The organism is Ammonicoccus luteus (assembly GCF_050880385.1).
Classification (GTDB): Bacteria; Actinomycetota; Actinomycetes; order Propionibacteriales; family Propionibacteriaceae; genus Enemella.
This window is the reverse complement of sequence record NZ_JBNZCI010000002.1, coordinates 452930-510600: the sequence shown is the minus strand read 5'-3', so window position 1 is coordinate 510600 and position 57671 is coordinate 452930. Positions and strand designations below refer to the sequence as shown.

The 57671-nt window shown below is 69.5% G+C and carries 38 protein-coding genes, 1 pseudogene and 1 riboswitch (2 of these 40 running past the window's edge); of the genes and pseudogenes, 28 read left to right on the top strand and 11 right to left on the bottom strand.

From position 1 onward, the window contains the following. The 5 genes and pseudogenes from ACQ260_RS07655 to ACQ260_RS07635 form a co-directional block, all read left to right on the top strand. Positions 1-488, top strand: the 3' portion of a protein-coding gene (locus ACQ260_RS07655; protein WP_432558822.1) for a PIG-L family deacetylase. 268 nt of this gene lie to the left of the window's left edge; 488 of the gene's 756 nt are visible here — the last part of the coding sequence; its start codon lies beyond the left edge, outside the window; its stop codon occupies positions 486-488. Between the two features lie 41 nt (positions 489-529). Continuing rightward, positions 530-2089 (top strand): PqqD family peptide modification chaperone, encoded by a 1560-nt coding sequence (locus ACQ260_RS07650; RefSeq protein WP_432558821.1) that lies wholly within the window; start codon positions 530-532, stop codon positions 2087-2089. Positions 2090-2298: 209 nt separating this feature from the next. Beyond that, on the top strand, positions 2299-3048 hold the full coding sequence (locus tag ACQ260_RS07645; protein ID WP_432558820.1) for an ABC transporter ATP-binding protein: 750 nt from the start codon (positions 2299-2301) through the stop codon (positions 3046-3048). Beyond that, the gene (locus ACQ260_RS07640) at positions 3045-4451 is read left to right on the top strand and encodes an FtsX-like permease family protein (RefSeq protein WP_432558819.1); all 1407 of its coding nucleotides are present in this window, start codon (positions 3045-3047) and stop codon (positions 4449-4451) included. The genes ACQ260_RS07645 and ACQ260_RS07640 overlap by 4 nt, the downstream gene beginning before the upstream one ends. 213 nt (positions 4452-4664) lie before the next feature. Beyond that, positions 4665-5969, top strand: a pseudogene (locus tag ACQ260_RS07635) (IPT/TIG domain-containing protein); the annotation flags it as partial. Between the two features lie 52 nt (positions 5970-6021). Here ACQ260_RS07635 and ACQ260_RS07630 read toward each other — a convergent pair. Then, a complete protein-coding gene (locus ACQ260_RS07630; RefSeq protein WP_432558861.1) occupies positions 6022-6516 on the bottom strand; it encodes a hypothetical protein in 495 nt (164 codons plus the stop codon). Positions 6517-7304: 788 nt separating this feature from the next. On the opposite strand from ACQ260_RS07630, the gene lgt reads away from it, so the two are divergent. From lgt to ACQ260_RS07615, 3 genes are read left to right on the top strand one after another with little or no spacing between them, the layout of a single operon-like run. Then, the gene (gene lgt / locus ACQ260_RS07625) at positions 7305-8300 is read left to right on the top strand and encodes a prolipoprotein diacylglyceryl transferase (protein WP_432558818.1); all 996 of its coding nucleotides are present in this window, start codon (positions 7305-7307) and stop codon (positions 8298-8300) included. A 57-nt stretch (positions 8301-8357) separates the two neighbouring features. Next, positions 8358-10028 carry a protein kinase domain-containing protein gene (locus tag ACQ260_RS07620; protein ID WP_432558817.1) on the top strand — a complete coding sequence of 557 codons (1671 nt, stop codon included), beginning with the start codon at positions 8358-8360 and terminating at the stop codon, positions 10026-10028. After that, complete coding sequence (locus ACQ260_RS07615; protein WP_432558816.1) at positions 10021-11490, top strand: MDR family MFS transporter; 1470 nt, start codon at positions 10021-10023, stop codon at positions 11488-11490. Before ACQ260_RS07620 ends, ACQ260_RS07615 begins: the two co-directional genes overlap by 8 nt. 68 nt (positions 11491-11558) lie before the next feature. Here the strand turns inward: ACQ260_RS07615 and ACQ260_RS07610 are convergent, their stop codons facing one another. Both ACQ260_RS07610 and ACQ260_RS07605 read right to left on the bottom strand, forming a co-directional pair. Beyond that, the gene (locus ACQ260_RS07610) at positions 11559-12497 is read right to left on the bottom strand and encodes a 3-carboxyethylcatechol 2,3-dioxygenase (protein ID WP_432558815.1); all 939 of its coding nucleotides are present in this window, start codon (positions 12495-12497) and stop codon (positions 11559-11561) included. Beyond that, positions 12494-14338 carry an FAD-dependent monooxygenase gene (locus ACQ260_RS07605; RefSeq protein WP_432558814.1) on the bottom strand — a complete coding sequence of 615 codons (1845 nt, stop codon included), beginning with the start codon at positions 14336-14338 and terminating at the stop codon, positions 12494-12496. Before ACQ260_RS07605 ends, ACQ260_RS07610 begins: the two co-directional genes overlap by 4 nt. 98 nt (positions 14339-14436) lie before the next feature. Here ACQ260_RS07605 and ACQ260_RS07600 point away from each other — a divergent pair, with 98 nt between their 5' ends. Both ACQ260_RS07600 and ACQ260_RS07595 read left to right on the top strand, forming a co-directional pair. Beyond that, on the top strand, positions 14437-16287 hold the full coding sequence (locus ACQ260_RS07600; protein WP_432558813.1) for an FAD-dependent monooxygenase: 1851 nt from the start codon (positions 14437-14439) through the stop codon (positions 16285-16287). A gap of 62 nt (positions 16288-16349) precedes the next feature. Further along, positions 16350-17027: a GntR family transcriptional regulator gene (locus ACQ260_RS07595; protein WP_432558812.1), complete on the top strand. Its 678-nt coding sequence runs from the start codon at positions 16350-16352 to the stop codon at positions 17025-17027. A gap of 78 nt (positions 17028-17105) precedes the next feature. Here ACQ260_RS07595 and ACQ260_RS07590 read toward each other — a convergent pair whose 3' ends face one another. Both ACQ260_RS07590 and ACQ260_RS07585 read right to left on the bottom strand, forming a co-directional pair. Next, positions 17106-18122, bottom strand: a complete 1017-nt coding sequence (locus ACQ260_RS07590; protein WP_432558811.1) for a M48 family metallopeptidase — start codon at positions 18120-18122, stop codon at positions 17106-17108. A 56-nt stretch (positions 18123-18178) separates the two neighbouring features. Next, positions 18179-19591, bottom strand: coding sequence for a DNA polymerase IV (locus ACQ260_RS07585; protein WP_432558810.1), 1413 nt, complete (start codon positions 19589-19591; stop codon positions 18179-18181). A gap of 135 nt (positions 19592-19726) precedes the next feature. Here ACQ260_RS07585 and ACQ260_RS07580 point away from each other — a divergent pair, with 135 nt between their 5' ends. Next, positions 19727-20641, top strand: coding sequence for a right-handed parallel beta-helix repeat-containing protein (locus ACQ260_RS07580; protein ID WP_432558809.1), 915 nt, complete (start codon positions 19727-19729; stop codon positions 20639-20641). A 3-nt stretch (positions 20642-20644) separates the two neighbouring features. Here the strand turns inward: ACQ260_RS07580 and ACQ260_RS07575 are convergent, their stop codons facing one another. Together ACQ260_RS07575 and ACQ260_RS07570 are read right to left on the bottom strand one after the other, a co-directional pair. Continuing rightward, the gene (locus ACQ260_RS07575) at positions 20645-21319 is read right to left on the bottom strand and encodes a DUF4097 family beta strand repeat-containing protein (protein ID WP_432558808.1); all 675 of its coding nucleotides are present in this window, start codon (positions 21317-21319) and stop codon (positions 20645-20647) included. Beyond that, the gene (locus ACQ260_RS07570) at positions 21319-22107 is read right to left on the bottom strand and encodes a hypothetical protein (RefSeq protein WP_432558807.1); all 789 of its coding nucleotides are present in this window, start codon (positions 22105-22107) and stop codon (positions 21319-21321) included. The genes ACQ260_RS07575 and ACQ260_RS07570 overlap by 1 nt, the downstream gene beginning before the upstream one ends. Before the next feature lie 167 nt (positions 22108-22274). On the opposite strand from ACQ260_RS07570, the gene ACQ260_RS07565 reads away from it, so the two are divergent. The 4 genes from ACQ260_RS07565 to ACQ260_RS07550 all read left to right on the top strand — a co-directional run bounded on the left by ACQ260_RS07565 (position 22275) and on the right by ACQ260_RS07550 (position 39918). Further along, positions 22275-28268 carry a DUF4011 domain-containing protein gene (locus ACQ260_RS07565; protein WP_432558806.1) on the top strand — a complete coding sequence of 1998 codons (5994 nt, stop codon included), beginning with the start codon at positions 22275-22277 and terminating at the stop codon, positions 28266-28268. Positions 28269-28602: 334 nt separating this feature from the next. Next, positions 28603-37173 (top strand): glycoside hydrolase family 94 protein, encoded by an 8571-nt coding sequence (locus ACQ260_RS07560; protein WP_432558805.1) that lies wholly within the window; start codon positions 28603-28605, stop codon positions 37171-37173. A 156-nt stretch (positions 37174-37329) separates the two neighbouring features. Beyond that, positions 37330-38247, top strand: a complete 918-nt coding sequence (locus ACQ260_RS07555; RefSeq protein ID WP_432558804.1) for a 1,4-dihydroxy-2-naphthoyl-CoA synthase — start codon at positions 37330-37332, stop codon at positions 38245-38247. A gap of 15 nt (positions 38248-38262) precedes the next feature. Beyond that, positions 38263-39918, top strand: coding sequence for a hypothetical protein (locus tag ACQ260_RS07550; RefSeq protein ID WP_432558803.1), 1656 nt, complete (start codon positions 38263-38265; stop codon positions 39916-39918). Here the strand turns inward: ACQ260_RS07550 and ACQ260_RS07545 are convergent. After that, positions 39861-41006, bottom strand: coding sequence for a CHAT domain-containing protein (locus tag ACQ260_RS07545; RefSeq protein ID WP_432558802.1), 1146 nt, complete (start codon positions 41004-41006; stop codon positions 39861-39863). The genes ACQ260_RS07550 and ACQ260_RS07545 overlap by 58 nt on opposite strands. Before the next feature lie 71 nt (positions 41007-41077). Between ACQ260_RS07545 and ACQ260_RS07540 the strand changes: the two genes are divergently transcribed. From ACQ260_RS07540 to ACQ260_RS07485, 12 genes are all read left to right on the top strand, one after another. Then, entirely contained in the window at positions 41078-42658 is a 1581-nt protein-coding gene (locus tag ACQ260_RS07540) for a hypothetical protein (RefSeq protein ID WP_432558801.1), read from the top strand. Positions 42659-42810: 152 nt separating this feature from the next. Beyond that, positions 42811-43959, top strand: coding sequence for a hypothetical protein (locus ACQ260_RS07535; protein ID WP_432558800.1), 1149 nt, complete (start codon positions 42811-42813; stop codon positions 43957-43959). Continuing rightward, on the top strand, positions 43956-44831 hold the full coding sequence (locus tag ACQ260_RS07530; RefSeq protein ID WP_432558799.1) for a vWA domain-containing protein: 876 nt from the start codon (positions 43956-43958) through the stop codon (positions 44829-44831). Before ACQ260_RS07535 ends, ACQ260_RS07530 begins: the two co-directional genes overlap by 4 nt. A gap of 67 nt (positions 44832-44898) precedes the next feature. Next, the gene (locus tag ACQ260_RS07525; RefSeq protein WP_432558798.1) at positions 44899-45291 is read left to right on the top strand and encodes a hypothetical protein; all 393 of its coding nucleotides are present in this window, start codon (positions 44899-44901) and stop codon (positions 45289-45291) included. Beyond that, complete coding sequence (locus ACQ260_RS07520; RefSeq protein ID WP_432558797.1) at positions 45288-46127, top strand: hypothetical protein; 840 nt, start codon at positions 45288-45290, stop codon at positions 46125-46127. The genes ACQ260_RS07525 and ACQ260_RS07520 overlap by 4 nt, the downstream gene beginning before the upstream one ends. Positions 46128-46161: 34 nt before the next feature. Continuing rightward, positions 46162-46662 carry a hypothetical protein gene (locus tag ACQ260_RS07515; protein ID WP_432558796.1) on the top strand — a complete coding sequence of 167 codons (501 nt, stop codon included), beginning with the start codon at positions 46162-46164 and terminating at the stop codon, positions 46660-46662. A gap of 60 nt (positions 46663-46722) precedes the next feature. Further along, a complete protein-coding gene (locus tag ACQ260_RS07510; RefSeq protein WP_432558795.1) occupies positions 46723-47937 on the top strand; it encodes a hypothetical protein in 1215 nt (404 codons plus the stop codon). A 34-nt stretch (positions 47938-47971) separates the two neighbouring features. Then, positions 47972-48859: a hypothetical protein gene (locus ACQ260_RS07505; protein ID WP_432558794.1), complete on the top strand. Its 888-nt coding sequence runs from the start codon at positions 47972-47974 to the stop codon at positions 48857-48859. Positions 48860-48976: 117 nt separating this feature from the next. Then, positions 48977-49981 (top strand): protein phosphatase 2C domain-containing protein, encoded by a 1005-nt coding sequence (locus tag ACQ260_RS07500; protein ID WP_432558793.1) that lies wholly within the window; start codon positions 48977-48979, stop codon positions 49979-49981. Further along, entirely contained in the window at positions 49978-50739 is a 762-nt protein-coding gene (locus ACQ260_RS07495; protein ID WP_432558792.1) for a transglutaminase domain-containing protein, read from the top strand. Before ACQ260_RS07500 ends, ACQ260_RS07495 begins: the two co-directional genes overlap by 4 nt. An 87-nt stretch (positions 50740-50826) precedes the next feature. Next, a riboswitch (FMN riboswitch) is annotated at positions 50827-50955 on the top strand. Between the two features lie 115 nt (positions 50956-51070). Next, positions 51071-52051 (top strand): ABC transporter permease, encoded by a 981-nt coding sequence (locus ACQ260_RS07490; RefSeq protein WP_432558791.1) that lies wholly within the window; start codon positions 51071-51073, stop codon positions 52049-52051. Then, entirely contained in the window at positions 52048-53076 is a 1029-nt protein-coding gene (locus ACQ260_RS07485) for an ABC transporter substrate-binding protein (protein WP_432558790.1), read from the top strand. Before ACQ260_RS07490 ends, ACQ260_RS07485 begins: the two co-directional genes overlap by 4 nt. Positions 53077-53374: 298 nt before the next feature. Here ACQ260_RS07485 and ACQ260_RS07480 read toward each other — a convergent pair whose 3' ends face one another. The 3 genes from ACQ260_RS07480 to ACQ260_RS07470 all read right to left on the bottom strand — a co-directional run bounded on the left by ACQ260_RS07480 (position 53375) and on the right by ACQ260_RS07470 (position 57325). Further along, a complete protein-coding gene (locus ACQ260_RS07480) occupies positions 53375-55456 on the bottom strand; it encodes an elongation factor G-like protein EF-G2 (protein WP_432558789.1) in 2082 nt (693 codons plus the stop codon). An 89-nt stretch (positions 55457-55545) separates the two neighbouring features. Further along, the gene (gene upp, locus ACQ260_RS07475; RefSeq protein ID WP_432558788.1) at positions 55546-56187 is read right to left on the bottom strand and encodes a uracil phosphoribosyltransferase; all 642 of its coding nucleotides are present in this window, start codon (positions 56185-56187) and stop codon (positions 55546-55548) included. Positions 56188-56224: 37 nt separating this feature from the next. Further along, positions 56225-57325, bottom strand: coding sequence for a glutathione S-transferase family protein (locus ACQ260_RS07470; RefSeq protein WP_432558787.1), 1101 nt, complete (start codon positions 57323-57325; stop codon positions 56225-56227). A 131-nt stretch (positions 57326-57456) separates the two neighbouring features. Between ACQ260_RS07470 and ACQ260_RS07465 the strand changes: the two genes are divergently transcribed. Further along, positions 57457-57671 carry the start of a tRNA adenosine deaminase-associated protein gene (locus ACQ260_RS07465; protein WP_432558786.1) on the top strand. Its footprint extends 511 nt past the window's final position, so only the first 215 of its 726 coding nucleotides appear in the window; it begins with the start codon at positions 57457-57459; its stop codon lies off the right edge, out of view.

Sequence of the window (57671 nt, the reverse complement as noted above, 5' to 3'; positions counted from 1 at the left end):
AGCCGATGTTCCTGGGCGAAGGGGCGGCTCGGGCCGATGGGTTGGCGCCGCGGCGATATGAGGATTCGGGGATGCGGTGGGTGCGCGAAGGTCTCGCCGGCCCGGCCGAGGACTCCGGGCCGGAGTCGTTGACGGCGGCGGACCCGGAGGAGGCGGTGGCTGATCTCGTCACGGGGATCCGGGCGATCGGTCCGGATGTGGTGGTGACGTATGACGATGCGGGAGGGTACGGGCATCCGGATCATGTCCGTGTGCACGAGCTGACCGTGGCAGCATGCGCGCGGCTCGGCGTACCGCTGCTCGAAATCCTCTCGGACGCCGAAGCCGAGGGGGAATGGCACGACCTGACGGACTGGCATCCAAAACTCACCGCTGCGCTCGAGCACCACCAGACGCAGATCACTGTCGACGGGCGGCACGTCATTCATTCCGGGGGGCAGCGCGAGCCGATGCAGCTGTGGATCGGGGTACGCCGCAGCGAGCCCTAGGGTGGTGTCTGCTCGCATCCCACACCTCACCAGGAGGACTCATGCCGCAGCGGAAGCAAGGACGCGGACGGTTCCTGCAATGGGCTTCTAGGGCGGGCCATGACGGTCAGCGGCGTCGGCCGGTGTTGAGGTGGGCGTACGAGAACGCCTGCGCCCTCGAGACGAAGGTCGCCGACGCTGCTCGCCGGAACCGGACCGGTGCGATCGACCCCGGCAACGTGACGCTCGTGCTCAAGACGTTCGAGCGGCCCGCCGTGCTGGGGCGGATGCTGCGGAGTGTGCGGCGGGTGTACGGGGGACCGGTGATCATCGCCGACGACAGCCGGGTGCCGTTCGTGACCGACGATCCGCTCGTGCGGGTGCTGCGGATGCCGTTCGACTCGGGGATCGGAGCCGGCCGGAACGCGTTGCTGGACGCGGTGGACACCGAGTTCGTGTTCCTGGCCGATGACGACATGCACCTGATGCCGGATTTCGATCTGGCGCGGCCGTTGGCGTACCTGGAACGGAATGCCGAAGTCGACGTCGTCGGCGGGCGGGTCATCCATCTGCCCCTGTGGCGGACGGCGGACTATTCGAGCGCTCGCTTGTACGCGTACCGCGGTGAGCCGCGCGTGCGCGAGGGCGTGGTGATCGATGGGCTGCCGGTGTCGTACAAGGTCCCGAACTTCTATGTCGCCCGGACCGAGCGGGTGCGGGCCGTGGGCTATGACGACCAGCTGAAGCGGCAGGACCACAACGACTTCTTCACCTCGGCCTATGGCGAGCTCGTCTGCGTCATCGATCGCGCGATGGTGTGCCTGCACGCGCACTCGTTCTTCGACGCGCACTATCAGTCCTTCCGGATGGACACGTCCGCGGATGCGGCCTATCTGGCGCAGAAGTGGAGTGGTGAGCGGGCCGATGAGGTCGTGGCCGCGGTGGCGGATGCGCCGAGTGCCCGGCAGTTGGCTGTCCTCCATCACGCGGCGGTGGAGACGGTGGCGGGGGATTTGGGGGTACGCGTGCTCCATCACGGGACGCCGGACGACGCGGCGGTGTCCGTGAGCGTCGTCGGGCCCGGGGCGGACGCGTTGCTCGATGCGCTGCGCACGATGGGCTGGTCGGGGTCCGGTCGCAAGCTCACCCACGGGCTGTGGGGTGAGCTGCGGGTTGATGCCCGGGACGTCGCGGGTGCCGAGGTGCCGGCTTCCTTCGCCACGATCACCGGACTGGCGGACAACGACACCTGGCCTGCACCGATCGAGGGGCGGGAGGTCCCGCGTACCACTGGCTCACCTGAGTCGGACGCCGAACTCGACCTGGTCCGCTGGCACCCCCGGGCCGGCTGGGTGGACGACGGCGACGTGCTGTTCGGCGCCACCTTGCCGCTCGGGCCCGTGCGCCGCATCGAGTTCCCCGGCGACTTGATCTGGGAAGCGGTGGGGGTCGAGGGGAGTGCGACGGAGCAGGTGGTGGCCGATGTGCTCGAGGCGTTCGAGGACGCCCCACCGGAGGCTGCCGGGCAGATCAGAGACTTTCTCGACGCGCTGGTTGCGCAGGGGCTGCTGGAGCGGCAGGCGCTGAACGCTTCTCCGTCGGCGACAACTCGTTGTGAGTGAATTAGGTGGGGGTATACCCCCACTAGATTCACTCACCAGCGTTCGGGCTGCTCTGGGCGGGTCACCCATGACCCCGGTCATGGGTCAGGGCCGCTCGAACAGTGCCGTGGAGCACGATTCGCGGCCCGCAAACAGTGCTGGACAGCACGGATAGCTGAGCCTTAGTGGTCGATAGCCTCCGAGAGAGATTCGACCCCCAGGAGCAGCACATGATCGTCGCCGAGCAGATTTCTCATGCCTATCAGGCGGGTGACCGGGAAGTACCCATCCTCCACGGCATCAGCCTCCACGTTCAGCCAGGCGAGATGGTCGCCGTCATGGGGCCGTCGGGCTCCGGCAAGTCGACGCTGCTCTATTGCCTCGCCGGGCTCGTCCGGCCCACCGGCGGCGAGGCGACCCTCAACGGCACGCGCCTGTCCACCCAGTCCGACGCCCAGCTCGCGAAGATGCGGCGATCGGAGCTGGGGTTCGTGTTCCAGTCGTACAACCTCATGCCCACGCTGTCCGGCTTCGAGAACGTCGCCCTGCCGTTCCGCCTCGGCAAGCAGCAGCCGCCCGTCGACCGGATCAACCAGACCCTCGCCACCGTCGGCCTCGCCGAGCGCGCCCACGCCCTGCCGTCGCAGATGTCCGGCGGCGAGCAGCAGCGCGTCGCCCTCGCCCGCGTGCTTGCCATGCGCCCACCGATCGTGTTCGCCGACGAACCCACCGGTGCGCTCGACACCCGCACCGGTGTCGTCGTGCTCAACGAGCTCGTCACCCTCGCGCACACCGAGGGCCACTGCGTGCTCACCGTGACCCACGATCCGTCGGTGGCGGCGCGTTGCGACCGCGTACTTTTCCTCTTCAACGGCCGCCTCGCCCGCGAGGAGCGCAACCCGAGCGCCGACCAAGTCGCGTCGATCATGACCGAGCTCACCGCCGAGCTCGAGCGCAGCCGGGACGAGGCCGGCCGATGAGGACCATCTATCTCGCCGAGATCAAGAACTCCTGGATCACCTGGCTGGGGGTCTGCCTGACGTTCATCGCCGCGAACTATGGCCTCGCGATCGGGTTTCTTTATATTGCGACGGGGATCAATGGGTACGCGGCAGGGGTCCTGACCCTGACCAACCTCAGCCAGCTCGCCGCGATCGGCGGCGTGAACGTGCTCTTCGGCGCGATCGTGGGTGCCGCGGTGATCGGAGCCTCGACCGCGCTCGTGATCGTGTCCCGCCGCGGCGCGTTCGCCCGACTGGCGCTGGCCGGGGCGACACCCGGCCAAGTGGTCCGCGTGGTGATGAGCCAACTCGTCGTCGTCACCCTCGCCTGCGCGGTGGTCGGTGACCTCCTCGCGGGCCTCATCTTCCCGAACTATCTCAGCGCCGAGGCGAGCGACCGGGAGATGGCGGTGCCGGATGTGGGGCAGGCGTGGTGGGCGTACCTCGGTGCCAACCTCCTCTGCGTCCTCATCGCCCTGATCGGCGGCTGGAAGCAGGCCCGCGCCGCGAGCCGCATCCCGCCCGTCGAGGCGCTGCGGCCGGTGCGCGAGACGACCGGCGCCGCCAAGCGCCGGCTCTGGGTCCTGCGGGGCCTGGCCATCGCAGCGTGCGTGCTGATCATCGTCGCGTCGTTCGCAGGCTTCCCGGGCGTGGCCGCGGCCGCGGGACCCGATGCCGGTGACCTCGGCTTCCAGCTCGCCGTGCTGATCCTCGTGGTGACCGGCATCGCGATCATCGCCGCCGGCCCGCCCGCGCTGGCTGCCCTCGCCCGCGGGTGGGCGGGCCTGATCCCGAGCCCCGGCGGCGTCTGGCACCTGGCCCGCACGACCCTCCGCGTCCGCGCCGAGCGGTTCGCCCGCAGCGTCACCCCGATCATGTTCGCGGTCGGCTTGATGATCGGCATGATCGCGATTGTCGAGACCCTGGAGGCCAGCATGCAGGCGGCGGGCCGGGAGCTGCAGCTCTCCTCGGCGGGCCCGTTCGCGATCTTCACCCTCGTGGGTGCCCCGTTGATCATCGCCGGCGCCGGCGCGGTCGGCGGCCTGATCATGATGGCCCGCCAGCGCGACGCCGAGCTCGCGCTCGCCTCGATCGTGGGGGCGACGCAGCGGCAACGCGTGCTCATCTCCCTCTTCGAGGCCATCCTCATCACCGTCACCGGGGTGCTCGCCGGCCTGCTCATGGCCGTCATGGCCGTCGGCTTCTTGGTCTTCATGCTCCGGCTGCTGCTGGGGGTCTCGGTGGTCGTGATGCCGATCTGGCTGCTGCTCGGGGTGATTGCGCTCTGTTTCGCGGTCGCGATCCTCGCGACCGTCGGGCCGATCCTCCCCGCGCTGCGCAAGCCCGCACCGGCGGTGATCGCGCGACTGGTCTCGGAGTAAGCCGGTCTGAGGTTGATTGGCCGCGTCGATCTCGGCGGGGCCAAGGCTCGGGTGGGTCTTCATGGCACGACTGCATAGGCATGCGATCACAAGGCTGCAATGCCTGAGTCGGTGCCGCAGCGTAGCCGGAATCACACATGTAGTTCGCGTCCATTATGTGGTATTTAGACGGGTCGGGCACGCCTTCTGCCCCTAGGCTCACTTACCGCGGGAATGTGTAGTTCGCGCACAATTTCAAACGAACGAACTCGGGGGAGTGCCTTGTCTGGTCGTAGGCTTCGTGATGCCTTAGTGATTACAAGCGTTGCGGGGTTGGTAGCCGCAGCTAGTTTGGTCGGAATCCCATCAACGGCGCGCGCGGTCGAGGCTGAACAATGGGTCGCGACCGAGTTGGGGATCCTGCCTGGAGGCGGCCACAGTAGGGCCTTGGCTGCCTCGGGAACCATCGCGGCTGGGGAGTCCGGGACCGAGAGGGGTCCGCGTGCCGTTGTCTTCGACTTGGACAATTCGGCGGCCGGGCCACGAGATCTTGGAACCCTCCCTGGACTCGCACAGAGCAGTGCTACAGGGATCTCCGGTAGCAAGGTGGTGGGTTACTCGGCCAACGACGCCAGTCTGAATGGTTCGCGCGCGTTCGTATACGACCTCGCTGCGCCAGAACTTGGGATGCGGGACTTGGGTGTCCTGCCTGACACTGCGTACCCTGGCACGGAATACAGCCTTGCCCGGGCGATTTCGGGCTCCTTGGTGGTTGGGAGTTCTAACGGTCGCCCCTTCGCGATCGACTTGAACAATTCGTCATCCGCTATGCAAGACCTGAGCCCGACCGGGCTGACCGAGGTTGTCGCCGTGTCGGGTACTGTCGTGGCGGGAAGGGCGTCAAGTCGAGCGGTTGCCTACGATTTGGCCAACGCCAGCGCAGGCTTGATCGACCTTGGGACCTTGCCCGGTACTGACTGGAGTTCGCCCCGAGCCATCTCTGGTTCCATCGTCGTCGGAGAGTCCTACACGAGTGATTCTTCTTACGTGCGCGCATTCACCTTTGACCTCAGCAACCCGTCGGCTGGCATGCGGGATATGGGTGTGTTGCCAGGAGGCACCTACAGCCAAGCGCTAGGGGCGTCGGGGAACCTGGTCGTTGGAGTCAGTGGGACCGACTCCCGCGATGCTTTCGTCTCTGATCTCTCGAATCCCGATGCCGGAATGCGCTTGGTGGAGAGCAGGGCCATGGCGTTCGCAGTCACGGGCAACACTGTCTTAGGAGAGCGATTCCAAGGTGGTATGGGCTCTCCCATCGCCACCATGTGGAAGCGGGTCCTCGTGCAGGGCGAAGATCCGACGGTGTCGGAGGTTGCGCCGGCTGTTGGGCCGGTTGCGGGTGGTACGCGGGTGACGATTTCTGGGACGGGTTTCCAGGAGGGTGCCACGGTGACGATTGGTGGGGGGTCGGCTGTGGTGAGTGCGGTGACTCCGACTTCGATCGTGGTGGTTACGCCGGCGGGTGTGGCGGGTGCTCAGCCTGTTGTGGTGACGAATCCTGATGGGCGGTCGGTGACGGTGCCGGATGGTTTCACTTATGAGGCGGTTTCTCCGGAACCCACGGGCACAGCTTCTCCGTCTGGCACTGCCACGCCTTCGGCGACGGCGTCCCCCACGCGTCACGAGCCGTCGCAGGGAAGTACGTCAACGGCACCAGCCGGGACTGCTTCTCCGTCTGGCACTGCCGCGCCTTCGGTGACGGCGTCTCCCACGCGTCACGAGCCGTCGCAGGGAAGTACGTCAACGGCACCAGCCGGGACTGCTTCTCCGTCTGGCACTGCCGCGCCTTCGGTGACGGCGTCTCCCACGCGTCACGAGCCGTCGCAGGGAAGTACGTCAACGGCACCAGCCGGGACTGCTTCTCCGTCTGGCACTGCCGCGCCTTCGGTGACGGCGTCTCCCACGCGTCACGAGCCGTCGCAGGGAAGTACGTCAACGGCACCAGCCTGGACTGCTTCTCCGTCGGGTTCGGTCTCGGCGACTGGTACTGCTGCGCCCACCGGAGGCGCTCCGACAGCCACCGCATCCTCGACTCGGGCGGCCTCGCCCACGAATAGCGTCTCGCCTACCAGCGGTCCTTCTGCGCCCGGAAGGATCGATCCGACTGCAACCGGTTACCCGACCGGGCCAGCGGGGACGGCGTCTCCGACGATGACTGACGGGTCCGTGAGGCCGCCGTTCGGGCCAGGGAAGGCTCCCAAGGTAAAGGACCGAATTGGAGGCCTTGCGAAGACCGGTGTCTGATGGGCACTTGTGCACACCTCGGCCGAACGGCTCACGTGGGATTCAACAGTGAGACGTCGTGACGGTTGTTCGACGAACTATCGGTCGAGACCTCCGAATCATCGAGCGTGACATCCAGCCCGGTGCTCTGACCGTCTACAGACGGAGGAGCGCCGGGTAGACCGTCAATCTCCGGCAGGCGTCGCGCAGTGTTGCAGTGGGCCTACGAGCCGATGTGCGGGTGTGCGAAAACTCGGGCGCACACGTTCGTTCGCCCGAGTTCATCGGGTCGTTGAGTGTGATGCCGCCCGGGTCCGGACGGAGGCGTTGGGCAGATCCTGGGTGGCGCTACGCGGCCCGAGAGGACTTCGCCTCTGCAGATCACATGATCGAGCACTTGGGCTCGGGGCTTACGTGGGGGTCGGCCGTCGCGGTCGCCGCCCGTCGTCCTCTGCTCCCGCTGCGCAAACCCGCCAGGTGGTCGTTGCGCAACTCGTGTCCGAGAGTCCGCGGTCTGACCGGGCAGTGCTGGTCTCGCGATAAAACCGAACCGCAGGGAACTGTCAGGTCCACGTGGCACACTGGGCGACCGTGAACCCCCTTGTGCTGCACTTCCCGGACATCGACCCGGTCGCCTTCCGTCTCGGGCCGTTGACCGTGCATTGGTATGCGGTGATGTATCTCCTGGGGTTCGGCCTCGGCTATGTCCTGCTGCGGGCGCGGCTGAAGCACGAGCCGTTCAACCGGATCGTCGACCCCAAGCCCTGGACGCGCGACACCATCGAGGACCTGCTGTTCGTCGCGATCACCGGTGTGATCGTGGGCGGGCGGTTGGGCTACTGCCTCTTCTACAAACCTGCCCACTATCTCGCGAACCCCCTGGAGATCCTCTATCTCTGGGAGGGCGGCATGAGCTTCCACGGCGGTGCGCTCGGCGTGATCATCGGCATGATCATCTATGCCTGGCGCACCAAGCGGCCGCTGCTGGAGGTCGCCGACTTCCTGGTGCCCGCCATCCCGACCGGGCTGGCCGCCGGCCGGCTCGGCAACTTCATCAACGGCGAGCTCTGGGGCCGCGTCGCCTCGCCCGAACTGCCCTGGGCGATGATCTTCCCGGCCGCCGGACCCGATCCGCGGCATCCGTCGCAGATCTATCAGCTGCTCGGCGAGGGACTGTTGCTGGCGGCGCTGTTGTGGGCGTACGCGCGGCGCGAGCGGCCGCGTGGTGCCGTCTCCGCCGCGTTCCTGGTCGGCTATGGGGTCTTCCGTTTCGCGGCGGAGTTCTTCAGGGAGCCGGATGACTTCTTGGGTACGCTCGGCCTCGGCCTGACCATGGGCCAATGGTTGTCCGTGCCGATGATCCTCGGTGGCCTCGCCCTGTGGCTGTGGGCCCGGCGCTTCAACATCCATCCGCCGATCGCGGTGCGGACGCCGACCTCGCGGGTTGCTGCCGACGACGCCGAGGCTGACGCAGACTCGGCCGGCTCCGACCCGGCTGCTTCCGATCCGGCTGCTTCTGACTGGGCCGTTTCTGACCCGGCCGGCACCGACGGACAAGCAGACGACGAACCCGAGCACAAGGCCTGACGTGCGCGGTGGAACTGCGAGTCGGAATCATCCGGTCTGCATGTCAGGATGGAGCCCATGAATCCGGATCTGCTCGCTGGTCGCTATGAGCTGACCGAGAAGATCGCGGGTGGCGGCATGGGCCAGGTGTGGCGCGGTCGCGACCGCGTGCTGGAGCGAATCGTCGCCATCAAGACCGTCGACCTCACCGCGCAGGAACCCACCGCCCGGGAGCGGTTCCGACGCGAGGCAATTGCGACCGCCGGACTCTCGGCGCCGAACATCGTGCAGGTCTATGACGCCGGCGTCGACAAGACCACCGCCTATCTGGTGATGGAACTGCTCAGCGGCCCTACCTTGGCGCGGGTCATCCACGACCACGGGCCCATGGACATCGCCGAAGGCCTCAACGTGGCCCTCGAGGTCGCGCGGGCCCTGCTCACCGCGCACAAGATCGGCATCGTGCACCGGGACATCAAGCCCGGCAATGTGATGTATCACCATGACCAGGTCAAGCTCGTCGACTTCGGCATCGCCCAGCTCGCCCGCAACCTCGGCGCGACCCTCACGGCCCCGGCGACCGCGCTGGGGACGGCGGCGTACATGTCGCCCGAACAAGCCGCCGGCGAAGGCGCCACCGACAAGTCGGACTGGTATGCGCTGGGCTGCCTCATGACCACCATGTTCACCGGGAGCCCGCCGTTCACCGGCGAACCGCTCGCGGTGGCGAACCAGCAGATCAACGGACGGCCACCGTTCCTGTCCGAGCGTCGGCCGGAGGTGCCGTTCGCCCTCGACCGACTCGTGTCCGAACTGCTCGCCAAGGAACCGGCCGACCGGCCGACGGGCGCGCAGGTCGTCGCGCAGCTCCGGGATCTGGCCGCGGACCCCTTCGGTCGCGGCACCGGCGATCCCGATGCGGCCACGATCATGATGGCGGGCTCGGCGGGTGCCGGGGCCGTTCCCGACGCGACTGTGCTCTATGCCGACGGCACCTCGCCGTTGACCGGGGGGACGGCGGCGTACGGTGACAGCGCCCCGCGCCGCGCGACCTTCCGCGAGAGCGCCTGGGACACCGAGCCGCAGGCCCCCGCGCAGCCGGTCGCGCCCGCTCGGCCGCCGGTCCGTCCGGTCCCGCCGCCGCCCGTGGTGCCGGACCATGACGATCGGCGCGTGGAGCGCCGGCGACGCAAGAGCCCCGTCGGCGGCATCATCGCGGTGATCCTGCTGTTGCTGGCGATCGGCGTTGCGGGGGCGTACCTGCTGTTCGGCGACAACACCGCCCCCCAGTCGCCCGTCCCGGTGACGCCCTCGCCCGCTCCGACCACCACCACCCAGGCCCCGACGACCACCCGGCCGGCGACCACGCGTCCGGTGATCCCGACGACGGTTCCGACGGTACGCAGGCCCTCAGCCGCGCCCACCACGACCGAAGCGGAGACCACCGCACCGCCCACCGAGGCCCCGACCACCGACAACCCCGGTGGCAACGGCAACGACGGGAACGGCGACCAAGGCGGGAATGGAAACGAAGGTGCGTCCGGCGAAAACGCGGTGCAGAATGCAATCGCGAACGTCGGAAGCCGAGCCATCAGGCCGGCCCTCACCGCGGCATGGACCCAGGCGAAAGTCATCGGTGATGCCAAGACCTTCGAGAAGTTCGCTGAACAACTGGAAGATCAGGGCATCATCTCCAAATCCGAGAGCAAGACCCTGACACGAGCAGTCGAGGCAGCCCTGGATGACTGACAACCCCACCGGCCCCGCCGTCGCATCCGACGGGCGGGGCGATTCGCGTGTGCCCGAGGAGCGCACCCCCTGGTCCGTGATCGGGCTCATGCTCGGCGCGGCGTTCGTCGTGATCCTCAACGAGACCACGATGGCGGTCGCGCTGCCGTCCCTGATGCACGAACTGAACATCTCCGCGCAGACCGCTCAGTGGGTCTCCACCGGCTTCATGCTCGCCATGGCCGTTGTCATCCCCACCACCGGGTTCCTGCTGAACCGGTTCACCACCCGCCAGATTTTCCTCGCGGCGATGGGCCTGTTCTCGCTCGGGACGCTGATGGCGGGCTTCGCGCCCGGCTTCGCGCCGCTGCTGATCGCGCGGCTGGTGCAGGGCAGCGGCACGGCGATCATGATGCCCCTGCTGATGACCACCATCCTGCAGCTCGTGCCCGTGCATCGTCGCGGTCAGGTCATGGGCTTCGTGTCGATCGTCATGTCCATGGCGCCCGCGATGGGACCGACGGTCTCCGGGTTGATCCTGCAGGTCGCGTCCTGGCGGTGGATCTTCTTCGTGATGCTGCCGATCGCGGTCACCATGCTGCTCGTCGGCGCCTGGCGACTGGTCGACGTGGGGGAGCGGCGACCCCAGCGGCTGGATCCACTCTCGGTGGTGCTGTCCGGCCTGGGATTCGGTGGCCTCGTGTTCGCGCTGAACAAGGTCGGCGATCCTGCCGGGACGACCGTGCTGGTCACGTCGCTCGGCGTGGGCGCGGTGAGCCTGGTGCTGTTCGTCCTCCGGCAGCTGGCGCTGCAGCGGGTGGATCAGCCGTTCCTCGACCTCCGCACCTTCAAACACCACAACTTCACCGTCGGCATCGGCCTGTTGATGATCGGGTTCCTGTCGCTCATGGGCGTTGCGCTGGTGTTCCCGATCTATTTGCAGGACGTACGCGGCCTCAACACGATGACCACCGGTTTGCTGTTGCTGCCCGGTGGCCTCGCGATGGGCCTGCTCGGACCGCTGATCGGTCGCCTGTTCGACCGGTTCGGAGCGCGGGTGCTGGTGGTGCCCGCTGCCTCGACGATGACGCTGATGATCTTCACGTTGACGTGGGTGACGTCGACGAGCACGCCGATCGTCGTGCTGATCGGGATCCACGTGGTGCTGTCGTTGTCACTGTCGTTCATGTTCACCCCGACGTTCACCGCGGCGCTGAACGATCTGAACCCGAAGCTCTATTCACACGGGTCCGCGCTCGTCGGGACCCTGCAGCAGGTGGGCGGCGCGGCCGGTTCCGCGCTGTTGATCACCGTGATGGCGCAGCGGGCTGCCGGGTTGGAGCGCGCCGGGATTGGTCGGGTGGAGGCGTTGCTGCACGGCACGCACGCCACCTTCACCCTCGCCGGCTTCATCGCCATGGGCGCGATCCTGCTCGGCCTCCTGCTGCGCAAGCCCGCTACACCGCCGGCAGTACGGGTCTGATCCAGATTCCGGATCAGATCCGCAGCGCGCCGACCCCATCCCGGCGGGGAGCCGCGAGGCGGAACGGTTTACCGCGCGCCGGTCGTGGCGGTCAGGCAGCCGAAGCCGGCGATCCATTCGGGAATCGCGCGATACCAGCGCTCGTGGACCTCGAACGGCCCCACCGCCGCCAGCGCGGAGAACGCGGCCACCCAGCACCGCACCTCGTGTGACGAGTTCCCCGCTGCCTCGGCCATCGCGTCGGCCTCCAGCTCATCAAAGGCCGTCGGATCCCCGGCAGCACACAGATCGAGGAACGCCGCATCCCAGGCGGGATTGAGTTCCTGGATGGTGCCCTCGCCGCGAGCGTACGCCCGCCCCGCCTCGATCGTCCGCGCCTGGCGGGCCGCACGAGCCTCGGCCGTCGGATTCCGCCCGGCGAGCAGGAACTCCCGCTGCTGCTCCGTCGCCGTCGCCCAGCGCGGCACCGGCGGGTCATGGGACAGCCCGCCCGAGCCGATGATGAGGACCCGCTCGTCCAGCCCGGCCAGGAAATCCCCGATCGCCGCCCCCAGTCTCCTGATCCGGCGCATCGGCACGAACGGCGGCGCGACGGAGTTCACGAACACGGGGACCGTCGCCACCTCGTCGGCGCCGATCAGCGCCGGGACCTGCACGGCCCCGTGATCAACCTCCGCCCCGCGGGAGATCGTGACGTCCAGGTCCCGTTCAGCGAGAAAGCGCGCCATCGCGTACCCCGTCTCCCCGGCCACCGGCAACGCCCCACTCGCCGTGTCGAAATCGCCGACCGCGCGGGCGGCCAGGCACACGGCGTATGGCGGCATCAGGTCATAGAAGAACCCGTTGAAATGGTCGGGGAAGAACGACACGACGAGCGTCGGCCGCACCTCCGTGACGAACGCGCGGACCCGTTCGAGGAGGGCGTTGAAGTCGTCGCGTACGCCCGCCGCCGGCTCCGTGAAGTTCATCAGCGGCGTGTGCGACATGCACACCAGCGAGACGCTCATGAGACCTCTTCCTTGGCCAATGAGGACGGCGGGGTGGGGTCGGCGCGATGCAGGTCCGGGGCCTCGGACTCCGCCTCGGCCGCCGGCCGGTCCCGTGCGAGCACCCGGTCGAGCGCTTCGGACAGGAGCCGTTCGGCGTGGGCGGGGTCCCAGATGGGTTCAGGCGTACGCCACGCCACGACACCGTCCGGCCGCACGAGGAGTGCACCCGCCTCGTGGATCTCCCGCTGCCGCCGCCAGTCGTGATAGGGATCGCGGGCCTCCGGATCGGCGCCGATCAGGACACACCCGAGCCACGGCAGCCCGAGCGCGTCGACGGCGGCCCGCCACGCCGTGCCCGCGGGACCCGACACCACCGTGAACGACCCGGCACCCACGACATCGAGCGTCGACCGGCGGTGTCCGTCGGACCCGACGAGCCAGGCATGCGGGATCTTCGCGCCCGGCCGCGTGGTCGGCTGGTGGTGCGTCTGGGGATCGTGCTGCCAGACCTCGTCGCCCAGGGTGGGATCGGGGATGACCGCGGTGGAGTGGTATCGGTGATTCTTCTCCACCCCCTCCGCGTTGAACTCCGTCTCCTTGAGCTGCAGCGCGTCCTCCAGCTTCTGCCGCAGCTCGATGCCCCGCTCGGTCGGGGCGTTGAGATTGGTGACGATGTTGGTGGCCGGGTCGGCGTCGCCGCTCATGTCGATGCACTCCCGGATCGCCGCATAGTCGAGCCGCGACTGGTTCGCGCGCAGCACGATCTGCTTGCCCACCGGAGCACGCTCGGCCGAATAGGACTCCAGGAGTTCCTCACCGGCGCGACCCTGCAGCACATAGGCGAGCTTCCAGGCGAGATTGTGGCCATCCTGCACACAGGTATTCAGCCCCAGCCCGCTCGACGGCGGATGCCGGTGGGTGGCGTCGCCGCCGCAGAGGACACGTCCGTGGCTGTACTGCGTCGCGTACTGCTGGTTCACATACCAGACCATCCGGTTGAAGATGTCGATCTCGAGATCGGGGACGCCAACCAGCGCCCGCACCCGACGGGTGATCTCCTCGTCGGTGATCTCGGGCACGCCGTCCTCGATCAGGAAGCCCCACCCGCAGATCCACTCCGTCCAGGGCTTGGTGCACCGCAGCAGGCCGAGCCCGATCTCGCCGACCGCCATCTCGGGGTTCACGAACCAGTGCAGGATGCTCGGACGGTGGGCGACGTAGGCGCTGAGGTCGCAGCGGAACTGCGTGTAGAGCGTCCCCGCTCGACTCACATGCCCCTCGAACGGCAGCCCGATGCCCTCCGCAACCCGTGAGCGCGCGCCATCGGCGCCCACGAGATATGCCGTGCGCACCTCCTCCTCGGCCCCCGTCAGCGTGTTGCGCAACGTCGCCGACACACCGTCCTCATCGGCCGCGAACGAGACCAACTCGGTGTGATAGGTGATCGTGACGCCCGCCTGGCCGGCCGCGTCGACAAGCACCGGCTCGATGCGATCCTGCGGGATGTCGAGATAGTCACACGGGCTGTGGCGCCGATAGTCCCCGTGCCGCGCGAACCCGGCGCCCCAGGACGGCATGCGGGCAAGCTCCGGACCGGTGAGGCTGATCGCGAGCAGCGAGTCGCCCATCTGGTCCCACGGGGTCGCGACCTTGGTGGCCGCCTCCTCGACGCCGAGGTCCCGGAAGACCTCCATCGTGCGCTGGCTGGTGATGTGGGCGCGCGGTGTGTTGGCGACCCAGGGGGTGCGGGAGATCATGCGGACGCGGACGCCCAGTTGCGCCAGCGCCAGGGCCGTGGTCACCCCGAACGGGCCGGCGCCGACCACGAGCACCTCGGGCTGCTGCTTCGTTGCAGTCATCGCGTCTCCTCTGTCTTGCGATGCACGAACACTAACATGCTAGTATTTCAGCGCGCCAGAGTTGATCGGTGCGAGGCCGAGTCAAAGGGGACACGATCATGACGCAGGACTTCGACACCGACGTCATCGTGGTCGGGGCAGGGCCGATGGGCGGGACGACGGCGCTGGCCCTGGCGACCTACGGCGTACGGGTGCTCACCATCTCCAGATGGAACTGGGTCGCGCACAGCCCACGCGCCCACGTGATGAACCAGCGCGCGCTCGAGGTGTTCCGGGACCTGGGGATCGAGGAGGAGGCGAAGGCGGCGGGCACGCCGTGGGAGCTCATGGGCGACCACATCTTCGCCACCAGCCTGACCGGGCCCGAGGTCGCGCGCCTGCGCACGTGGGGGACCGGCGACGAACGGCGAACCGACTATCTGCTCGGCAGCCCGTGCGGACTGCTGGATCTCGGGCAGCCGCTGATGGAGCCGATCGTCGTGTCCAAGGCGGCAGCGCGGGGCGCGGTGTTCCGGTTCGGGGTGACCTATCTCGGGCACGAGCAGGACGCCGACGGCGTCACCGTGCGGATGGTCGACGAGGTGACCGGGATGGAGTTCACGCAGCGGGCGCGGTTCCTGGTCGGGGCCGACGGCGCGCGGTCGCAGATCGCGGAGGAGATCGGGCTCGAGATCGTCGGCCAGCAGGCGCGGGCGGGGCAGATCTATGCGATGTTCCACGCCGATCTCACCGAGCTCGTGGCGCATCGCCCCAGCATCCTCCACTATCTGCTCCAGCCGGCGACGGGTTTCGGGGAGTTGGGCCTCGGCGTGCTCCGGGCCGTCCGCCCCTGGGATCAATGGATGGCGGGCTGGGGCTTCGACCAGACCAAGGGCGAGCCGGACCTCGACGAACAGCGCGCCGCGGACACCATCCGGACGCTGGTCGGCGACCCCGACCTGCGCGTGAACGTGCAGTGGGTGTCGCCCTGGTATGTGAATCAGCAATACGCGACGGACTACAGCCGCGGGCGCGTCTTCTGCGGTGGCGATGCCGTGCACCGGCATCCACCGTCGAGCGGGCTCGGGTCGAACACCTGCATTCAGGATGCGTTCAACCTGGGGTGGAAGCTGGCTTATGTGGTGAAGGGGTACGCGGGGCTCGAGCTGTTGCAGACCTATTCCGACGAGCGCGCGCCGGTGGGGAAGCAGATCGTCGAGCGGGCGAACCAGTCGCGGTTCGACTATGCGCCGCTGCGTGCTGCGTTCGCCGCCGAGGGGGACGATCCCGTCGCTGCCGGGGTCGCGAAGCTGCGCGACCGGTCGCCGGAAGGGGCCGCGGCGCGGGCCGAGCTGCAGGCGGCGATGGACCTCAAGAACTATGAGTTCAACGCGCAGGGGGTGGAGCTCAATCAGCGGTATGTCTCCACTGCCGTCGTGCCGGACCAGGACGCGCCGGAGGTGTTCGCGCGGGATCCGCAGCTCTATCTCCAGGCCACCACGAGGCCCGGGGCGAAGCTGCCCCATGCCTGGTTGGTGAACCGGGATGGGCGGCGTACCTCCACCCTCGACATCACCGGCCGCGGGATCTTCTCCCTCGTCACCGGACTGTCCGGGCAGGCGTGGGTCGAAGCCGCCTGGCGGAGCGAGCGGGAATGCCTGCGGACGATCGTCATCGGTGAGGACGACTATCAGGACCTCTATGGCGCTTGGGCCCGGGTGCGGGAGATCGACGAGGCGGGGGCGGTGTTGGTGCGGCCGGATGGGTACGTTGCCTGGCGATGCTCCGACGCCGTCTTCGACCCCAAGGTGGCGACGCGAATGCTGGCGGACGTGTTGGATCGTGTGCTCGGCGCGCCGATCCCCGTCGGGGCTGACGGCGCGACGTCCCGGCCCGTCGTGCCTCGGACGGCGGACCTTCCCGGTGGCCCACGCGAGCGATCGCTGGGTGAGGAACTTGGCACGCTCTGAGGCGCCCGGCCGGGGCTCGTGCAGAGCGAATGCGCCGGTCACCGGGGACTAGGATCCGGTTCATGCGTTTTGCGCCGGGCAGCAGGGCTGCGGTTATCGGGGGGCGGCTGGCGCACCAGGTCTATGACGAGTTGAAGCAACAACTCCTGGCCGGGGCCCATCAGCCGGGGTCAGCGCTGGTCGTCAACGACCTGTGCACGGAGTTCGGGGTGAGCAAACAGCCGGTCATGGAGGCGCTGCGCGCCTTGGCCGGCGACCGGCTGGTGGAGATCCAGCCGCAGGTGGGCGTGCGGGTGCGGGACTTCAGCGCCCATGAAGTCGAAGCGTTCTTCTGGTTCTTCGCCCGGTGCGAGGGCTCCATGGCCAATCGCGCCGCCCAGTTCGGCACCGAAGCTGAGATGGCTGAGCTCGAAGTGTTGTGCGAGGAACTCGAGCAGCTGGAGGGTTCACCGGACGAGGTCGGGCAGCTCGGCTATCGCCGCGGCAATCGCGAGGTCCACTCGCTGATCCATGCGATGGGGCGTTCAGCGCTCGCGGCGGACATCAGCTATGACCTGTTCGACCTCAGCGATTTCCTCATCGTCACCCATGGCCGCGGGTTCAGCGGGCGCCTGGCCGAGCGCAACCACGGACACCGAGAGGTGCTCGACGCCATCCGCCGCCGTGACCCGGAAGCGGCGGAGGAGGCCATGCGCCTGCACGTTCTCACCTCCCCACTCGGCGGGCATCAGCTGGCTTGACCGGCCGGGGGACGTGACATGCGTCCCGTCGGGGCCGGTGCCGCTGGTGGTCCCGCAGAAGAACTGCTGACGCTCGACTCAGCCCTGGCCGCGGAACCTGCCGCCGACCCACCGGCCGAACTCGCCGACGCCCTCGCCGAGGTCCCGCATCAACCGTGCGATCGCGTCCTGGGAGGAGCGGAAGGCGGACAGATAGGACTCGGCCGCGGCCTGGGCCTCGGCGGAGATCTTCGCGTCCTTGTCCTCGCTGCGACGGGGATAACTGCCCGCGAGGATCTCGGCATAGTGGCCCGAGTCCACCCAGCGGCGGAGTTCGCCGGCGCGGACGACGTTCATCGGATGCGTCGCACCCTCCACGAGCATGAACTTCATCACCGAGTCGCGCAGGTCCTCGGTTTCCTCGTATTCCCGTGCCTGCTCCAGGAACTCCGTCTGATCGAGATCCTGCAGATGACCGCCGGATGCGATCTTCATCTGCACGCGGATCGCGGCGGCCACGTCCTGGGTGGACAGCAGTCCTGCGCGGTCGCTCGACAGCTCCGCCTTCCGCGCCCACTCCGCCAGCGCCGCGCTGATCGCACGGATGCCCCAATAGCCGATCGGAATGCCGGCGAAGTTGGTGCCGAACCGGATCATGTACGCCAACAACGTCCGATAGAGCGCATGTCCACTCAGCGCGTGACCCAGCTCGTGGCCGAGCACGAACCGGAGTTCGTCGTCGTGCATCAGGTCGACCAGCGCGGAGTCGATCACGATCTTGGGGCTGTCCACGCCGATCGTCATCGCGTTGAGCCGCGGTGAGGCCTGCACGAACAGCTCCGGGAGCCCGGGAGCGTCGAGGGCGGCGGCGGCTTCGGCATAGAGGCGGTGCACCCGCGGGAACTGCCGCTCGCTCACCCGCACACACGAGCCGAGCAGGAGCATCTTCACCATGCGCTCGTTGAGGAACCCCGACAGCTTGCGCACGAACGTGTCGAACCCGTGCAACTTGCGCAGGGCGACCAGCGCGCCGCGATCGGCGGGGTGCTCCCAGGCGCGGGAGGAGATCTCGGTGAGGACGATGCGGTTGCGGATGGGCCTGCTGTTCTCGGTCACCGTGCCATTCTGGCCCGTCCCGGGTTCCTTCGACCTCGGCCCCGGCCGGCGCCGGCTCAGAAGCGGAGGCGGAGGGCGGGGTCGTTGGCGGGGAGGGTACGCACGGGTCCCGGCCCGGTTTCGGCCGTCTCGAACCGCACGGTCACCCGGCCGAGACCAGCGCCCCACACCCAACCCGCGCCGAACTCGTCATGCACCACATCGACGCCCGGGAGCCACGTCGTCGGACGGCGCCGGATCCGGGTGTCGGCGGGCGGGGTCCCCGCGCCGGCCACATCCGCCGCGGTGGTGACGACTGTCGTGTCCACCCCGTTCGCGTCCAGCGCGTCCCCGTGCGACGTGACCCCGTCCGGCGACTCCCCGTTCGGCATTGCCCCGTCCAGCGACTCCCCGTCCGGCGAGAACAGCTCCTCCTGCGCGACATGGGTGAGCCCGGCCACGCCGACCCCGATAAGCCGCACCCCCTCGCTGAGGTCCAATCCGGAAAGCAGTTCCCTCGCCACCCGGGCGATCACCTCAGCCCGGTCGGTCGCGCCGTCGAGGGTCCTTGACCGGGTCCACGTGGTGAAATCCGGCCGCCGCACCTTGATCGTCACCGTCCGTGCGAACAGTCGCCCCGCGCGCACGCGCGTCGCCACCTCGGCCGCGTCCCGCTCGAGCAGGGCGGCAAGCTTGGCCGGATCGCGCTCGTCGTGCTCGAACGTGTCCTCCACGGAGATCGACTTCGCCTCGCGCTCGGCCACCACCGGCCGGTCGTCGCGCGCGAATGCCAATTCGTGCAGGTTGGCGCCGGCGGCCCTGCCCAGCTCCCGCACCAGTTCCGCCGATGTCATGGCCTGGAGATCGGCGACCGTGCGTACCCCCAACCTCCCCAACCGCTCACCCGTCGCCGGCCCCACGCCCGGGATGACCCGCACCGACATGGGGGCGATCAGCGTGACTTCCGTGCCGGGCTCGACGATCCGGAGACCGTCGGGCTTGTCGAGCTCGGTGGCGAGCTTGGCGATGAACTTGGACGAGCCGATCCCGACCGACGCCGTCAACCCGCCCGTGCGGGCCGACACCTCGGTCTTCAGCTCACGCACCAGGTCCGTGAGCGCCTCGACCGTGAACTCCAATCCCCGTGGCGACGCGGCGAGATCCACGAACGCCTCGTCCATCGACAGCGGCTCCACCAGCGGCGAGATCGCCCGCAGCGCCTTCATCACGTGCTGACTCGCCTCCCGATAGGCCGCGAACCGCCCGCTCAGGAACGCGGCGTGCGGGCAGCGGCGGCGGGCTTCGTGGGTGGGCATGGCGGAACGTACGCCGAACACCCGCGCCTCATAGGACGCCGTCGCGACCACCCCGCGCTGGCCGATGCCGCCGACGATCACGGGCTTCCCGCGCAGCGATGGTTTGTCCCGCTGCTCGACGGCGGCGAAGAACGCATCCAGGTCCAGGTGGAGGATCGAAGGACGGGTGCGCACACCCGCATTCTGCCCCGCCCACCGTTCCTGACCGCCGGTCCGGTTGTCCCGAAACGGGTGGGGGCCGAATTGATGGCTTGACCAACGGCGCGTCGCTTGATCGGATAGTTCCGGATGACCGCATCGGGGGGAGTCATGCACGTTGGTTCACGTCTGTCCGCGGCCGCCGGAGTTCTGGCGCTCGCCTCCGTCGGGGTGCCCGCGGTGGCAGCCGAGGACGTCGGCTGCGGTGACCTGATCACGGCCTCCACCCAGCTGACCCGGGACCTCCACTGCACCGGCGAGGACGGCGACGGTCTCACCATCGCCGCCAGCGGCGCCGAGGCCGAACCGCTGGTCCTCGACCTCAACGGCCACACCCTCGCCGGCGGCGGCGAGCGGGGCCTGGCGGGCATTCGCTTCACGGGCCAGAACAACGTCGTGGTCCGCAACGGGACGATCACCGGTTTCCACGTGGGCGTCGAGGTCCAGCAGTCGATGCGCGTGACGCTCACCGGGCTCACCGTGCACGGAATCGACCGCGGCATCAACGTCGGCGGGGGCGGCTACCACCTGATCGAGAAGAACACCGCCACCGCCGAGCAGCGCGACGGCATTCGGCTGGGGGCGACGACCAACAACTACGTGGTCAAGAACACCGTGCCGGAGGCGGTGTGGGGGATCTCGATTGCGGGGTACACCACCAGCAACTTCATCGAGAAGAACACCGTCACCGGCAGCGTCCGGCACGGGATCGGCGCCTTCGACAATGCGCGCGCGGTCACGATCGTGAAGAACGAGGTGGCCGGGAACTACGACGGCATCTTCGTGGGCAAGGAAGTCCTCGAGGCGCACCTGGAGAAGAACGAGGCGGCCGACAACCGCGAGGACGGCATCCACGTCGACACCGCCAGCGCGAAGCTGATCAAGAACATCGCCACCGGCAACACCGGGCTCGGGATCCTCGCCGTCGAGGGCGTCAGCGGTTCCGGCAACGTGGCGTCCGGCAATCTTGCCGGCGGCGCTGAGAACCCGACCCAGTGTGTCGGTGTGGAGTGCGCACCCGCCTGACGGTCAGGCCGGCACGATCTTGATGTTGCCCGACGCGGTGACCACCTGGATGCTGGCGTGGTCGTCCGATTCCTCATCGGGCTCGGTTTCGGGGAGGAGCACGCGGACATCGCCGGTGGCCGAGTTGAGGTTGAGCCAGGTGGGTGTTCCTTCGGGTACGCCGACCGACACGTTCCCGGAGCCGGCCTTCACGAACAGGTCGCCGCGGTTTGACGCCACGGTGATGTCACCGGACCCGGCTTTCGCGTCGAGCGCGCGCCCGACGCGGCCGATCGTGATGTCGCCCGAAGCGCTGCGGACCCGGGCGGCGCCATCGACGTCGGTGATGTCCAGGTCGCCGGAGGCGATCGACACCTCGGTGGGCCCGGTGACGCGAGCAAGACGCACGTCCCCCGACCCCGCCAGCACCGACACGTTCCCCAACTCGACGCGGGTCGTGACGTTGCCGATGCGCGTCCTGATCTCGACGTCGATGCCCGTGGGCACGGCGAGGCGCACGTCGGCCTCCTGTCGGGAATGGATCGTCAGCCACGAGTCGTGCTGATCGATCCGCGGTTCCCGAATGGTGTCGATCGTGCCCTCGACGTGTGTGCCGCCGGAGTCCGAGAGGGTGACGGCGCCGCTGTGGACCTTGAGCACCAGCCGGCGTACCCCCTCCGCCCGCACCCCGTGCTCCATCACACCCACCCCCGATAGCTGTTGCCCCAGCCGCCGGCGGTCGGCGGGCCGGGCGGGAACGGCCGACGACCGGGACCGGGCGGTCCCCACGGGCCGGGCTGGCCGGGGTCGGGCTGGCCGGGCCACTGCGGCGGGCCCCACGGACCCGGGCCGCCCCAGCCTCGTCCGCGCCCGCGGCCTCGGCGGCTGCGCTCCCGATCGCCCCGGCCGCGGCCTTCGCGGCCACGCTCGCCGCGCCCCTCGCCACCGCGGCCACCGCGACCGTCGCCACCGCCGCGCCCGTCGCCACCACCGCGACCGTCGCCACCGCCGCGACGGAACGAAGCGCGCTGGAGACGGTTCATGGCCAAGCGGGTGAGCCAGGCGTTCGTCGAGATGCCCTCTTCGGCGGCCACCTCGTCGATGCGCTTCTTCACCGAAGCGGGGAGGCGGAGGCTGATGCGGGCCAGGGGTTCGTCGGCATCATCGTCGCCGAGCACTGTGCCGTCGTCGTCGAAGTCGTTCGGATCGTCGTCGGTGTCGTCCTCGGGGGAGTACGCCGCCGGGGTCACCTGATGCACGACGAACTGGGGGTCGGCGCCGGCCATGCGTACTTCCACACTCGTCGGCGCCAGGTCCGCGCTGATCTCGGCGGTGGCGTCGGAGAGGGCCTGGATGAGGGTGAGGCGGAGGGCGGAATCCATGGAGGCGCCGAGTTTCTGCGCCACTTGCTGCGTGTCCTCGTCGGCGAGCGCGGTGGCTTGTTGGACCTGCTCGCGGACGGACTCTATGTATTGGGAAAGTTCCATGACTCCATGATGGCGCCATTGTGGCGTCATTTCAAGGTATTGATGGCGCCAATTGCGGGAGTTCGGGGAGGTGGTGAGCGGTCCTTGTGTCTTGACCCGTCCTGCGGGTCAGATCGCGAGGGCTCGCGCACCCACTTTTGTCCCTGGTCTCGTTTACGCTCCTGGGCGTGGCTTCTGGTGTGACCGTGGACGTCGTGGCAACCCCGTGGGTTAACCATGCGATGGCGCATGTCGGGCTGCCGTTCGTGCGGCGGGTCGTGGTGGATCTGAGTGCGCTGGGCGGCGCTGTCCGCGAGGTTCGCGTCGAGGTGACGCTGCGGGATCAGTTCGGTGACGTGCTGACGCGGCCGTGGTCGCGCACGCTTGCCGACCCCGACCCGGCTCTTCCCTGGGAGCTGGACGACCTGGACATCGCCTTCGAGCCGGGCGCGATCAGCACCATCGAGGAGGAGACCGCCGCCGAGCTCGAGGTCGCGGTTGATCTCGACGGGACTCGGGCGGCGACGGTCCACCGCCGGTTGCCGGTGCTCGCTGCCCGTCAATGGGTCATCGATCCGCACGCGGAGTTGCTGTCGCTGGAACTGCTCTCGTCGTTCGTGCAGCCCAACCATCAGTCGGTCGCTGCGCTCCTCCCGCGCGTGGCCGAGCGGCTTCTGCAGAAGACGGGCAGCGGATCCCTCGGTGTCCAGGGGCTCAGTCCGACCGGGATCGACACCGTGGTCGAGGCGGCGTTCGCCGTGCTGCACGACCTTTCCATCCACTATGCGGAGCCGCCGGCGAGCTGGGGGCTGGGGCAAAAGGTGCGGACACCGGGGGACGTGCTCGACGGGCGTCTCGGCACCTGCCTCGACACCACGCTGACGTTGGCCGCCGTGCTCGAGCAGATCGGCATTCCGCCGGTCGTCTGGATCGCGCGCGGTCATGCGTTCCTCGGCTATTGGCGCTATCTCGACCGCGGGCTGCCGAATGCCGCCACGACCGAGATCGCCCAGGCCGCGAACGCGGTCGACCTCGACCTCATGGGGGTCGTGGAAACCACGATGATCACCCGCGAGCGCCGGCCGCCGAAGGACCTGTTCGAGCGCGCCGGGAATGCGGTCCGCGACCATTGGTTCACCGGGCGCAGTCACGAGCTCATCGCCGTGGTCGACGTCGCGATGGCGCGCATGCTGCGCATCCACCCGCTGCCGTCGCGGCGCGTGCGCGAGGACGGTGTGGTGGAGATCGTGGAGTGGTCCCCGCCGGCTCGTGCGAGCGGCGCCGGGGCGACCGTGCAGGCCGCGGAGCCCGGGGTGCCCGCTGTCTCGGCGAAGCGCGCCGACGTCCCACCGCGCATCCAGGCCTGGAAGAACGCGCTGCTGGATCTCAGCCTCCGCAACCGGCTGCTCAACCTCGGCCAGCCGATGGCGCAGGTCCGGTTGGTCGTTCCGCAGGGGGAGCTGGGGGCCGTGGGCGACGTGCTGCAGCAGGGCCGCACCCTCACTCTCCGCGCGGTCGAGGACCTGAACTCGGCCGTGCGCACGACCCTCGACCGCGATGCCCACGCCATTCCCGGCGACGTGCAGCGCGACCTGCTCGAGGTCCGCTCGACGATCTTCACCGAACTTCAGGGACCGAGCCACAAGGCCGAGCTGGACCGGCTGCGGTTCCGGGCCCAGTCCGGGCGGCGTGAGACCGGGGCGAACCCCCTGCTCCTCAGCCTCGGGCGGCTGGACTGGAAGCTCGGCGACCGCGACCTCGCAGCGCCGCTCGTGCTGATTCCGGCGGAGATCCGTGGGCTGACGTTGCCCTATCGGATCGCGTATGACCCCGCCGGCGAAGTCACCGTCAACCGCAGCCTCCTGGAAAAACTGCGCCACGAGTTCGGGTTCGCCGTGCCCGCGCTCGCCGAGATGCCGCGCACGGCGGACGGTGCGGTGGATGTCGCCGAGGTGCTCCGCCTGTTCCGGATGGCGCTGGACGAGAGCGAGCTCGGCTTCCGCGTCGTGGACGAGGCGCGGTTGACGATCAGCGGCTTCACGGGCTATCTCCTGTGGCGGGACCTCGACCAGCACTGGGAGACGTTCCTCGAGTCGCCGCTGGTGCGGCATTTGGTGGAGACTCCGACGGGGGAGTACGCGGATCCGGGCGCCACGCAGGACTCCCTCCCGGCCCTCGACGAGGTGGTCGCCGTGGCGCCGATCCCCGCGGACGGATCGCAGGCGCAGGCGATCGCGCTGGCCCGCGCGGGTCGGTCGTTCGTGCTCGAGGGACCACCCGGGACCGGCAAGTCGCAGACGATCACCAACATCCTCGCGGACCAGATGATGCAGGGTCGGCGGGTGCTGTTCGTCGCCGAGAAGGGCGCCGCGCTCGATGTGGTCCGCAAGCGCCTCGGGCACGTCGGGCTGCTGCCGTTCACGCTCGACCTCCATGACCACAACGCCAGTCCGACCACGGTCAAGGCGGGGCTGAAGTCGGCCCTCGCCCAGCAGCCGATGGCGGATGCGGATGGCTATCGGGTGGCGGGGCAGGACGTCCATGCCACGGCCGCAGTCCTCACCGGTTATCGCGACCGGCTCCATGAGCCCAACCGGGCGGGCCTGTCATTGTGGGATGCCCACGCCCAGCACCTGGCGCTCGGAGACGGTCCGACGCTGCCGGTGCCCGAGGCCGCGGTCGGTCGGGCGGACTTCGACGCCGCGGAACTCCGCCGCGCGGTGGCGGACGCGGTCGCGCCACTTGCCGAGCTCGGCCCACACGGCGCGGCGGCCTGGGGTTTCGCGGGCGTGACAGGGGCGCCACCGGCCGAGGTGCTGGCGGCCGTCGAGCGGGTGGACCGGGCGCAGGCCGCGCTGCCGCCCGACCTGTTGCCCGCCGGGATCGCCACGGTCGCGGATCTCGAAGCCGTGGTCTGGTTGCTGCTGGAGCCGGGACTGGGTGAGGACCTGGCCGTCCTCGATTCGCCGCGCTGGCGGGCCGCGCTGGCCGAGCTCCAGCAGCGCACTGGGCAGGTGGCCCAACGCTTCGCCGACCTGCTGCCGCAGTTCCTGCCGCCCGTCCTGGAGGTCGACCTGTCGCCGGTGCGCCAGCACCTGCGCGAGGCCAACGCGTCCTTCTTCATCGGCCGCAAGGGGCGACTCCTCCGCGCCGCGGCGCCCGTGCTCGACCATCTGCGGCCCGGTGTCGAGGTGCGGCCGGCCGAGTTGCCCGACCTGGTCGAACAGATCGCCGCGGTCGCCGCCGACCAGCGGGCGGTGCAGCAGTCCTGGCGGGCGTTGCCGGGCCTCGCCGAAATAGGCGCGCTCGCTCTCGCCGACCCGGGCGCGGCGCTGGAGATCGAACGCCTGATCACACAGCGCACCGAGGCCGCGCAGCGCTTCGGCCGCCTCTCACCCGAGCTGGGTGCGGAGGTGCGCCGGCGCCGCCGGGCTGGGTCGTTCGGCGCCGGCGTGCACCCTTCGGGGGGAGAGGCTGAGCCCTCACCTTTTGACCCGCCCCACGGGTCAAAGGGTGAGGACGCGGTGACAGGTCGGGGAAGCGGGCCCAACGACGGGCCCATCGGCGGGCTCGACCACGGCGCCCTTGACGGGCTCAACGACGGGCCCACCAGGAGCCCGGCGGTCGACGGTCCATTGCGCGAACTCGTCGCGGCCTGGGCCGTCCTCGCGACCGCGACCGACAGCCGCGCCGACGACCAAGCGCGGTTCGCGGGCGAAGCCGGTCTCCTGGCGGCCTGGCGAGCCGGTCGGGAGCGCCGCACTCAGGACTCGGCGCTCCTTGCCCGCTGGCGGCGCGCGGCTGCTCCGTTGGAGCCACTGACCGACGCTGTGCCGGAGGCCCGCTGGGCCCTGCTCACCGGCAGCGTGCCCGCGGAGGACGCACCGGCGGGCTTCGACCGCGGAGTGGCGATGGCCGCGCTGGCGGAGCGGTGGCGCGCGGCCGGGTTCGACGACTTCCATGGGCCGAGCCATGACCGGACCGCGGAGCGATATGTCCGTGCCGGGCAGTCCCTCCGCGACAGCCTCACCACGGTGCTGCCCGCCGGGCTGATCGACCGCCGTCCGTTCCGCCCGAACGCGGTCATCGGGCGGGCCGCCGCCCTGGACCGGGAGCTGAACCGGACCCGAGGGGGAGCGAGCGTACGCCAACTCATCCAGACCCACGGCGCCGTCATCGCCGAGATCACGCCGTGCGTGCTCGTCAGCCCCGACTCACTGGCCCGGTTCGTGCCGCCCGGTGCGATGGAGTTCGACCTGGTGGTGTTCGACGAGGCATCCCAGATCCGTGTGCCCGACGCGATCGGTGCCCTCGGCCGGGCCCGCGCCTGCGTCGTCGCCGGCGACTCGAAGCAGCTCCCACCGACCCAGTTCGCGCAGGTCAGTGTTGACGACGACGAGGAGACCGTCGACGAATTCACGGTCGTGCCGGACGAGGAATCAGTGCTCGGGGAGTGCGTGCAGGCGGGGCTGCCGCGGCATTGGTTGTCGTGGCACTACCGGTCGACCGATGAGGCGTTGATCGCGTTCTCGAATGAGCAGTACTACGAGGGCCGCCTCTCCTCCTTCCCCGCCTCCCCGGCCGACCGCTTCGACACCGGCGTCTCCTTCACTCGGATCGACGGACATTTCCGCCGCAGTGTCCCGAAGGACGCGGGCCAGGCGGAGAAGGGCCTGCTGCGCACGAATCCGACCGAAGCCGCCGCCGTGGTCGAGGAAGTGCTGCGGCGCTGGCGCCGGCGCGAACGCTCGATCGGCGTCGTGACGTTCAACGCCCCGCAGCGCAACCTCATCCATCGGATGCTGTGGGACTCGGGCGTCGAAGGGGTCGCCGAGTCGATGGTGCTCGCGGACGACGGCCTGTTCGTGAAGAACCTCGAGAACGTCCAGGGTGATGAGCGGGACGTGATCATCTTCTCGACGGCGTTCTCGGCGAACCAGGCCGGCGTGCTGCCCCTCAACTTCGGCCCCCTCAACCGCGCCGGCGGCGAGCGGCGGCTCAACGTCGCGGTCACCCGGGCCCGGCGGCGGGTGATGGTGTTCTCGTCGTTCGACCCCGAGGACATCCGCGTCGAGCAGACGAACTCGGTCGGTGTGCGGCACTTGCGGGCGTATCTGGAGGTGGCGAAATACGGTACGCCGCCCGAGGTCGTCCCCAGCGCCGGCGCACTCGACCGGCATCGCGAGGAGATCGCCGAAGCGCTGCGCCGCGAAGGGCTGGCGGTCGAGACCTCCGTCGGGCTGTCGGAGTTCCGGATCGATCTGGTGGTCACCGACCCCGCGCGGGGTGACCGGTCGGCGCTGGCGGTCCTGCTCGACGGCCCCGGGTGGGCCCGGCGGACCACCACAGGGGATCGGGACGGGCTGCCCGATCAGGTGCTGCGCGGGATCATGGGCTGGCCGGCCGTGCATCGCGTGTGGCTGCCCGAATGGCTCGGGGATCGGGCCGCGGCGCTGCAGCGCGTGATCGAAGCGCTCGCCGCAGTGGACAGCCGACGGGCGATCGGTGAGGCCGAGGGGGAGTCGGTGTTCCTGCCCTATGAGCCCGGCGGTGACTCACCCGTCCTCGATTCCGGTGAGGAGCCCGACGGGGCAGACGATCCCCTCAACCTGTTCAACGGGGAGGACGACCCCGACGAGGGGCCCTATGCGGAGCCGGACTTCGAAACCCGTCCGCGTGGGCGCCTCGACAAGCTCGACTGGCCGGGACAGGCTCAGGCCCAGACCATCGACCTGATGCGCGAGATCGTCGAGGCCTGCGGCCCGATCAGTGTCCGGCGCCTCGCGCGCCTCGTGGTCAGCGTGCACGGGATCAGCCGGCTGACCGAGACCCGGCTCACGCAGATCCGGCCGATCGTGCCCGATGATCTGCGCCGCGACACCGAGGGGTTCATCTGGCCCCGCGGCCGCGATCCGCTGCGGTGGGAGGGCTTCCGGTCCGGCGGCAACGCGAAGGACCGGCCGCTGGAGGACATCGCCCTCCGTGAGCTCGCCAACGCGCAGTGTCACTTGGTGCGGCAGTCCGTCGGCATCGCCGACGAGGAACTCCACCGGGAGACCACTCGGCTGTTCGGGGGAACGCGGGTGACGGAGAGTGGGCGTACGCGGCTCGAACAAGCCCTCGACCACGCGGTCGCCGAGCGCCGACTGAAGCGCGCCGGCGGCCTCGTCGTGCCTGCTTAGGCGATCGCGCCAAACCTGGGGCGATCGGGCCAAAACGCCCACCTGGGTCGCTGATCGGTGCGATCCTGATGAGTGGGCGCAACGACGTATCAGGACGCCGCGAGGACCAGCCGCCGGTGGGGGCCGCCCACTGGCTGACTTTGTCCATCCATTCCCCTTACAAGTTACCGATAAGTCGCTAAATTGTGCCTCGCGTGCAATGAAGCGCGAACGGAGGATCCAGAGGGCCCACTGCGTGACCCCGCGGACATGAGCAGTCGAGGTGTGCGGTGACTCGAGATATGCCTTGTGCGACGACTCGAAACGTCCGGTCTGCGGTGACGCGTGGTGCGCGGTGACACCGGGTGGACGGGGAAAGCAGTCCGGATTCCGGCGTCGGCGCTCGTCGGATCCGTGGTCGGACCAGCGATCGATCCGTGCGGAGCTGTTCAGCGACGAGCGTCTGATCGAGCACGGTGTCTCGCTCGCCGACAGCCAGGTCACGGTCAGCGGCACAGCACCGGACGTCTCCCTGCTCGATCGGCTGGCGGACGACAACAAGGTCCTGATCCGGTGCTATGAGTCCCTCGTCGGCGACCTCTCCGCGGGCCGCCCGATCACCCCTGCCGCCGAGTGGCTGGTCGACAACTTCCATCAGGTGGAGGAAGCGTTCCGGCAGGTCCGGATGGACCTCCCACCGGGCTATTTCCGCCAGCTGCCCAAGCTGGGCGAGGGCTTCCTGGAGGGGCATCCGCGGATTTTCGGGGTGATGTGGGGATACGTGGCCCACACCGACAGCCTCTTCGATCCCGACAGCCTGGCGGCCTATATCCGCGCCTATGAGTCCCGCAAGCCGCTCACGCTCGGTGAGCTGTGGGCCGTGGCGATCACCCTGCGGCTCCTGCTGCTGGAGAACCTGCGCCGCATCGCCCTGCAGGTCGTCGACGCGGCGTCCGCCCGGGCCCGCGCGGACGACCTCGCCGATCAGCTCCTCGGCACGGGCGGCCAGCAGCGGCTCACCCTCGCCCAAGCGCTGCCCAACGCCAACCGCGTCGAGATCACCCAGTCGTTCGCGGTGCAGTTGTTCCGGCGCCTCGCCCACACCGACCTCACCGAGGGTGTCGAATGGGTCACCGCAGGCCTGGCGGCGAGGAACACCGATCCCGACGCCGCGATCGAGGCCGAGCACGCCCGCCTCGCCCGTCAGGCCCTGACGATCCGCAACATCTTCACCTCCCTGCGCCTGGTCGCCGACGTCAACTGGGAGGACCGGCTCGAATCGGTGAGCGTCCTCGAGCAGGAGCTCCGCACCAACCCGGGCTATCCGGCCCTCGACTTCACGACCCGCAACACCTACCGCTCGGCCGTCGAGACCCTCGCGCGCGGCTCGGCCCACGAGGAGCTCGAGGTCGCCCGCGCCGCTCTCGCCTGGGCCCGGGAGGCCACCACCGACGTCGGGCAGGACCTCGGCTTCTGGCTCATCGACGACGGCCGCCGCGACTTCGCCAAGGCCCTCGGCTATCGGCGCCCGGCCCGCGAGTGGCTCATCGACACCGCCCGCGCGGCCGGACTGTCCGGCTATCTCGGCGCGCTCACCCTCACCACCGCGCTGTGCCTCGCCCTCGCCCTGCTCGGGATCGTCTGGGCCGCCAGCGGCTTCCGCGGCCTCGGCGCGCTCGGCACCCACCATCCCGCGCTCTGGATCGGGCTGGTGCTCCTGCTGTCGCTGCCGATCAGCAGCCTGGCCCTCGGCCTGATCAACTATCACTCCGCGAAGCTCTTCGCGGCCCGGCCGCTGCCGGCGTTGTCGCTCGACGCCGGCGTACCCCCCGAGTTCCGCACCCTCGTCGTCGTCCCCACCATGCTCACCTCACCCGACGGGGTCGACGAGCTCATCCGACAGCTCGAGGTGCACTATCTCGCCAACCTCCACGGGGAGCTCTATTTCGCCGCGCTCACCGACTGGGTCGACGCGGACACCCCGCTCCGCGACGGCGATGAGGAACTGCTGGACAGGGCGTTGTCGGGGGTACGCGAACTCAACGCCCGCTATGGCAACCGCTTCCTCCTGTTCCATCGCGAACGCCGCTGGAACTCCGCCGAGGGCGTGTGGATGGGCTGGGAGCGCAAACGGGGCAAGCTCGATGAGCTCAACCGCTATCTGCGCGGCGCGGGGGACACGAGCCACTCGGTCGTCGAAGGCCGCTTCCCGGGCCAATTCCGCTATGTCATCACGCTCGACGCCGACACCCTCCTCCCGAGAGATGCCGCCCGCCGCCTCGTCGCCAAGCTCGCCCATCCGCTGAACCGGGCACACTTCGACGAGCGCACCCGCCACGTCATCCGCGGCTATTCGATCCTGCAGCCGCGGGTCACCCCGTCCCTCCCGCTCACGGAGGACACCTCGCCGTTCCAGGAGGTCTATTCCACCCAACGTGGCCTCGACCCCTATGCGTTCGCGGTCTCCGACGTCTATCAGGACCTGTTCGGCGAGGGCTCCTTCGCGGGCAAAGGCATCTATGACATCGATGCCTTCATGGTCGCCCTCGAGGACCGGATTCCCGAGAACTCCCTGCTCTCCCACGACCTGCTCGAGGGCAACTTCTCGCGTTCGGGCTTGGTGACGGATGTGGAGGTGGTGGAGGAATACCCGACCGCCTATGAGGTCGCCGCCGCCCGCAACCACCGCTGGCTGCGCGGCGACTGGCAGTTGCTGCCGTGGCTGCTCGGCGCCCGCGGCAAGGGCCTCACCGGCTTGGGCCGGTGGAAAATGCTCGACAACCTGCGCCGGTCGATCGTGCCCATCTTCACCGTCGCCGGCACCCTGCTCGCTGCCGCGTTCCTGCCCTGGCCCGCGCTGCTCGCGTGGATGGTCGTCCTCCTGCTCATCCACCTCGTCCCGCCGACCCTGCCCCTGTGGCGCCGGCTCCTGCTCAACCGCAAGGGCATCACCCGCGCCAGCCAGGCCCGCGCGCTCGCCGAGGACACTCGCATCGCGCTCGCGCTGACGGCGCTCAACATCACCCTCATCGCCCACGAGGCCCAGCAGAGCCTCGACGCGATCCTGCGCACGCTCGGCCGGCTCGTCTCGCGCCGCAAGCTCCTCGAGTGGACCACCGCGGCCGCCCTGCAGAAGAGCGCGAAGGGCACGCTCGGGCGCTACTACGGGCTCATGGGGGCCAGCCTCGTCGCCCCCGTCGCGCTGCTGATCCTCGCCCTCCTCCGCAGCCCCCTCAACCTCGCCGTCGCCGCGCCGCTCGCCCTCGCCTGGCTGATCGCACCGGCGGTCATGTGGCGGGTCAGCCGGCACTACGACCGGATCGAGGTGCAGGCGAGTGCGGCCGATCGTGCGTACCTCCGTCTCGTCGCCCGCCGCACCTGGCACTTCTTCGCGACCTTCGTGACCGCCGAGGAGAACCATCTTCCGCCCGACAACTTCCAGGAGGTCCCCGAACCGAAGGTCGCGCACCGCACGTCGCCGACCAACATCGGCCTCTATCTGCTCACCACCGTCTCCGCCCGTGACTTCGGCTGGATCGGCCTCGCCGACGCGGTCGACCGGCTCCAGGCGACCTGCCAGTCGATGGCGAACCTGGAGCACCATCAGGGGCACCTCTACAACTGGTACGACACCCGCACCTGCGCCCCCCTCAATCCCCGCTATGTCTCCAGCGTCGACAGCGGCAACCTCATCGGCCACCTGATCGCGCTCGCTCAGACCTGCCAGGAATGGCTCGCCGACCCCGGGCTCGACCGTCCGCCGCTCGCCGGGCTGGGCGACGGCCTGAAGCTGGTCCGCGAGGCGCTCGAGAAGGTGCCGCGTGAGCGGGCGGAGTTGGCGTACGCAGAGCTGGCGCGCGCCGAGGCGATGCTCGCGGGTGCGACCGGGGAACTCGACGAGGCGACGGCGACCACCGCGCAGGAGGCGACCCGGAGCGCGGCCCTGCGTACCGCCCCCGAAGTCCCCGAGTTGCTCGCCGACCTGGCCGCGCCGCTGAAGGCGCTAGCCTGGGCGACCGCAGAGTTGCCCGGGGAGGCCAAGGTGTGGGCAGCCGCGACCTGCGACACCCTCGCATCGCTCCAGCGCGACACCCGGGTCGACCGCGAGGAGCTCACCCGCCTGATCTGCCACATCGAGGACCTCGCCCGCCGGGAGATCCTCATGGCCGACTTCCGGCTGCTGCTCGACCCGCGCCGCCAGCTGCTGTCCGTCGGCCTCCGCGCCGACACCGGCAAGCTCGACGAGAGCTGCTATGACCTGCTCGCCTCCGAATGCCGGCTCGCCAGCTATATCGCGGTCTCCAAGGGCAACATCCGCACGAAGCACTGGTTCCGGCTCGGGCGTTCGGTGACCGCGGTCGGCGGCGGCGCGGCGCTGTTGTCGTGGTCGGGGTCGATGTTCGAATACCTCATGCCGCCCCTCGTCATGCGCGCCCCCGCCACCGGTCTGCTGAACCGGACGGCGCAGTTGGTGGTGCGGCGTCAGATGCAGTACGCAGAGGAGCGCGGGGTGCCGTGGGGCATCTCGGAGTCCGGCTTCAATGCGCGGGATCCGGAGATGAACTATCAGTACTCGCCCTTCGGCGTCCCCGGCCTCGGCATCGTCCGCGGTCTCGCCGACAACCTCGTCGTCGCCCCCTATGCGACCGGTCTGGCCTCGATGGTCGAGCCGGACAAGTCGGTGGAGAACTATCGCCGCTTGACGCAGCTCGGGGCACGGGGGACCTATGGCTTCTATGAGGCCATCGACTTCACCGCCGAGCGGCTGCCGCGGGATGCGGAGCACGTGATCGTCCAGAACTATATGGCGCACCACCAGGGCATGACCGTCGTGGCGATCCACAACGTCGTGCTCGACGGGCTGATGCGGGACCGGTTCCACGCCGAGCCGATGATCGCCGCCAGCGAGATGCTTCTGCAGGAGCGGCAGCCGCGCGACGTCCCGGTCACCCACGCGCGCCGCGAGGAACTGCGTGCGACCCATGCGGTGCGGGCGGTGGAGGCTGCGGAGGAGCGTACGCTCAGCGGCTCGGCCGCCCTCAACCCCGCCGTCCACCTCATGTCCAACGGCGGTCTCAGCCTGCTGCTGACACCGGCCGGCGGCAGCCAGCTGCGCTGGCGCGGGGTCGCGATCAACCGCTGGCACCCGGACCTGACCAGCGACCAGACCGGCGCGTACTGCTATCTCCGCGACCGCCACACCGGCGACGTCTGGTCGACCGCGGCGTTGCCCGTGGTGGACGACGACCCGTATGCCGTGCAGTTCGCCGAGGACCGCGCCGAGTTCATCCGGCGCCACGGCGACCTCACGACGTCCTATGTGCACCACCTGTCGCCCGAGGCTGATGTCGTCGCGCGGCGGCTCACCATCACCAACCGGGGGGAGGGGTTGCGGCGGTTGCGGGTGTCGTCGTACGCCGAACTCGTCCTCGCCGCTGTCCGCGACGACGACGCCCACCCGGCGTTCTCGAAGCTCTTCGTGCACACCGAATATCTGCCGGAACTGGGCGTCCTGCTCGCGACCCGGCGCCGGCGCTCGTCGAGCGACCCGGAGATCTGGGTCGCGCACTTCGCCAAGCCCGCGCCCTTCGCGGGGCAGAAACTGCGAGTGGAGACCGACCGCGAGGCGTTTCTCGGCCGCAACGGGCGGTTGACCGCGCCCGAGGGCCTGGCCGAATCGGAGGGCGCCGACGCGGGCGGCAACACCGGGTATGTCCTCGACCCCATCATGTCCCTCAGCCAGGACGTCGACGTGCCCGCGAACGGGCGGGCGGTGATCACGTTCTGGACCGCGGTCGCCGCGACCCGCGACGAGGTGCTGCGGCTGGTGGACCAGCACCTGTCGCCCGGGGCCTATGACCGGGTCGAGGCGCTGCGCTGGACCCATTCCCAGATCATGCTGCGCCATCTCAACGTCACGTCGCGCGAGGCGGCCCGGTTCCAGGAACTCGCCGGACACGTGCTCTATCCGCTGGCGCAGTTGCGGTCGAGCGTGGAGGAGCTCGCCGATGCCCGGTCGCAGTCGGCGCTGTGGTCGCTGGGCATTTCCGGCGACCTGCCGATGCTCGTCGTGCGCATCGACGACGAGCGCGACCTCGGTGTGGCGGAGGAGGCGGTGAAGGCGTTCGAGTATTGGCGCACGAAGCGCTTCCCCGTCGACGTCGTCCTCCTCAATGAGCGCTCGTCGTCCTATGTGCAGGAGCTGCACCACGCCCTGGAGCGGATCGCCGCGGGCATCCGGCCGCGCACCGGCGCGCCCGACTCGAACGGCCGGGTCTTCGTCGTGCAGCGCGACCAGGCGAACCCCGACGCGGTCGCGGCCATGCTCGCCAGCGCCGCGGTCGTGCTCGTCGCCCGGCGCGGAAACCTCGCCCACAACCTGCCGACGCTCGATCCGGCCCGCGTGCCCCGCGGTGAGTTGCCGGCGGGGTCGCGTACCCCCGTGGTCGCGCGGACCGACGAGGACCAGCTGCTGCACTTCAACGGGCACGGCGGGTTCAGTGCGGATGGGCGGGAATACGTGGTCGTCCTCGATCCCGGCGAATCCACCCCCGGACCGTGGACGAACGTCGTCGCCAACGACGAGTTCGGGTTCCACGCGACGGCGGAGGGATCCGGGTATACGTGGTGGCGCAACAGCCGCGACAACCAGCTCACCCCGTGGCCGAACGATCCCGTGCGGACGCCGGTCAGCGAGGTCTGTTATGTCCGCGACGACGAAACCGGTCAGGTCGCCTGCCCGACCGCGTCACCGGTCCACGGCGCCGGCCGCCACGTCGTCCGGCACGGCTTCGGCTATTCGCGGTTCACCCACGACATGGGTGGGCTCGAGCTGGACCAGACCGTGTTCGTCGCCGGCGAGGACCCGGTGAAGATGTCGTTGCTGACGCTCACCAACACCGGTGAGCAGGTGCGTCGGGTGACGGTGACCGCGTACGCTGAACCCGTCCTCGGCATGAACCGCGCCGCGATGTCCCGCCACATCATCACCGAGCACGACCCGCAGACAGGCGCGCTGCTCGCGCGAAACCCGTGGGTGACGCAATATCCGGGCACGATGTTCCTCGACCTCGCGGGCGCGCAGGACTCCGTGACCGGTGACCGCCAGGAGTTCGTCGGGTTGCACGGATCCCTGGCGGCGCCCGCGGCGATGTTCACGAGCGACCCGCTGTCCGGCCGGACGGGCGCGGGTCTGGATCCGTGCCTGGCGGCCCGGCGTACGCTCACCCTCCAGCCCGGTCAGAGTGCCGACCTGGTCGTGACGCTCGGTGCGGCCCCGGACGCGAACGGCTGCCGCCGGCTGATCGAGAAGGCCCGGGGACTCGACCCGCGGGCCGTGCTGGCCGGTGTCGTGGAGCACTGGGAGGAGCAGCTCGGGCAGGTGCAGGTGAAGACGCCGGACAGCACCTTCGACGTCATGATGAACGGCTGGCTGCTCTATCAGACGCTGGCCTGCCGCATGCTCGCGCGGTCGGGGTTCTATCAGGCGTCCGGTGCCTATGGGTTCCGCGATCAGCTGCAGGACTCGATGGCGGCGGTCCTCGTGCAGCCCGAGCTGTCCCGCGAGCACGTGCTGCGCGCGGCGGGCCGGCAATTCCCGGAGGGCGACGTGCAGCACTGGTGGCTGCCGGCGAGCGGTCAGGGCGTGCGGACGCGGATCACCGATGACGTGGTGTGGCTGTCGCATGCGGTCGCGCGCTATGTGCGGGTCACGGGGGACTATGGCGTGCTCGACGAGCAGGTGCCGTTCCTGGCCGGCGACGAGCTGACGGAGGACGAGCACGAGAAGTTCTTCCAGCCCGAGACCTCCGCCGAGACCGCGACGCTGTGGGAGCACTGCCGGCGCGGACTCGAGCTGTGCTTCGCCAAGACCGGACGCCACGGGCTGCCCCTGATCGGAGGAGGCGACTGGAATGACGGCATGAACCGCGTCGGCATCGGCGGCGACGGCGAGAGCGTCTGGCTCGGCTGGTTCCTGCACACGACGCTGTCCGAGGTGATCGGGCTGGCCGAACAGCGGGGCGACGCGGGCCTGGTCGATCGGTGCCGCGAACAGCAGAAGCGGGTCCTCGCGGCGCTGGAGGACAGCGGCTGGGACGGCGGTTGGTATCGCCGTGGCTATTTCGACGACGGCACCCCCCTGGGGTCGGCGAGCTCGACCGAGTGCCGGATCGACGGAATCGCCCAGAGCTGGGCGGTGCTGTCCGGGGCCTGCCGGCCCGAGCGCGGGGCACGGGCGCTGGCGGAGGTGGAGAACCAGCTGGTGATGCCGGAGGCCGGCGTCGTGCGGCTGTTCACGCCGCCGTTCGATGTGTCCGAACCGGACCCGGGCTATATCCGGGCCTATCCGCCGGGGGTGCGGGAGAACGGTGGGCAGTACACCCACGGCGCGATCTGGACGATCTTCGCCTATGCCGCCCGCGGTGACGCCGACGCCGCCGCCCGGATGTTCGGGTTGATCAACCCGGTCAACCACGCGCTGAATGCCGAGCGGGCGGCGCAATATCGGGTCGAGCCCTATGTGGTGTGCGCGGACGTCTATTCGGTCGAGCCGCATGTGGGCCGGGGTGGGTGGACTTGGTATACGGGATCCTCCGGCTGGCTCTATCGCGCGGGACTCGAGGCCATTCTCGGGATTCGGCGCGAAGGCGATCACCTGGTCCTGCGGCCGTGTTTCCCGGAGGCGTGGGAGGGCGTGAGCGTGTCCTATCGGTTCGGCACCGCTGACTATCAGCTCACGTTCGGGCGGTGCGCCGACCGGCCGGACGACGAACCGCCGCGGGTCGTGCTCGACGGGCAGCCGGTGATCCAGTGCGTGGTGGGGACGACATCGCCGCGCGCTGGCGCGCTCGTGTCCGGGCCCGGTGACCTCCGCGTGCCGCTGGTCGATGACGGGCAGTCGCACACGGTGGTGGTCACTCGCTGAGGCCCATTTCCCGGGGGGTCTGCCTCCGGCCGCCCGGGTCTCGACCGCCGAAACGAGGAAACTGAACAGTCGATCCGAATTCTTCGGCGTGTCGCGGCCGATTTTCGGATCGACTGTTCAGTTTTTCGCACTCTGCGCAATCGCTAGGGTGACGGGGTGACCTTCTATCCCGAGCGTTGGGAACCCGTCGAGGGGTTCGACTTCAGCGATATCACGTATCACCGCGCCAAGGACGTCCCCGCCGTCCGCATCGCGTTCGATCGGCCGGAGGTGCGCAACGCATTCCGGCCGCACACGGTGGATGAGCTCTATGACGCGCTCGATCACGCACGCATGAGTCCCGACGTCGGCTGCGTCCTGCTCACCGGCAACGGCCCGGCCCCGAAGGACGGGGTGTGGTCGTTCTGCTCCGGCGGCGACCAGCGGATCCGGGGGCGCTCGGGCTATCAATACGCGCAGGCCGACGACAAGGGCCGCCCCGCGTTGGGGGAGACCGCCGACACCCTGGACCAGGCGCGCGCCGGGCGCCTGCACATCCTCGAGGTCCAGCGGCTCATCCGGTTCATGCCGAAGGTCGTCATCGCTCTGGTGAACGGTTGGGCCGCCGGTGGCGGACACTCCCTGCACGTCGTGTCGGACCTTTCCCTCGCCAGCCAGGAGCACGCCAAGTTCAAGCAGACCGACGCCGACGTCGGATCCTTCGACGCGGGCTATGGGTCGGCCTATCTCGCGCGTCAGGTGGGGCAGAAGTTCGCCCGGGAGATCTTCTTCCTCGGTGACGAATATTCGGCCGAGGACGCCTATCGCATGGGCATGGTCAACAAGGTCGTGCCGCACGACGAGTTGGAGAACGTCGCCCTGGACTGGGCCGCGAAGATCTGCGGCAAGTCCCCGACGGCGCAGCGGATGCTGAAGTTCGCGTTCAACGCGATCGACGACGGGCTCGTCGGCCAGCAGGTGTTCGCGGGGGAGACGACGCGGTTGGCCTATATGACCGACGAAGCCGTTGAGGGCCGCGACTCGTTCCTGGAGAAGCGCAGGCCGGACTGGTCGAAGTTCCCGTACTACTTCTGACGGGGACGGTGTCGGGTGGTCGATCTCGCCGGGCTGAAGGAGGCGACGCTCCTCGCCGACGCGGACGGGCGTGTTCGCGACGCGCAGCGCGCCGCGGAGCGGCTGGTGCTGGCTGCCACCAACAGCGGTGACCTCCGCGACCACGTGGACTCCCTGCTGATTCTCGCGTGGATCCTGCGCCATACCCGGGACGCGCGTCAGTTGCGTCGGGCCCGGGATGCGGCGCGCGTCGCTGTGGGTCTGACGGGCACGCCGGGTCTGCAGACCGGGACGAAGCTCTCCGCGCACGCGGAACTGGAGTTCGCCGAATGCCTCGTGGAGAGCGGACGGCTGGGCTCGGGGATCCGGGCCGCTCTGCGATGGCGCACCGACGACGACGCCAACATCGCCGGCTGGGCCTGGACCGTCCTGGGGAAAGCGCGGTTCGCCCAGGGCCGGACCCCTGAGGCGATCGGTGCCTTGTCGAACGCGGCGGCGGAATTCCAGCGGGCACCCGGCGTGCGCAGGGTCTATGGCAGCCGGGTCGTGCTGGCGCGGGCCCTCACGAAGTCGGGCGAGTTGCGGCATGGCGCGGAGCTGCTGGAGGCCGACTTGGACTATTGGTCCGCGCTCGGCACCCCGCCGCGGCTGCGGATCCTGCATCACCTCGCGCTGGTGGAGAACCGGCGGCTGCGCGGTGACATCGCCGAGGCGCACGAGCTCCTGCGCAGTGTGCAGGCCCTGCTCAAGTCCCGGGCGGAACTCGAGGATCTCTGGATCAGGTTCCACCAGCACGCGGCGTTCTGCGCGCTCGAGTGGCGCCAGCGCGAGGAAGCGCGGAAACACTTCCGGCTGGCCGAGCAGGCCCGGGCGACATTGAGCGAGGACGGGCCGGACAGGCCCGCCGTGGGGGTCGTGCCGGCACTGTCACCGGTCCAACGGCTCGGGGCGGCGCACTCCGTCGTGGACCGGCGCCTGCATGACGAGCTCGCGCTTGCCGCGGACGAGTTGGCCGATGGGCTGGGCGATGCCTTGGACGCCGTGGCGCCCGGGCAGACGCACATCAACGCAGTCGAGCTGCTGGTGCGGGAGGCCGAGCGCTCGGTGTGGCCACGGTCCGGGCCGGCACCCAGGCCACTCCAACCCGGGGTCGTGCAGGAGCTGATCGCTTTGCTGGACGACCTCACGGCGGACCCGGAGGATCGGCGGCGCGAGGCCGTCCTGCTGGTGCGCGCGGGGGAGGTGCTCGCCGCGGGTGCCGAGCCGAACGTCGCGGCGGAGCGCCTGCTGCGGCGGGCGCTGGTGCGGCTGGCCCGGCTGGCCGGGACCGAGTTGGTGGAGGCCCGGGCGAGTTCGGCGCTGGCGCGGGTGCTCCGGGCCGATGGTCGGCCGGAAGACGGTTTGGCGCATGCACTGCGAGCCGTCCGAACGCTTGACGCGGAGCGGTTCGAAATGGGCCACGAGAGGGTCCGTGCGCGCTGGCGCAAGGCGCAGGGACCGGCGTACGAACTCGCCATCGAGCTCGCCCAACAGTGCGACCGGCCGGAGATCGCGGCCGATCTGATCATCGCGTCCCGCGCCGCGGGCGTCGTGAGTGCGTCGGGCGAACGGCTGGTGCCGGTGCCGCAGTTGCACTACATCGACGGGTCGGTGTCGTCGCTGACCGGACCGGGTGACTGCTTCTTCCTGTGACGCTCGCGGGGTGCGGTCATGGTGAGTGCGGCTCCCCAGACCAGCGGCGAGGTGCCCAGGGACGGCTCGTCTCGCCAGCGCCGCAGCTGCCTGCGCTGCCATGCGCACAGTGCGCTCACCGGGTCCGCGGCCGTCTGCGCCTCGTCGAAGGCCAGCGCCATCGGCAACAGCACCGGGCCCGGCACGCCCTGGAGAGCGAACGCCCGATCGGTGGGCAACGTCCACAGCGTGGCGTGCACCGTGTCGGCACCGTTGTGGAGGAGCGCCGTGGCGAGTCCGAACGGTTCATAGTCGGTCAGATCGGCACCCGAGGCACAGGCGAGGACGGCGACCCGGGGTGGCATCGGCCAGCGATCGGGGTCCGCGATCAGTTCCTGCGCGGTGAGCGGGTCCGGGGTCCACCGATCGACATCGGACAGGACGAGCCCCGCGGTGGCTGCGGGGCCGGAGCGCACGCAGTGCCCGACGAACAACAACCGGGACGCGCCGGCCCGCAACTCGGCGGACATATCCGCCGCGCCGAACGATTCCCCGACGATCTTCCGGCCGGCCGCACGGGTCCCCAACACCGACCGGTCCGCTTCGGTCAATACCCGGCCGAGGCGCTGGTCGGGGTCGATCACGTGCAGCGAAGTGGCTCCGTCAACAGGAGCGGGCGGCGCCGCGTCCACCACGTCCCGCGGCAGCACGGGCGCGATCCACGAGATGTCCGCGACGTCCAGGAGGCGCCGCTCGGCGTCGAGGGGCAGCAGACCCCACGGGACGGCGGCAGCCAACGGTGTGGGGGCGACGCGGATGTGCAGGGGCGTGCCGGACTCCGTGCCCGCGAGGATCTCCGCCCTGAGTCGCGGCGGCAGCAGGACGTCGGCCAGCGCAGCCATGAGCTCCGCTTCTCGTTCCGGATTCGTCAGCTCACCGTCGAGGCTCAGGCCCTGCGGTCCGGTGGGCAGCGCGTCACGGAAACGGTTGCTGATCGATTCGAGGCCCCGCACCTCGGCCACCCCGAGGCCGCCGTCCGCCCAGCGCCACGTGATCCAGTTGCCCGCGATGCCGTCGCCGACAATCTGCAGGATGCTTTGGCCACTCATGCGCCATCACCCCGATTCCCCGAGTCCCGACTGCGATAGTTAGCCTGCCAGACCATCTGAGGAGACTCGCCATGGCAGACCCGTCCACGAGCACCGTCCCCGACCCGATGCACGTGATCGCGAGTGGCGACGATGCCACCGTCGTCAACGACTTCGAGGCATGGCGCAGCCAGCACCCGGACGAGCCGGTCATCCTCGTGTTCGGGGAACCGGAGCTGGCGGCGATCTTCCGGGACACACCCCAGGTGGCGGCCTCGGTCGCCTGGCTGCCCGCGGTGGCACGCCGGGTCGCGGCCGAGTTGCCGCCACGACCCCGCTCCACGGTCGCCCCGTCGCCGATCGTCATCGGTGACGGGAGGATCGCGCGGCACCTCGTGGCGGCGATGGTCGAGGGCTGGGCCGATCCCGGGCAGCCGTTGGAGGTCCACTGTGTCGGGACCGATCCCGCGTGGGCGCAGGAGGCGGAGATCGTCGTCGGGCCGCAGGGGCGGCTCACCTGGTCGCAGTTGCCGCTGCGTCCGGTGCCCGTGGTCCGCCGGATTCGCGAACTCGTGCGGGCCTGGCAGGCGCCGGCGCGGAGGAAGGGCGACCCGGTGGGGCCGACGGTGCTGATCGCGCTCGAGGCGGCCGATGTGGCGATGAGTCTCGGCGTTGCCATCGGCGCGGACGTGCCCGACGCGCGGGTCGGCGTACTCCTGGAGCACGCCGCACCCTGGCCCCCCGTGCCGGGGACCGACGTGTTCGATCTCGGGTCGCTGCGGCGTGCCGTGGCGCGAGGGTCCGGCGACCCGGTGCTGGAGGAGTTGTTCGCCGAGGTCGCGTGGGTGAGCGCACCCAGCTCGCTGGTCACGCGGCCGGAGGTGCCGATCTTCGCGGAGGCGGCGTACGCCGACGGCGGTGCTCCGCTGCCCTTCGAGGAGCAGCCCGCCCCGCTGCAGGACCAACTGTCTGCGGTCGCCGCGGCTCTGCCGGAGATCCTGGCGGCGGGTGCATTGACGTACGCCGACCGCGCGCTGCGCGCCGAACCCGTCGTCCTGACCCCCAACGAGTTGCTCGCGATGGCGCGGGAGATCCTGCGCGCCCTGCGGGTCGAGGATGACCAGGGTGCGCGGCAGACGGCGATCGAGCTGGCCTATCTGCTGCCCGGCATCGTCGCTCGGGCCGGCCGGCCGCTGCAGCGGCCGGAGGACTATCGGGCGCTGTTGACCTTCGGTGACGTCGAGCGGCTGGCCCCCTTGGTGCACCTGGCCTATCAGGACGTCAGCGCGGAGACGGACAACGCGACGGGCTCCCCGCTCGCGGGGGCGCTGTGGGATCAGCTGACGGAGTTCGAACGCGCCGGCAACCGTGCGGTGCTGGTCGGTGCTGCAGTCTGCCACGCGGTGCTGGGGCTGACCTGGCAACCGGCTGCCGCGGAGGCCGGGCAGTTGGTGCTCGACGTTGAGCGCAACGAAAGGCTCGCGGAACTGGAGCACCGCCGCTGGGCGATCCATCAGCGCCGCAACGGGGCCGAGGACCATCAATGGATGAAGCCGTGGAACGGACCCGAGGGCGAAGCGGTGACCGAGGGCGCGAAGGAATACGACCGCCATATTGTCCGCCAGATCCTGCGGTTCGTGCAGGACGTCGGGATCGAGGTCGTCCAGCTCTGACCGCCGCCCCCCACCAGCCCTGACGGGCCGGACCTGCCGAGCGTCCACCACGGAATCCCACCCTCCACGCCGAGCCACCCGAACCACCGACTCCCCTCCGGCACGCGATCCGGAAGTGGAACTCCCCAGCAAGCGACTGGGGAGGAAAAGCAATGTCGGTGGACTTTGGCGGACTGTGGCCGGAGGAGTTCGGGCCCGAGGCGGGTTCGAAGCGCGAGCTGATCAGCAGGCTTGAGAAGGCACTGCGGGAGGGGATGCCGACCCTGCACGACGCAGCCGAGGAGGCGGGCATCTCGGCCAGTCGCATCGATGCAGCGCTGACCGCTGCGTGGGACCCCTGCACCCATTTCACGCTGCCGACCAGCGCCGACACCGCCGAGGTGGTCAACTTCGCGCGGCGGGTCAACGGCTGGTGGTGGACCGACCTGGTGCTCCTGGACCCGGCGTGGCGAGCGAGCGCCTTTCGCGCGACCCGGTCTCTCGCCCTCGACTATGCACGGTCCCACTTCCGGCGTCTGCCGGAGGATGATCAGGAGGCGGCGGTCGACGATGCCATCGTGTTGCTGTGTCACCGGCTGCTGCCGCTGGGGGAGTTGAGGGGGAGTACGCCGGCGTGGGCGTCCTGGAACGTGGTGCGCAGGAACGTGCGGTGGCGATTGCTCGATGCGGCGGACTCGTTCGACGCGGCCGGCAAAGGGCCGGACGGGAAGCGGGTGACGTCGCTGAACGAGCATTGGGACGATGCCGGTGACGCTGGGCTGACCCGCCTCGAGCAGGGCGTCACCACCGCGGACGGTCTCGGTGTGGAGGCAGTGATCTGGGCGGCAGCGGCGGTGGCTCTTGCCGACAGCGCGCCTGCGCGGCTGGCCGGCGTCCGGGCCGGAACGTCCCGGGCCAAGCTGGCGCTCACGATCGCCGCCGCCCAGCGCGTCCTGGCGATGGGCTGCGCCGGGGCAGAGGCGCCGCAGGCGACTCAGGACGGGCGGCCGATCGACCGGTTGACGGCCGAGGCGGTGCGGCAGCTGTTTGCCGAGGACGCCCTGCTGGTGTGCTTCTGGGGTCTGCGGCAGGCCGCACCGGACACCTGGGGGCTGTACCCGGGCGGGCGCGTCCCGGTGCGGGTGGATCTCGTGCAGGTAGCGGACGCGGTCTCCGACCATCCCGACGCCGGCTGGTTCGCGATGCTCTCGGCGCGCCGCAACGAGCTCAATCGAAAGGGTTTCCTGTTGCACGGCGTTCGGGATCTGGTCGTGAACCTGATCCAGGATGCCGCCGGCGTGGACGAATACGTCGCATCGTGACGCCTGCTGTCGCCTGGCCGGGGTTGCGGCCCGCCTCGTTGGACATGGATAACAACTGGAACGGAAGCGTCCCCGGCAGTGGCGCAGGTGTCGATGGTCTCAGCCCCGCCGGCTCGGCGGTCATGCTCGATGGGCCGGCCGCGGTCGGTGAGGTCGGGATCGCGGTCCCGGGTCTGATCGTGCTCGATGTCTCGTGGTCGATGGCCGAGGATCTCGGCAGGGCCGGGGGAGCTTTGGAACAGCTGCGGGTGAACCTGCGGCAGAACGCCATGACCAGCTCCAACGCCTATCTCGGGATGGTGACCTTTGCCGACACGGCAAGCACCGACCTGGGTCTGGTGCGGGTCGCGGACCCGGAGGTCCGGATGCCGGAGATCGCGCCGCGTGGGTCCGGCACGAACTTCCATGCAGCTTTCACCGAGACGCTCGCCGCCTATCGGCGTGAGCTGCCCGAGCTCGGCCGGACGGCGGACGGCCGCCGACGTCAGGTCTTTCGGCCATCGGTCTATTTCGTGACTGACGCCGAGCACAACACCGGTCCGGACTGGCACGGCGTGCTGGGGGAGCTGAAGTCCCGGACGTGGCGACCCAACGTGTTCGCCTTCGGCTATCGACAGGCAGACCCTCACACGATCCGCAGCATCGCGGACGAGGGCTTGGCCTATTTCGCCGCGCAGGGCCAGGACCCCGCCACGATGTTCGACAAGATCCTCCAGGTCATCCTGCGGAGCATGGTGTCGGCGACCGTGACGGCGGCCGGCCAGGCAGCCGATCCCGACGCGGCGACCGCGGTCACCCCGGTCGACCCCGACGCCGACCCGGCCACGGCGGGCCTGGTGCGCATGGGTCCCATCGGAACCACCATCGACTGATCCGGCGGCACTCGTGGGGTCGACACCGTTCGGCCCCACGGGTGCGCCGGTCGAGAAGGGTCTCCCGATGAATCCCACGTTGAGGTCGCGCAGCGTGCGTACCTCCGCCACCGTCATTCCCCTGTTCCCGGCGGCCCCTGCGGCCGCCGATCTGCTGATCACCGGACCGATCCATTCCTTCCGCCTCGGCAGTCGGCGCATCACCCTCGAGCTCGCCAGCGGCCGCGGCTATGAGCACGAACTCGACCGCGGACACGTTCGGCGGCTCACCCCGGATGAGATCCGGGCGGTGACGCTGCTCCTGCCCCTGGTCAAGGCTGCCGAGCGCGATCCGTCGACGATCCCGCGCGGGCTCCCGGGTGAGTTCGCGGGTGAGGTCGCGGAGCTCGATGCTGCGCGCGCGTCGAGGGCAGGCTTCCTGTCGCCTCCCGGCGCCGACGGGGAGCCTCCCCGGACATGATCAAGATCTCGACACTGCAGGTGGGACCGCGGCTCGGCGGCGGCGGTCAAGGCGACGTCTTCGAGTTGCCGGACGATCCAGAGCACCTGGTCAAGCGCTATCGGCCGGAGGTCACGGTCGACGAGGCAGGTCTGGTGGCGCTGGTCGACTGGCGCGCGGGCCTGCCGCCCAAGGACGGCGCGATTATCGCCAAGCACACCGCGTGGCCCCAGGAGATCGTCGACTGTGAGGACGGCACCTTCGGCATCATCATGAAACGGGCCCCGGACCCGTTCTGGCACACCGTCGAGGGCAAGAGGCTGCCGCGCGATCTTTCGTGGGCCTATCTGCAGGACTCTGCACGGTTCGCGGGACTCACGACCCCACCGCCCCGGGCCGCCGTGCAGTTGATGATCCAGCTCGCAACCGTGCTCGATGTGCTCCACCGCAACGGGGTGGTCTATGGCGACCTGTCCGCCGCCAACGCCCTGTGGACCGGCGGCACCGCGCCCAATCTGTTCGTCATCGACTGCGACGCGGCCCAGGTCCAAGGCCGACCGCGAGCGCTGGACGTTGCCCAGACCCTCCAGTGGTCCTGCCCCTGGCCCGGCGTGGAGGGGCGTGAGCGCGACGAGTTCAAGCTCGCGCTCGCGTTCCTGCGTCTCTATTTCTGCTATGAGGGCCCGATCGACTTGAGCACTCAGAACCTCCTGGTGCCCGACCATCCGCCGGTCAGCCGAGCAGCCGCGGATCTCGTCACCGCGGGTCTCCAGCAGCTGAGCGTACGCCCCAGCGCCGGCGACTGGCTGCCCGTCCTGCGGCACCTGGCCAAGGGGCTCCGGGCCCGCGGGCTTTGAGGGGCAATCTGCTGAGACAACCAAGGAGAGCGTTATGAGGACCGTCACCCGACCCGACGACGACCCGTTCAACATCGAATATTGGCAATGGCTGGGAGCCACGGAGGGCAGCCGCAACGAACCCCGCAAACCCGACGGGCCGGCGAGTGTGCGTACCCTCCTCGACGCCGTCTGGCAGGGCACCCTCCGGGTCGAACGGCAGGACTTCCTGGACGCGCTCGAGGGTCTGCACCAACGCCGGGCAGACAACCAGCGGCTCATCCTCGAGGTCGAGGCCGGAGCTAACCGGGATCCGCGCCAGGCCGCGGTCCTCAAGGCACTCCAGGCGAAGGCGCTGGGCTTCGCGGACGAACGCGCGCGCCTGTGCGACGCCTTTCTCGAGGCCGTCGAGGCCCTCACCCACCAGGTGCGGGCGGCGGACGCCGTGTGGCGGGCAGCGAACGAACTGCATCGGGATCGTCGGATCACGCTGGAGCCGACCGAGTTCACGGTCCCGCCGGATGTGGTCGTGATCCCACCCGATCCGGTCGCGTGAGTGCTCGGCGGGCGGCTTGCTGCTGTCGCCCGCAACCGCCGCACCGGCGCCTGAAGGACCATGACCCCATCGCTGTCCGAATGGGTGCGAAGGATCTTCGGCACCCGGCCCACCTCCGATGACATCGACTCCGCCGACCTGGCCGTCACCGACGGCTCCGACGGGCTTCCGTTCGGGGTCGAGCCGCTGCCCGAGTCCAGGCTCGGCGAGATCGACTGGGCGACCGAAATCGCCGAGAACGCTCGCCTCGGCATCCCGCGGCCCGGCGGTCCGCTCTGGCAGCTGCCGCTGTGGGAACGCCTCCAGCACTATTTCGCGGCCGACATGCACGACTGGTCGCGCTGGCGGGATGCCCAGCCGGCCGCGCTGGCATCCCTGAGCGAGACCGCCGACGGGCGCATCACCGACTTGACCAATGAACGGGATCGCCGCACCGCAGAGATCTCGCGCGCCGAGCAGGACCTGGCAGACCAGCGGGCCGAGCTGTCCGAGCCGCAGCTCAAATATCCGCGGGCCGCCGCCGCGGTCAGCACCCTCTTGGTCCTGGGCATCGCGACCGGGGCTATCGTCGAGTGGTTCGCCCTCCAGCCGGTCGTCGCGCATGTTTTCGTCGCGGATCCCCGCACCTCGGGCGGGCTGACCGCCCTCGCGGTGTTGACGATCGGCTATGGCTCTTGGCACCTCGGGGGCCTGCTCCACGAACGGCTCGCCCATGAAGGCCCGCCCCGGCAGCGCCGGGCGTTGACCGTCGGGATCGTATTGCTCGGCATCTTCGCCCTCCTCTTCTTGGTCGCCGTCGTCGGGATCCGCCTGTCGGCGAGCGACGACTCACTGGCCACGCTGGACCGCTGGGCGGGGGCCGCCCTTTATGCAGCGGTCCAAGGGCTCGTCCAGGGCGTCGCCATGCTGCACGGCTGGATGGCCCACAACCCTCGGGTCAAGGAGATCCGGGCGACCGAGCAGCACATCGCGCAGCTCCGGTCCGAATCCCAGGACGTGACCGAGGCGCTCGACGAAACGAGGGAGTGGGCGGCCGCGCTCGCCGAGTTCGACGCCGGCGCCTGGCTGGTCCCGTCGAGGGCGGCGCTCGCGCATGAGTACGCCGCAGCGGTCCAGGAACACAGCGAGGGACTCGGCCGAGCGCTGCTCGAGGCCCAGCACGTGGAGTCGGCCGACTTCCTCGAGCTGCTGCCGCGTCCGCAGTTCGACCCGCCCGCCGAGACCCAATGGGTCGGCGACCCCGACTGGGTCGCGGGGTTCGTGATCCCGCTCTGACCCCGATCACCAGACCGATCCCAGAGGAGTGAAAATGGCCACCGTCAACCGTTATGGGCGTCCCAACCCTGCACACCCGCCGCGCCGCGGGCGCACGTCCGGCATCCAGCGCAGCAGCGGCCACAGGCCCGGCACCCGGCGAAACCCGGGGCGTACGCCCGGCACCGTCGTCCATCAGCCCACCCCCAAGCCGCCGATCACCAAGTGGCTGTGGGTGAGCGTCCCGCTCGTGGTCGTCGCCCTGGTCGTCATCCTGGCCTGGAGACCCGATCCGGGGCCCCAAGCCGGGTGCGTGATCGCCGTGGACGCACAGGGCAGCGCCAGCCCGATGACCCAGACCTATCGCGAGTGGCTCCCAGGCCGGGCCGAGAGCTGTGCGGCGGCCGATCGGGCCAAGCTCAACATCGCGTTGATCTCCGGGGAGACCAGCACCGGCACCGTGACCCCCGCGACCACCGACCTGCGCCGTCTCAAGCTCACCGGCAACGCGGAGCGCGACGACATGCTCGTCCGCGAGGAGATCGACCGGGTGGTCGAGGAGGCGAACGACAAGATTCTCGCCGCACCCGAACAGCAGGGTGGCACGGACATCGTCGGCGCGCTCTGTGTGGCGAGCGATCTGCTCAAGGGCCACGAACCCAAGCGTTTGGTGCTGTTGACCGACGGCATCAACAACCGGGAACCGTTCGTGCTCACCCGTGCTCCGCTCGATGACGCGAGCATCGGGCAGCACGTCATCGATCTGCGCGCGTCCGGTCAGCTCTGCGATCTGGCGGGCACCCGGGTGGAGATCTATGGCGCGGGGATCGGGTGGGACACCGGTGAGATGTCGGCCGAGCAGTTGGCGGGGGTACGCCGGTTCTGGTCCGCGGTCGTTTCCGCCTCCGGCGGCGAACTGGTCGCCTATCAGAGAAACCCGTGAGAGCGGCCGCCCGGAGGGCCGCGGCCCGCTCTGAGCCCAGCCGGGGCTCGGGGCGGGGCGGTTCGTCTGTCCGAGCGTGCTGTCACCCAGCGGCGGGCCACGCCCGCCCTCCACTGCATGAAACAGTCCTCGTCCCAGACAACCTTGCCCGAGACCACCGTGCCCGAAACGAACGCGGCGCCCGAGCGGAACGCCGTGCCCGAAACGAACGCGGTACCCGAGAGGAACGCCGTGCCCGAGATCACGGCCTGGTTTCCTGTCCCGCCGGATCTCGTCGCCGCCACCCGCGAGATCGATGCTCTCAGCGTCCGCGGTGTGTCCTTTCGCGGGACCGCGCACGAGATGTTCGACGAGCCGCGCCAAGACGCGTTCGCGGTCGCCGTGAACCAGGACTGGGTCGTGCTGGCCGTGGCCGACGGGATCGGCAGCCAAGCGCACTCCCACCACGGCGCTGCAGCCGCGGTCACCGCGGTTGCGCAAGCCGTCGAGACAGAGTCACTGGACCCCACCGACGGTCCCGCGACGATGCGCGTCGCCGTCGAGGCGGTGCAGGCGCAGGCCGGTCGCCTGGCGGCGCCCGCGACCTCGCTCGGGACGACGCTGACCGTCGCGGCGGTCGAGCGCGCCGGCGGGGAGACGCGCCATGTCGTCCTCCACGCGGTGGGGGACTCGCCGGCACTGGTCCTCGATCCGGCGGCGGCCCGGTGGACCCCCGTGATGTCCGACGACGACGGGCCGGGCAATGTCGTTCACACGTGGGTGCCGGACCGGGCGGACGCGCCGCGGACGATGGCGACCACGCTGACCGCGGGCGCGGTGCTCGTCCTCGCGAGCGATGGGTTCACGACCCCGTTGGGCGATGGGGCGGGTTCGCTCGGAGCCGACTTGGCCGCGCGCTGGGGCCAAGGCCCGCGCGAGCTGCTTCCGTTCGTCGTGGACCTGTCGTTCACCGCCTATCACGACGACAAGACGGTCGTCGCGTTATGGAACGGAGCGTTGGACGGACCGGCCGCCGACGCGGAGACAGCCGTCGACACGGAAGCCGGAATCGAGACGGTTGCCGACACGGATGCCGGCGCCGAGACGGACACCGCTGCGGAGACCGAACCGGAGTCGACGTGAGCGGGGCGCGAGTCGTGCGGCGGAGCGTACCCTCATCCAAACGCATCATGATCGGCGCCGGCCGCTATGTGCTCGTCCCCGTGCAGCCCCGGCCGGCGGACATTCCGGTGGCAACTTGGCAGGAGTTGGCGCGGCTCAACGACTATGTGATCGACCACGTTCGCTATGACCGGTCCCGGGTGGGGGCCGCCGCCCGCCGGGCGGACCGCCATCAGACCCCGGCAGAAACGCTGCGTATCGGTCGGGGCGTGTGTCAGGACTTCACAGCGTTGTTCGAGGCACTAGCCGCGGAGCGCGGGCACACCGTCCGGTCGCTGCGCTCCGCCCGACTCAACCACGCGTGGAACGAGGTGCTGATTGCCGGGCGCTGGTGGGTGGTCGACGTCACCTGGAACAGCGCCGAGCTGTTCCTCGGTGGCGCCCGCGTGCCGGAGAGGGTCCGGTCGGACCCGGATTTCCGCAAGCGCTATTTCCTCACCACCGTGGAGCGGGAGGAGGCCCTGCAGCGGGCAGGACTGCTGCGCGAGACCCACCGAGCCCCGGACGTCGCGCGCGTGGACTATGCGCGGACCAGCGAGGCGTACGCGATCCTCGATATCCTGAGCCCCCTCGTCGCACGGCGCAATGCGCTCGTCGCGAGCCGGACCGCGACGAGGCGGGAGATCGACGGACTGGATGCGCGGATCGTCGACCTGCATCGCCGCTATCGCGTGCTCGCGCAGGCACACCCGCTGGCGGTGCGCTACACGTTGACCTGACGCAGGCCGCCGAACCATCGGAAGTTCTGGATGATGGAACCCCGGGAATGCACTCCGGGTGGCACAGCGTTATGCTGGACACAGCAAACAGTGCTCCGGGGTCGGTGAAAGTCCGAACCGGCGGTGATAGTCCGCGACCCAAGCCCCACCTGGGGATTGGTTGAATCGGTGGAATTCCGATACCGACGGTTAAAGTCCGGATGGGAGGCGCACAGACGTTTGCATACGCCATGGGCGTGCAGGCCGTGACCGGCAGCACCCCGCGCCACGACGGCGCTGTTTGGTGTATTGCATCCGTCCTGACCCCGACGCACACGGCGAGGGGAGCAGGATGACCACTCAGATCACCCATCCGCGGTTGCGGCTGTCGGTGCGCGTGCTGGCACCACTCGTGTTGGGCGCCTTGGTCCTGCTCGCCTGGCACCTTGCGACCGTCTCCGGTGCGGTCGCCCCCACCCTGTTGCCGCCCCCCGGCAAGGTCTTCGCCCGCTTTGCGGCGGATTTCGCGTCGGGGTCGTTGTTGACGTACGCGGGGATCACGGTGCTCGAGGCTCTCCTCGGCTGTCTGTTGGCCGCTGGGGTGGCGCTGCCGATGGGATATCTGATCGCCCGCGCCCGCATCGCCGAGGCTGCGGTTTCGCCCTATCTGGCCGCGTCCCAGGCCATTCCCGCCATCGCAATCGCGCCGCTGCTCGTCATCTGGGTCGGCTATGGCCTGCTGCCCATCATGCTCCTCTGCGCGCTGCTCGTGTTCTTCCCGGTCGTCCTCTCGACCGTGCTCGGCCTGCGGACCATCGACAAGGAAGTGCTCGAGGCCGCGCAGCTCGACGGCGCCGGTGGCCTGTCGATGCTGCGGTTCATCGAATGGCCCTTGGCGCTGCCGGCAGTGCTGACCGGTCTGCGCAACGGGTTCACGCTCTCGGTGACCGGCGCGGTCGTCGGCGAACTCGTCATGGGTGGCCACGGTCTCGGCATGGTCCTGTCGGTGCAGTCGATGTCGGTGGACACCACCGGCCTGTTCGCCACCCTGGTCATGCTCTGCCTCATCGCGATCGTCATCTATATGGCGATGCTCGTCGTCGAGTCGCTGACCGACCCCATGCGTCCGGTGGCCGCCGACCGCGTCCGCGTGGCGAAGGCCCCCAGCGCCACGGCCGGGGCGCCGGCCCGGACCGAGCCTGCGAACACCCCGCTGCCGAACCTTGCGCGGGACACGTTCACCCGCATCACCGTCCTCAACCGTCCAGAACCCGGGCGCGTTGTCACACCTCGCGAAACCCGCGCGTACGCCCTCGAAACAGGAGCCGCATGAACCGCCGTCACTTCCTCCGCGCCGTCACCGCTGCCGGCCTCCTCACCGCCGGACTCGGCGCGGCCGCCTGCACCCAGGAGCCCGCTGCACAACCGGGCGTGCAGGGTGAGCAGGCGGGGAGCGGGAAGTTCACTCTGGGGCTCACGTACACCCCCGACATCCAGTTCGCGCCGTTCTATGTGGCGGCGGAGAAGGGATACTTCACCGACGCCGGGCTGGATGTGACCCTCCGGCACCACGGCGCGAACGAGCAGCTGTTCGGGGCCATCCAGGCCGGGCAGGAGGACCTCGTCTATGCCGGCGGCGCCGAGTTCATGCAGGCGCGTTCACAGGGCGTGCCACTGGTGAGCGTGGCGACCTACTATCAGGAATATCCCGTCGTCCTCGTCGTGCCCGAGGACTCACCGATCCGGACCGCCGCGGACCTCAAGGGTCGGAGCGTCGGGGTGCCGGGGCCGTTCGGGGAGACCTGGTTCGGGCTGCTCGCGCTGCTCAAGCAGGCCGGGTTGACCGACCAGGAGGTCGAGGTCAAGCACATCGGCTATACGCAGCAGGCGGCCCTCAGCTCCGGCCAGGTCGATGGCGTCATGGGTTATGTGAACAACGACGCGGTGCGATTGCAGGCGGCTGGGGTTGCGGTGCGTACGCTGCCCATCACCGCTGGAAAACCGCCCCTCGTCGGCGTCGGCCTCGGCACCACGGACACGGTCCTCCAGTCGCGGGCCGATGACGTGAAGAAGCTGCAGGAGGCGGTCGCCAAGGCTGTCACCGACATCATCGCGGACCCGGCGGGAGCCGTCAGCCTGGCGGAGAAGCACGTCCCGGGCCTCGCGGCGGAAGAACAGCGGCAGTCCGCGCTCGCGACGCTGGAGGCGACGATCCCGCTGTTCGGGGACGCGGCGACGTTCGGGCGTCAGGACGCCGAGACCTGGGAATCGATGGCGTCGTTCCTCACGCAGATGGAGCTGCTCAACGGGCCGGTCGAGGCGCCGGAGTGCTACACCACGGAGATCGTCCCGGCCTGAGGCTCCCGCGCCAAAGTGTCACGGGCCTCTCCTCGAGGCCTGAAACCCCAGAAGGTTTCGTGAAACCCCCGTTGGGGAGGCCTGAAACCCCAGAAGGCTTCGTGAAACCCCAGCAGGGAAGGCCTGAAACCCCAGAAGACTTCGTGAAACCCCAGAAGGCATCGTGAAACCTCCGTTGCAGTGGGGGTTTCAGCTAGTCTTCTGGGGTTTCAGCGTCCGACTCTTACTTCTTGCCCATTGGGCCGCTCTTACTTCTTGCCCATCGGGCCGCTCTTACTTCTTGCCCATCGGGCCGCTCTTACTCCTTGCCCATCTGGGCCGCGATCTGCGGGGGGAGATAGTCATAGCGCGCGAACTCGCGGGTGAAGGACCCGGTGCCGTGGGCTACTGACCGCAGATCGATCGGATAGCGGGAGAGCTCCGAGGCGGGAACTGCCGCGTACACCACCGAATAGCCTTGCAGTTCGCCCGTGCCGGTGCCGAGCACCTGGGCACGGCGGCCGCGGAGGTCCGCCATGACCGCACCCAGATATTCGTCCGCGATCGTGATCGCGACCTCGTCGATGGGCTCGAGCAGCGTCACGGTCGATGCGTTCGCGGCCTCCTTGAGCGCTGCGGCGCCGGCGTTCTGGAATGCCATGTCGGAGGAATCCACCGAGTGGGCCTTGCCGTCGAACAGGGTCACCCGGACGTCCACCATCGGATAGCCGAGCAGCACACCCTTCTCCATCTGGGCCCGCACGCCCTTTTCCACCGACGGGATGAACTGACGCGGCACCGCGCCACCCACAACCTTGTCGACGAACTCGAAACCGGCGCCCCGCTCGAGGGGTTCGATTTCGACCTGGCAGACCGCGTATTGCCCATGACCACCCGACTGCTTCACCAGCCGGCCGGTGGACTTGACCTTGCGGACGAACGTCTCTCGCAGCGCCGTGCGCAGCGGCTCCGTCTCCACTTGGACGTGGAACTGTTCGGCGAGACGCTGGACGAGACCGTCGATGTGCGCCTGGCCCATGGTCCACAGGACCACCTGGTGCGTCTCGGTGTTCTGTTCCATGCGCATGGTGACGTCCTCGGCGACCATGCGGCCGAGGGCCACGGCGAGCTTGTCCTCGTCGGTCTTCCGGGCAGCCCGGATCGCCACCGGCAGCAGCGGCTCGGGCAGCACCCACGGCTCGACCAGCGCGGGGCGGTCCTTGTCGGACAGCGTGTCGGCGGTCTCGACGTTGGCCATCTTGCTCACGACGGTGATATCACCGGCGACCGCGTTGGGCATCGGCTGGTTGTCGGTCACCACGGGGATCGACAGCGGTCCCACTCGTTCGCTGGTGAGGTCGTGGTCGCCATGGCCGACGGAGCGGCCGGCGAACTGGGAGAGGTGACCCGAGACGTGCACCTGGTCGTCGGGGCGGAGGGTGCCGGAAAAGACCCGCACCACCGAGAGGCGCCCGACATAGGGATCGGTTGTCGTCCGGATGACCTCGGCCACCAGCGGGCCGTCGGGGTCGCAGGTGACCTCGCCGAAGTCACCGCCGTCGGGCGTGGTGACCGTCGGCAGGGGCGAGTCGAGCGGCGACGGGAAGCCCTTGATGAACATGCGCTCCAGTTGGGGTACGCCGACGCCGGTGGGCGTGTGCACCGGGATCACCGGGAAGAAGCGCGCCGTGCGCACGGCGGTGCGGACATCCTCGAGCAGGTCGTCGAGCTTGATCTCGCCACCCTCGAGATAGACCTCCATCAGGTCCTCGTCCTCGGAGGTCTCGATCACCGACTCCAGCAGCGTCGCCCGGGCCTCGTCGACGAGGTCGATCTCGTCACCCTCGAGGTCCCGCACCTGGCCGTCCGCGCCGGTGAAGCGCGGCTCGACGAGGTCGAGCACGCCGACGAGATCGTCGTTCTCCACCACGGGCAGACACACGGGGTGGGCCTCGCCGAAAACACGCTGGCACATGGCGACCGTGGCGGCCCAGTCCGCGCGCGCTTCCTCGAGCTTGGACACGATGACAGCGCGCGGCATGCTCACCGCGCGGCACTCCTCCCACAGCAGACGCGTCGGCTCGTCCACGCCGTCGGAGGCCGAGACCACGAACAATGCGGCGTCGGCGGCCCGCAGGCCGGCGCGGACATCACCGACGAAGTCCGGGTGACCGGGAGTGTCGAGCAGATTGAGCACGACGTCGTCGTCGAGACCGATCGCGGCAAGCGACAGTGCGGTGGTCGAGTCCCGGTCGTCCCGCCCCTGTTTGGTGGTGGGTCCCGTCTGCAACTGCTCGAACATCCTCGACTTGCCTGCTCCTGAAGGCCCGACCAGGACGACGTTGCGGATCTGCCCTGGACGGGAAGGAGTGTTAACCGGGTTGCCGTCGTTCGCTCTCATGAAGGTCACACTATGGCCACTTGCCGCCTCACGGGGAGAGGTGTGGTGTGGTGCTCGCCACCTGGTCGGCGAGGGTCACCGCCGCCGAACTATTCGGCCGCTCCATAGAGCCGGTCGCCGGCGTCGCCGAGCCCCGGGACGATATAGCCCAAATCGTTCAAATGATCATCCACCGCCGCCACGACCAGATGGCACGGCACCTCGAGATCGTGCAGCAGTGAACTCACGCGGGCGACACCTTCGGGCGCCGCGAGCAGACAGATGCAGGTGATGTGGTCCGCCCCGCGGCCCACGAGGAACTGGATCGTGCCCGCCAGCGAGCCGCCGGTGGCCAGCATCGGGTCGAGGACATAGCACTGCCGGCCGGAGAGATCGTGGGGGAGGCGTTCGGCGTACGTCACCGGCTCCAACGTCTCCTCATTGCGGATCATGCCGACGAAGCCGACCTCCGCCGTCGGGATCAGGCGCAGCATGCCGTCCAGCATCCCCAGCCCGGCGCGCAGGATGGGCACGACGAGCGGGGGTGGATCGAGGAGGCGCACCCCCAATGCCCGATCCACCGGCGTCTGCACCGTGTGCTCACGCACCCGGACCTCGCGGGTGGCCTCATAGGCGAGCAGGGTCACGAGTTCTGCGGTGAGCTCCCGGAACACAGGCGTCGGTGTCGCCTGCTCGCGCAGCATGGTCAGCTTGTGCGCCACCAGCGGGTGGTCGACAACGGTCACGTCCACGGCGGCAGCGTACTGTGACGGCCCCCGGCTGCGCAGGTCAGTCCTCGTCCGCGCTGGCGAGCGCCCGGGCGGTTTCCTCGGCGGTGGGCACACCGACATACCGCTCATCCGGCACCTGTTCGGCGACCGGCGGGGGACCGGGCGGGGTGCCGTCGCCGAACGGGCGACCCCCCAGTTCCTCGCGGTGGTGCTTCGAGAACCAGTTCGCGTTGTCCGGGCCCTTCGGCACGATCCGGGTCGGATTGATGTCGCCGTGGGTCACGTAGTAGTGCTGCTTGATCTGCACGAAATCCGTCGTGTCCCCGAATCCGGGGGTCTGGAACAGGTCGCGCGCATAACCCCACAGGGCCGGGAACTCGATGAGCCGCTGCCGGTTGCACTTGAAGTGGCCGTGATAGACCGGATCGAACCGCGCGAGTGTGGTGAACAGGCGCACGTCCGCCTCGGTGATGGTGTCGCCGACGAGATAGCGCTGGGTGGCCAGCCGGTCCTCAAGCCAGTCGAGTGCGGTGAAGAGGCGGTCGTACGCCGCCTCGTACGCCTCCTGCGACCCGGCGAAGCCACACCGATAGACGCCGTTGTTGACCTCGGTATAGACGCGTTTCGACACCTCGTCGATCTCATCGCGCAGCGCATCCGGATAGAGCTCGGGCGCCCCGTCGCGGTGGAAGGCTGTCCACTCGGTGGCGAAGTCCAAGGTGATCTGCGCGAAGTCGCTCGTCACGACCGCACCGCTCGCGACCTCCACGATCGCGGGCACGGTCACGCCCTTCGCATAGTCGGGCACCCGGGCCTCATAGGCGTCCCGCAGCCAATGGATGCCCAGCACCGGGTCCTTGCCGTCGGGGTCGAGGTCGAACAGCCAAGAGCGCTCGTCGTGCGTCGGGCCCGGGACGCCGAGGGAGATCGCATCCTCCAGCCCGAGCAGGCGCCGCGAGATCATCGTCCGGTTGGCCCACGGGCACGCCCGCGCGGCCACGAGCCGATAGCGTCCTGCCTCTGCCGGCCACAGCCGGCGGCCTGCCTCGTCCCGGCCCGGAGAGGCGTCGGCCACGATGCGATCGTCGATGTACGTCGTATCCCGTTCGTATTCCGGTCCGGTCACGTAACTCGCCTGTTGAGGAGTGCGCTCGGTCATGGACGGCAGCCTAGGTCGGCCTCTCCCGGGGCCTGTGTCGGGGGTCAACCCGGGGGTGTGTCGGGCACCGAGGTCTGACACCATGGGAGCCGGTCTGTCGAGCGCGGGCTGTGGGGACTCAGGAGGGCGTCATGACGGATATGGACAACGAGGACTACGAGTCGTTCGATCTGTCGCGCAAGAAGGACGATCCGCGCTCCGATCTGGCGGCGTACACCGATGATCTCGACGATTTCGACATCGACGGAGATGACGATGACGACGACCTCGATGACGATGATCTCGACGACGACGACGACGACGACGACGACGACGACGACGATGACGACGATGACGATGACGATGA

What these genes read in the sequence shown, in the direction of transcription:
- ACQ260_RS07505 (WP_432558794.1), top strand. Translation starts at nt 47,972, where the DNA reads ATGGCCACCGTCAACCGTTATGGGCGTCCCAACCCTGCACACCCGCCG.
- ACQ260_RS07545 (WP_432558802.1), bottom strand. Translation starts at nt 41,006, where the DNA reads ATGAGTGGCCAAAGCATCCTGCAGATTGTCGGCGACGGCATCGCGGGC.
- ACQ260_RS07535 (WP_432558800.1), top strand. Translation starts at nt 42,811, where the DNA reads ATGTCGGTGGACTTTGGCGGACTGTGGCCGGAGGAGTTCGGGCCCGAG.
- ACQ260_RS07525 (WP_432558798.1), top strand. Translation starts at nt 44,899, where the DNA reads ATGAATCCCACGTTGAGGTCGCGCAGCGTGCGTACCTCCGCCACCGTC.
- ACQ260_RS07620 (WP_432558817.1), top strand. Translation starts at nt 8,358, where the DNA reads ATGAATCCGGATCTGCTCGCTGGTCGCTATGAGCTGACCGAGAAGATC.
- ACQ260_RS07515 (WP_432558796.1), top strand. Translation starts at nt 46,162, where the DNA reads ATGAGGACCGTCACCCGACCCGACGACGACCCGTTCAACATCGAATAT.
- ACQ260_RS07500 (WP_432558793.1), top strand. Translation starts at nt 48,977, where the DNA reads ATGAAACAGTCCTCGTCCCAGACAACCTTGCCCGAGACCACCGTGCCC.
- ACQ260_RS07600 (WP_432558813.1), top strand. Translation starts at nt 14,437, where the DNA reads ATGACGCAGGACTTCGACACCGACGTCATCGTGGTCGGGGCAGGGCCG.
- ACQ260_RS07640 (WP_432558819.1), top strand. Translation starts at nt 3,045, where the DNA reads ATGAGGACCATCTATCTCGCCGAGATCAAGAACTCCTGGATCACCTGG.
- ACQ260_RS07605 (WP_432558814.1), bottom strand. Translation starts at nt 14,338, where the DNA reads ATGACTGCAACGAAGCAGCAGCCCGAGGTGCTCGTGGTCGGCGCCGGC.
- ACQ260_RS07540 (WP_432558801.1), top strand. Translation starts at nt 41,078, where the DNA reads ATGGCAGACCCGTCCACGAGCACCGTCCCCGACCCGATGCACGTGATC.
- ACQ260_RS07485 (WP_432558790.1), top strand. Translation starts at nt 52,048, where the DNA reads ATGAACCGCCGTCACTTCCTCCGCGCCGTCACCGCTGCCGGCCTCCTC.
- ACQ260_RS07520 (WP_432558797.1), top strand. Translation starts at nt 45,288, where the DNA reads ATGATCAAGATCTCGACACTGCAGGTGGGACCGCGGCTCGGCGGCGGC.
- ACQ260_RS07630 (WP_432558861.1), bottom strand. Translation starts at nt 6,516, where the DNA reads ATGCGGTGGCTGTCGGAGCGCCTCCGGTGGGCGCAGCAGTACCAGTCG.
- ACQ260_RS07650 (WP_432558821.1), top strand. Translation starts at nt 530, where the DNA reads ATGCCGCAGCGGAAGCAAGGACGCGGACGGTTCCTGCAATGGGCTTCT.
- ACQ260_RS07615 (WP_432558816.1), top strand. Translation starts at nt 10,021, where the DNA reads ATGACTGACAACCCCACCGGCCCCGCCGTCGCATCCGACGGGCGGGGC.
- ACQ260_RS07480 (WP_432558789.1), bottom strand. Translation starts at nt 55,456, where the DNA reads ATGAGAGCGAACGACGGCAACCCGGTTAACACTCCTTCCCGTCCAGGG.
- ACQ260_RS07580 (WP_432558809.1), top strand. Translation starts at nt 19,727, where the DNA reads ATGCACGTTGGTTCACGTCTGTCCGCGGCCGCCGGAGTTCTGGCGCTC.
- ACQ260_RS07595 (WP_432558812.1), top strand. Translation starts at nt 16,350, where the DNA reads ATGCGTTTTGCGCCGGGCAGCAGGGCTGCGGTTATCGGGGGGCGGCTG.
- ACQ260_RS07645 (WP_432558820.1), top strand. Translation starts at nt 2,299, where the DNA reads ATGATCGTCGCCGAGCAGATTTCTCATGCCTATCAGGCGGGTGACCGG.
- ACQ260_RS07470 (WP_432558787.1), bottom strand. Translation starts at nt 57,325, where the DNA reads ATGACCGAGCGCACTCCTCAACAGGCGAGTTACGTGACCGGACCGGAA.
- ACQ260_RS07610 (WP_432558815.1), bottom strand. Translation starts at nt 12,497, where the DNA reads ATGAGCGTCTCGCTGGTGTGCATGTCGCACACGCCGCTGATGAACTTC.
- ACQ260_RS07570 (WP_432558807.1), bottom strand. Translation starts at nt 22,107, where the DNA reads ATGGAACTTTCCCAATACATAGAGTCCGTCCGCGAGCAGGTCCAACAA.
- ACQ260_RS07510 (WP_432558795.1), top strand. Translation starts at nt 46,723, where the DNA reads ATGACCCCATCGCTGTCCGAATGGGTGCGAAGGATCTTCGGCACCCGG.
- ACQ260_RS07490 (WP_432558791.1), top strand. Translation starts at nt 51,071, where the DNA reads ATGACCACTCAGATCACCCATCCGCGGTTGCGGCTGTCGGTGCGCGTG.
- ACQ260_RS07575 (WP_432558808.1), bottom strand. Translation starts at nt 21,319, where the DNA reads ATGGAGCACGGGGTGCGGGCGGAGGGGGTACGCCGGCTGGTGCTCAAG.